This window comes from Gorillibacterium terrae, from assembly GCF_051594785.1.
Lineage (GTDB): Bacteria > Bacillota > Bacilli > Paenibacillales > NBRC-103111 > Gorillibacterium.
On sequence record NZ_JBPPGI010000001.1, the window covers coordinates 1,199,325 to 1,256,995 of the forward strand.

General features: G+C 53.7%; 17 protein-coding genes and 2 pseudogenes (2 of these 19 cut by a window edge). All 19 read left to right on the forward strand.

All coding sequences use genetic code 11. The annotated features are described in order from the left end of the window. Positions 1-2,216, forward strand: the 3' portion of a protein-coding gene (locus tag ACSEXS_RS05235) for an adenosylcobalamin-dependent ribonucleoside-diphosphate reductase (protein ID WP_438432111.1). The gene continues 394 nt to the left of window position 1, outside the view; the window shows 2,216 of its 2,610 coding nt (coding positions 395-2,610); its start codon lies beyond the left edge, outside the window; the stop codon is at positions 2,214-2,216. 432 nt (positions 2,217-2,648) lie between these two features. Beyond that, positions 2,649-3,179, forward strand: a complete 531-nt coding sequence (gene loaP, locus ACSEXS_RS05240; RefSeq protein ID WP_438432112.1) for an antiterminator LoaP — start codon at positions 2,649-2,651, stop codon at positions 3,177-3,179. A 225-nt stretch (positions 3,180-3,404) separates the two neighbouring features. Then, positions 3,405-4,391 carry an acyltransferase domain-containing protein gene (locus tag ACSEXS_RS05245; protein WP_438432113.1) on the forward strand — a complete coding sequence of 329 codons (987 nt, stop codon included), beginning with the start codon at positions 3,405-3,407 and terminating at the stop codon, positions 4,389-4,391. A gap of 15 nt (positions 4,392-4,406) precedes the next feature. Then, positions 4,407-4,655: a phosphopantetheine-binding protein gene (locus ACSEXS_RS05250; RefSeq protein ID WP_438432114.1), complete on the forward strand. Its 249-nt coding sequence runs from the start codon at positions 4,407-4,409 to the stop codon at positions 4,653-4,655. A gap of 16 nt (positions 4,656-4,671) precedes the next feature. Beyond that, on the forward strand, positions 4,672-5,955 hold the full coding sequence (locus ACSEXS_RS05255; protein WP_438432115.1) for a beta-ketoacyl synthase N-terminal-like domain-containing protein: 1,284 nt from the start codon (positions 4,672-4,674) through the stop codon (positions 5,953-5,955). Further along, entirely contained in the window at positions 5,952-8,264 is a 2,313-nt protein-coding gene (gene fabD / locus ACSEXS_RS05260; RefSeq protein WP_438432116.1) for an ACP S-malonyltransferase, read from the forward strand. The genes ACSEXS_RS05255 and fabD overlap by 4 nt, the downstream gene beginning before the upstream one ends. 35 nt (positions 8,265-8,299) lie before the next feature. Continuing rightward, positions 8,300-8,980, forward strand: coding sequence for an ABC transporter ATP-binding protein (locus tag ACSEXS_RS05265; RefSeq protein WP_438432117.1), 681 nt, complete (start codon positions 8,300-8,302; stop codon positions 8,978-8,980). After that, positions 8,977-10,236 (forward strand): ABC transporter permease, encoded by a 1,260-nt coding sequence (locus ACSEXS_RS05270; RefSeq protein WP_438432118.1) that lies wholly within the window; start codon positions 8,977-8,979, stop codon positions 10,234-10,236. The genes ACSEXS_RS05265 and ACSEXS_RS05270 overlap by 4 nt, the downstream gene beginning before the upstream one ends. 16 nt (positions 10,237-10,252) lie before the next feature. After that, on the forward strand, positions 10,253-11,620 hold the full coding sequence (locus ACSEXS_RS05275) for an ABC transporter permease (RefSeq protein WP_438432119.1): 1,368 nt from the start codon (positions 10,253-10,255) through the stop codon (positions 11,618-11,620). A 32-nt stretch (positions 11,621-11,652) separates the two neighbouring features. Further along, entirely contained in the window at positions 11,653-13,089 is a 1,437-nt protein-coding gene (locus ACSEXS_RS05280; RefSeq protein WP_438432120.1) for an AMP-binding protein, read from the forward strand. 16 nt (positions 13,090-13,105) lie between these two features. Then, entirely contained in the window at positions 13,106-13,582 is a 477-nt protein-coding gene (locus tag ACSEXS_RS05285; protein ID WP_438432121.1) for a hypothetical protein, read from the forward strand. Between the two features lie 570 nt (positions 13,583-14,152). Further along, positions 14,153-14,920, forward strand: coding sequence for a class I SAM-dependent methyltransferase (locus ACSEXS_RS05290; RefSeq protein WP_438432122.1), 768 nt, complete (start codon positions 14,153-14,155; stop codon positions 14,918-14,920). Positions 14,921-14,970: 50 nt separating this feature from the next. Next, positions 14,971-15,987 carry an alpha/beta fold hydrolase gene (locus tag ACSEXS_RS05295; protein ID WP_438432123.1) on the forward strand — a complete coding sequence of 339 codons (1,017 nt, stop codon included), beginning with the start codon at positions 14,971-14,973 and terminating at the stop codon, positions 15,985-15,987. A 24-nt stretch (positions 15,988-16,011) separates the two neighbouring features. Beyond that, positions 16,012-16,260, forward strand: a complete 249-nt coding sequence (locus ACSEXS_RS05300; protein ID WP_438432124.1) for an acyl carrier protein — start codon at positions 16,012-16,014, stop codon at positions 16,258-16,260. Beyond that, positions 16,239-34,829 (forward strand): SDR family NAD(P)-dependent oxidoreductase, encoded by an 18,591-nt coding sequence (locus tag ACSEXS_RS05305; protein WP_438432125.1) that lies wholly within the window; start codon positions 16,239-16,241, stop codon positions 34,827-34,829. Before ACSEXS_RS05300 ends, ACSEXS_RS05305 begins: the two co-directional genes overlap by 22 nt. Before the next feature lie 18 nt (positions 34,830-34,847). Then, positions 34,848-35,108 (forward strand): annotated as a pseudogene (locus ACSEXS_RS05310) (hypothetical protein); the annotation flags it as partial. Between the two features lie 159 nt (positions 35,109-35,267). Then, positions 35,268-45,092: pseudogene (locus tag ACSEXS_RS05315) on the forward strand (SDR family NAD(P)-dependent oxidoreductase); the annotation flags it as partial. Positions 45,093-45,268: 176 nt separating this feature from the next. Continuing rightward, positions 45,269-46,084, forward strand: coding sequence for a ParA family protein (locus ACSEXS_RS05320; protein ID WP_438432126.1), 816 nt, complete (start codon positions 45,269-45,271; stop codon positions 46,082-46,084). Next, on the forward strand, positions 46,077-57,671 hold the 5' portion of the coding sequence (locus ACSEXS_RS05325) for an SDR family NAD(P)-dependent oxidoreductase (protein WP_438432127.1). The gene runs 3,345 nt beyond the window's last position; the window shows 11,595 of its 14,940 coding nt (coding positions 1-11,595); its start codon is at positions 46,077-46,079; its stop codon lies beyond the right edge, outside the window. The genes ACSEXS_RS05320 and ACSEXS_RS05325 overlap by 8 nt, the downstream gene beginning before the upstream one ends.

A 57,671-nucleotide genomic window follows, 5' to 3' on the forward strand; every position in this document is an offset into this window, starting at 1 on the left:
CCGGAGCGGGCGCCAGCGACGAGCTGACGCTGTTCAACTGCTATGTCATCCCGTCCCCGGCGGACAGCCGCGGCGGCATCATGGCCACCTTGAGCGAGATGACGGAGATCATGTCGCGCGGCGGCGGCGTGGGGATCAACCTGTCCTCGCTGCGTCCGCGCCGGGCGATCGTCAAGGGCGTCAACGGCTCGTCTTCGGGCGCCGTATCCTGGGGCGGCCTGTTCAGCTATACCACCGGTCTGATCGAGCAGGGCGGCAGCCGCCGCGGCGCGCTCATGCTGATGCTGAACGACTGGCACCCCGATCTGCTCGATTTCATCACCGTCAAGCAGACCATGGGTCAAGTGACGAACGCGAACCTCTCCGTCTGCGTCAGCAACGGCTTCATGAAGGCCGTCAAGGAAGACCTGGATTGGGATCTCGTCTTCCCGGACACGACCGTCGAAGGCTACAACGAAATCTGGGACGGCGATCTCGACAAGTGGAAGAAGGCCGGCCATCCGGTCAAGGTGTTCCGCACCGTGAAAGCCCGCGAGGTTTGGCATACGATCATCGAATCGGCCTGGAAGTCGGCCGAGCCCGGCGTCGTCTTCATGGAGTATTACAACCAGATGTCCAACAGCTGGTATTTCAACCCGATCATCTGCACGAATCCGTGCGGCGAGCAGGGCCTGCCGGCCTGGGGGGTCTGCAACCTGTCGGCCATCAACCTGTCCAAGTTCTATGACGCAGATAAGAACGACGTCGCTTGGGACGAGCTCGGCAAGGTGGTCCGCTGGTCCACGCGCTTCCTGGACAACGTCATTGACAAGACGCCGTACCATTTCGAAGAAAACCGCATCAACCAGCAGGGCGAGCGCCGCGTCGGCCTCGGCACGATGGGGCTGGCCGAGCTGATGATCAAGCTCGAAGTCCGCTACGGCAGCCCGGAATCGCTGGCGTTCCTGGATAAGCTGTACGGCTTCATGGCGAAGGAAGCGTATCTGGCTTCCTCGGAGATCGCCGGAGAGAAAGGCTCGTTCAAGCACTTCGACACCGACCTCTACCTGCAGAGCGGCTTCATGAAGAACCTGATCGCCGAATACCCCGAAGTGGAAACCTCGATCCGCGAGCACGGCATGCGCAACGTGACCGTCATCACCCAGGCTCCGACCGGCAGCACGGGCACCATGGTCGGCACCTCGACGGGCATCGAGCCGTATTTCGCCTTCGAATACTTCCGGCAGAGCCGCCTCGGCTTCGACAAGCAGTATGTGCCGATCGCCCAGGAATGGCTGGAGCGCCATCCCGGCGCTGAGCTGCCGGAGCATTTCGTCACCGCCATGACCCTGTCGGCGGAGGACCACATCCGCGTGCAGGCCGCCATTCAGCGCTGGGTGGACAGCTCGATCTCGAAGACGGCCAATGCGCCGAACGACTTCACCGTCGAAGACACGAAGAAGCTGTACGAGCTGGCCTTCGACCTCGGCTGCAAGGGCGTGACGATCTACCGCGACGGCAGCCGCAACGAGCAGGTTCTTTCGACGGAGAAGAAGGAAGAGAAGAAGGAAGAAGCGAAACCGGAGACGGCCGCTGCGCCGGTCGCTTCCGAGACCGCGCCTGCTGTATCGCTTCCGGCCGCTACGCCCGCTGCGAAGGTCATCGACAAGGAATACAAGCGCCGCCCGCAGATCCTGAAGGGGGCGACGTACAAGATCAACACGCCGTTCGGCATGGCTTACATTACCATCAACGACCTGAACGGCGCGCCGAGCGAAATCTTCCTCAACGTCGGCAAGGCCGGCTCCGACGTCTTCGCCATGGCGGAAGCGCTCGGCCGCGTCTGCTCGCTGTTCCTCCGTTACGGAGACCACGGCAACAAGGTCAACCTGCTCGTCAAGCACCTGAAGGGCATCGGCGGCTCCGGCGCGATCGGCTTCGGTGCGAACCGCGTTGAATCCATCGCCGACGCGGTGGCCAAGGCGCTGGAGATACACATCAGCGACGCGGACGCGCAGCCGGTTCACGCTGCGGCTCCGGCGGCACACGGCCATGCTGCGGAAGCGGCTCCGGCGGCAGAGCCCGCCCCGGCGCTCGACGCACACGCCGGCCATTCGCACGAAGACGGCTACGACGATGCGAACAAGGACATCTGCCCGGCCTGCGGTTCGATCGCGCTGATCAACACCGAGGGCTGCAAGACCTGCGCCAACTGCGGCTACAGCAAGTGCGGGTGAGTCGGCTAAGCAGGATTGGCAATGATCCGCTTTTTGATTAACCCTGACTAAATCAATTAGATGCGACCGTTAACCGGAAATTCACCGGGAAACGGTCGCTTTTTTTTATTTTAAGGTTACTTGCCTGCAAGCGATTCCATGTCGGATCGTGCAATTCAGTCAGCGACTTTCGCTTCATTTAAATTCCATGGATATCCGATAAGGTTTGATTATGACTGCTAAAAATGAGCAAATAATACATAAAAATAGAGAATAATGTGTCGAATTGCCATGTTAAATGTTAGATAATGATGTAAAATAATGGTTGACGGTGACGTAAGGAAGTGATAATTTACTTTATAAGACAGCCGTGTTCCTATGATTATTTTTCTCTGTAAAATCGTTTTTCGTACTAACTAAGTTAGTATCTCGTACTAGATTTCAGGTGGAAAAATGGATTGGTATGCACTGTTTGTTGAAACAGGAAAAGAAGATTTGGTTCGATCCATGATCTATAAATTTTTCGATCGATCCACAATTGAAGCCATTGTACCGAAACGATTGCTTCAAGAACGAAAGCAAGGGCAGTTCTACGATGTGTGCAGAACGATGTTCCCCGGCTATGTGTTTGTTCATACGGTAATGAATAAGGAAACTTACTACGAACTCAAAAAAATACCCAGGTTCTACCGGTTCCTGAATAAATACTGCTTCCTGGATGAAGGCATGGACAATGATCATATTTTCTATAAAATCGACGACGAAGAAATGGGATTTATCACGGATTTAATCAGCAGCGACGATCAAATCGACTATTCCAATGTTTATGTCAGGAACGCAAACGTAATCGTTCGCGATGGACCTTTAAAGGGCCGGGAAGGGATTATCAAGAAGATTGATAAACGCCATCGAAGAGCCCGCATCTCCCTGAACTTAATGGGAAAAGAAGTTAGCTTTGATGTAGGAATAAATTTTCTGGAATAAGTTAAATACAAATTCAAGGAGAAATCTATCGCTGCTTCGGTACGTAGGTGGAACTTTGAGGACATACGATAAATTTGGTAGTGTATATGGGTACATATAGACGATAGGGCGAAGCTATCTCAGCATGAAGCCAATATGGAAAAGAATGTAATACTATGCGAGAAACATAATAAACCACCCGTTAATTCGGGTGGTTTTGATTTTGTGACTAGGATGTGTTGGGGGATGGATGAAAGAAAAAACGTATTTATGTTTTCGGGTCAAGGCTCCCAGTACTATCACATGGGGGAAGAGCTCTTCCATCATAACGAAGTCTTTCGAAAGATCATGAACCAATTGGATCATTTGGCATCGGAGATGACCGGATATTCGATTCTTGAACAACTTTTTGACAAGAAAAAAAGAAAATCGGACAGCCTAAATCGAACCATTCTCAGCCATCCGGCCATTTTTATGTTTGAGTATGCAATGGCGATGACTTTGTTGGAGATTGGATTGGAGCCGGATTATGTGTTGGGTTCAAGCTTAGGAGAATATACAGCTTTATCCATAGCTTCTGTCGTTGGCGTGGAGAAGATGCTCGAGATCGTTATCAAGCAAGCGCAGTTACTGGAGGAATGCTGCGTCAAGGGGACGATGCTGGCTATCGTCAACGATATTCATTCGTACGATGAGATTCTTCTTGTTCATACGAACAGCGAGCTGGCAGCGATCAATTTTAATTCTCACTACGTGGTCTCCGGAACGCATGAAAGGTTGACCATGATTGAGAACTATCTCCGCAGCAAGGAAATTGTATACCAAATGCTACCCGTCTCGCTTCCTTTCCATTCAAGCTTCATGGATTCCGCAGAGAATGAGTTCAAAAGGTATTTATCTTCCGTGAAATTTGAACAACCAAAGGTGAGAATCATATCTTCTGTGTATGGAGAGGAACTATCCGGTGATCTATCCAAGGAATACCTGTGGGATATAGCCAGGAAGCCCATATTATTTAAGGATGCGGTCGAACATCTTGAAAAAAAGGGGGAGTATGTGTACTTCGATTTAGGTCCCTCCGGAACGATGTCAACCTTTGTTAAATACAACCTTTCTCGTTGGTCGGCTTCGGAGAATCATGCGATTATCACGCCATTTTCGAATGAGCTTGAAAGGTTTGGAATGATCACGGACAAGTTTCAAGGGATTCGCGCAAAAACAAAATTCGAATGAATAAGGAAACGGACGGTGCTCGGATTGAACAAAGAGTCTATTTACCAAGCTGTACAGGAAGCAATCCAGGAGATTCTCCCTGACTTCGAAATCAGCGAACTTCAACCAGAGATGAGTTTAAGGGACATCGGAGCAAACTCGGTAGATCGGATGGATATCATCATCAGGTCGATGGAACTGACCAATCGAAAAGTTCCGCTTGTTGAGTTTGGAAATTTAAGCAACATTCAGGGTATCATTGATCTTCTCTACAATAAGCAATGAACTTTCGGGTGATAAAATGAGAAGCCATCGTACTGTTGTCATAACCGGCATGGGCGTAATCAGTTCCATCGGACAAGATCTGGCAGGCTTTGAAGCCGCACTTAAAGCGGGAAAGAGCGGCATTGGCCATTTGCATCGAAGTTTCGATGTCGACCTACCGGTTAAAATCGGAGCCGAAATTGGAGACTTTGCTCTCGCATCGAATAAAAGGACTACCGACCCCAAAATGACGGATATCATCAAGAAAGCTCAAACGAGTGCCAGGCGTTCTCCGGTATCCCTCCAGTACGGTGTCGGGGCAGCCCTTGAAGCGTGGGAAAACTCTGGTCTCTATCTTTCCGATTATGACATGCAAAGAGTCGGGCTTGTCGTAGCTGGGAATAATCTGACCAACCGTTTCCAATATGATTTACATGAGAAATTCAAAAGCAATCCCGAATTCTTATCGTCCCGTTATGCCTTGCATGTCATGGATACCGATCATGTGGGGACGTTAAGCGAGATTTTCGGCATAAGAGGGGAAGGTTTCACGGTAGGGGGAGCTTCTGCAAGCGGTAATGTGGGCATTATCAAGGGAGTCCAATTAATCGGGCTTGGAATTGTTGATGCTTGTGTGGTAGTAGGCGCCGCAGCAGATTTTTCTCCTATGGAGTTTCAGGCTTTCTACAACATCGGAGCTATGGGGGGAAAAACCTACCGCGATCGACCTGAACAATCTTGTCGCCCCTTTGATGCCGACCATGAAGGCTTCATCTATGGGCAGGCCAGCGGATGCCTCATTCTTGAATCAATGGAAAGCGCCAAAGCCAGACAAGCCAAACGGTGGGCTGAAATTCTTGGAACTTCTCTTATTCTGGATGGCAACAGGCTGTCTGACCCGAATGAAGACGGGGAAGTGCAAGCAATGGCCAACGCTCTTAAGCAAGCGAACAAGAGTATTAACGAGGTCGATTACATAAATACTCACGGCTCCTCTTCTCCTCTCGGGGACAGGACAGAGCTGAAAGCACTATCTAAGCTATGCGGCAAAGAGAAAGAGCGCATCTGGATTAACTCAACCAAAAGTCTAACCGGTCATTGTCTATATTCCGCTGGGGTGATAGAAGCCATAGCGACGGTTCTTCAATTAAACGGAGGATTTATCCACCCAAATCTCAATTTGGAACGGCCTATCGACCAGACGTTTCGATTTAGTCAAAGTCATTATAGCGAGGCATCGATCCAGCTTGCATTAAGCAACTCATTTGGCTTCGGGGGGATCAACACAAGTCTTATCATTGGCAGAGGAGGGTCACAATGATTACCTATATGTTTCCGGGACAAGGATCTCAACAGAAGGGAATGGGCAAGGGGCTATTTGAAGAATTTCCCGATTTGGTTCAATCGGCCGATCAACTGTTGGGCTATTCAATTCGGGAGTTGTGTTTGGAGGACCCCGAGGACAAACTCGGTTTTACCCAATTTACCCAACCGGCCTTGTATGTTGTTAATTCGTTGCTGTATCTCAAGAAAACGCAGGAAACCGGAATAGTGCCGGATTACGTTGCCGGCCATAGCTTGGGTGAATATAATGCATTATTCGCAGCGAATGCCTTTAGCTTCGAGACGGGGCTGAAGCTCGTGAAAAAAAGGGGAGAATTAATGGGGAAAGCCCATGGCGGCGGAATGGCTGCGGTAATCGGCTTGACGGGCGAGCAGGTGCGGGAGGTTCTGGATACCGAAGGGTTAGGTCAAATTGATATCGCCAATTACAACTCTCCCACCCAGATTGTCATATCCGGACCTAAGGTTGAAATCGATAAAGCCAAGCTCGTATTCGAATCCCAAAAAGATGTAAAAATGTATGCGCCCTTAAATGTCAGCGGCGCTTTTCACTCCAGGTATTTGGAACATGCACAGCGGGAATTTGAAGCATACATAAACGAGATGCCGGTTCAGCGCTTGGAGATCGCCGTTATTTCCAATGTTTCCGCGAGACCCTATCGGCAAACATCCATTAAAACGAATTTGGTCAAGCAAATCACCCATTCTGTTCAATGGACAGACAGCATTCGGTATCTGATCGGACGCGGAGAGATGACTTTTGAAGAAATAGGAACCGGCAAGACTCTTACCGGCATGCTTAAGCGTATACGAACGGAAGCAGAACCGATTACAGGGACCGAAGAAATGGAGGAGACGGATCAAGAGGTCGAAGAGGCCGAAGAGATAGTCGGTACCCAAGCGGCGGAGGTAATCGAAATCGTCGCGGTACACAAGCCTGCGGAGCTTTCCGCTGCTTCGTTTGGAAATAAGGATTTTAAGAAGGAATACGGTTTGACCTATGCCTATTTAACAGGTGCCATGTATCATGGAGTGGCCTCGAAGGAAATGGTTGTAAAAATGGGGAAAGCCGGTATGATGGGCTTTTTGGGTATCGGCGGCATGAAGCTGGCAGCGATTGAATCGGATATTCAGTTCATCCAAAGGGAGCTGTCGGCTGGACAGGCTTATGGCTTGAACTTTTTGCATAACCTTAACCATCCGGAGATGGAACATCAAATCGTTGATCTGTTATTGAAATATAAGGTAAGAACGATTGAGGCTTCCGCCTTTTTTGGTATTACCCCAGCTTTGGTTCGATATAAGGCGAAAGGCTTAAGGCGGGATAGACAGGGGAATGTCCTGACTGATAACAGGATTATCGCCAAACTATCCAGACCGGAAGTCGCTGAAGCGTTTTTAAGCCCGGCGCCGAAGCGGATGGTGGATAAACTGCTGGAGGAGAATAAGATTACAGCCGATGAGGCCGACCTGTTGTCGCATGTACCGATGGCGAATGACCTGACTGTGGAAGCAGACTCCGGGGGACACACGGACCGCGGCGTAGCTTATGCTCTGCTGCCTGCGATTACGGTGCTTCGCGACGATATGATGAAGAAGCATCGCTATCCGGCTCTCGTGCGTGTCGGGGCTGCCGGAGGGATCGGAACTCCACAGGCCGCCGCTGCCGCCTTTGTCATGGGGGCGGATTACATCGTAACCGGATCGATCAACCAATGTACAGTGGAGGCGAATACCCACGATTCGGTCAAGGATTTGCTGCAGCAAGTGAATGTCCAGGATACCGAGTTGGCACCTGCGGGAGATATGTTTGAATTTGGAGCCAAGGTACAGGTGTTGAAAAAGGGTGTGTTTTTCCCCGCCAGAGCGAATAAGCTGTACCATTTATATTCTCAATACAATTCGATTGATGAACTGGATGATAAGACCAAGGTTCAAATTCAGGAGAAATACTTTAAACGCAGCTTTGCTAGCATATTTGAGGAATTGAAAAGCTATTACCCTCCCGGGGAGATCGAGAAGGCCGAATCGAACCCGAAGCATAAAATGGCATTGATTTTCAAATGGTATTTCGCAAACAGCACGCAACTGGCATTAAACGGAAATGTAGAGAGTAAGGTGGATTATCAAGTGCATTGCGGTCCCGCTTTGGGGGCATTTAACCAATGGATGAAAGGAACGGAGCAAGAAAACTGGAGAAACCGACATGTCGACGAAATTGCACAAAAAATAATGCAAGGCGCGGCAGAATTCTTGAACAAACGCTTCACGGAAATGGTTGGATAGTCCGATGAGAGGTTCTAATTGTGGGAGGGATGGCAGTGATTTCGATAAAAAACGTCACCAAAAACTATTATTTGGGGAAAACCATTGTCCCGGCTATCAGGGGGATCAATTTACAAATTGAACAAGGCGAATTTGTTTCGATCGCAGGGTCTTCGGGGAGCGGCAAGTCAACCTTGCTTCAACTGATCGGTTGTCTGGATTATCCGACCAGCGGTGAAGTTTGGATTCTCGATAAGAAAGTAAGCGATTTGCGGGAAAAAGAGTTGAACCGAATCCGGTCGAATACGATCGGATTTATTTTTCAATCTTTCAACTTAATCCCGGTGTTGAATGTCTATGAAAATGTGGAACTGCCGCTTTTGATTATGAAGGATGTCTCCTCGTCCGAGCGCAAAGAACGGGTCAACCATTTTATCCAAGAGGTGGGACTCTCCGGCCAGATTAAGCATAAACCGTCCGAGCTTTCCGGCGGGCAGCGCCAACGGGTAGCCATTGCCAGAGCGCTGGTGACGAAACCCAAATTGGTTTTGGCCGATGAACCCACTGCCAATCTTGACTTTGGGACCGGGATGGAAATCGTTGAACTGATGCAAGAAATCAACCGGCGGGAGAAGACCACCTTTATCTTTTCAACCCATGATCCCAAAGTTATGCAAAAAGCGCACCGGATTTTCCACTTGCAGGACGGCTTGATCGAAAGTGAGGATGTATCATGAAGATATTTTTAATTTCCATCAAAAATATCTTTGTTAATCGCTGGCGATCCATCATCCTGGGCTTGTTTATTTTTTTTATCAGCTTTCTGATGGTCTTCTTTCAGTCGTTCGTCTCAACCATGAAGACGAATATGGAGGATCAGATTATCAATTCCCTGACCGGAGAGCTTCAAATCCGGTCTGCGCAATCCCAGGAAGGAGACATGGCAACCATCAACAAAAACTGGGGGGAAATAGATTATCTGAACGGGAAACAGACAGTGGCGCTGGATCACTATTTGGATTCCCAGACGAAACGATTGACCTATGTTAAACGGGTGCGGGAAAATGCCATGTTACTCTACGATAAGTGGAAACTCCCGGCGATGATCATCGGATTGGACACGACTGCGACCCACTATCAGCAATCGTACAAACTGATCGAAGGCAAGTTTCTTACACCGAATCAAGCTCATCAGATGATGCTTACCGAAACTCAAGCCGAACAGCTTAAAGTCAAAGTCGGCGATACGGTTGGCATCTCGGCACAGAACAAGGACGGAAAACCGGTGCAACTGGATTTAAAAGTGGTTGGGATTGGGAATCTGGACCTCAATTCTGCCACAGCTCAGTTTGATTATGCCTACGTCGATTTGAAGAGCGCCCAGGAACTAATGGGCTTTCAGGCCGGAGAAGTCACGGATTACATTCTGTATACCAAAGATCGGGCGACGATCGCCGAGACGCAGGAATCCATCCTGTCGGATTTGAATTCGGCAGGCCTTTCCCCGGATGAGGTAAAGCTGTCCACCTGGAAGACCATGGGCGGGACGATTCTGGGCGGAGTCGATCTGTATGTCATGACCTTCTACAGCTTCCTTGTCGTTCTCATGCTGATAAGCTGCCTGTTAATTATTAATCTGGTGAACATGATGAGCTTGGAGCGGTATCAGGATATTGGAACGTTGCGGGCCATCGGGTTCAGCCGATTCCGAATTGTTCAAATTTTTATGGGAGAAATCATGTTGATTGTAACCTTTTTCACTTTAATTGGAACGGGCGCCGGTTCCCTTCTGGTCTTGTTCTTCTCCAAGCAAGGCCTGAATACGGGGCCTGTCCTGGGAAAATTGCTGGGGGATCACTTTTACATGAAGGTAAATGCCGGCCAGATTATTCCTCAATTCCTGATCATCTTATTCTTTGCCTTGATTTCGTCACTCTATCCCACATTAAAGGCGGCCTCCTTAAAACCGGTCGAAACTTTAAAGGAAATTTAGTCAAAGGGGAAAGAATATGACCAATATTTTTAAGATTGCCTTTCGCAACATATTGATTAAAAAAAAGCGCTCCCTGTTCATCGGTCTGGCGATCTGGCTGTCGTTATTCCTCTTGCTGATTTCAAGCGCAGTGATGAACGGCGCGCAAAAGCAGGTTACCAAAAGCTACGTCAATCTTCAGTCCGGAAATGTAGCGGTCATCTGGGAGGATACCAAGAAGGTCAAAAGTTCCGATCCGTCAAGGCTGCTGGCCATTCAGGCCTTTGAAGCGGAGAAGCAAGACCAGAATCAACGGGCCATTCACCGATTGGAGACCTTTGTAAAGGATCATTCCTCGGAGATTCAAGGTTATTACCCCACCATCGTGCGGAATGCCCAAATGGCAAAAGGGGATATGGTGGATACCGGGAAAGTCTTCAGCCTGACTCCGCAATACAAGGAGAGGCTGCTTCAAAGCGAAACCGTGAAGATGGATCAAGGAGAGTTGCTGTCGGAACAAAACCATTCCGTTTGTATCAGTGCGGCCAAAGCCGAAGCGGACCATCTGAAAATGGGAGACACCGTAACGTTTGATGCGGTAACCCCCACTGGAGCGACTAATTCGGTAGATTTCGTGATTACGGGCATCTACAGCGATATGGCGATCTATGACAACAAATACGCGTTTATGTCTTACGACAATGCCAAGGAACTCTTTCATTTTGACGACGGCTTCTTTGATATGGGGAAAATTTTTCTGAAGCATCCGAGCCAACGAGAAGCCTTTGCCCACAAATTGGATCAATACTTTACCGGCGACAGTCCCATCTTGCGGGCGGAATCTTCGGAGACGGCTTCCTCGTTCTTCACGACGACTTCGACCTTGTTAAAGGCGTCCTTCGATTTCTTTGTCATTTTCTTATTGGGGGTCATTGCCCTCGGCATTTACTCCACGATTAAGATGAATCTGTTCGGACGCATGAAAGAATTTGGAACCCTTCGGGCGATTGGCTACAGCCGGTTTCAGTGCTTCTTGATTATTTTCTTCGAGTATTATTTCCTGTCCCTCCTCTCCATGCTGGCGGCTTTGATCGTGGCAATCCCCTTGGTCTTGATTCTTGGGCATACCGGAATTTATATGGGTTCGGGTGCGATCACCACGATCCTTGGAGGCGAAAGCGTTTATCCCAATTTGCAAATCGAAGACGGGATCATCGCCTTTTTGACCATCAGCCTGTTTACGATGATCTCTTCAATCGGCCCGGGACTCAAATTGTGCTATCAGAACATCACGGATCTAATGCTGAAACGGCAGCGGAAAATATCGCTTTTCACCATATTCTTCCGCCGTACATCCGCGGGAATGGCTCCCCGATCCAATCAGGGGAAATCTGTAGGTTCATAACCGGATCGGTATCGAAGGGAGTGGCGTCGGAAATGGATCCATTATTTAACTTGGCCGCATTTGCAGATCGTAAGGCTATCATCACTCCATCGGGCGAGCATTTCTCGTATAGCGACTTAATTCGGGAATGCCATCGCTTTCAGCCGTTTTTGGAAGCACGGAATAAGAAGCTGGTGATGATCCTTGCTCAAAACAATATGGAGACGGTGATTGGTTATTTGGCCGCCGTGCAAAGCAATCATACCGCCATGATGGTTGATGCCCATTTGGACAGCGACATGATGGATCGCTTAATTTCCACCTACAAGCCGGATTTTATTTGGCGGCCTGTAAGAAGCCAAGGCGTTGTCAAGTACAAGGACTACGAATTAATCGAGAACCGTTGGGAGGGGCAGCCGGAGATCCATCCGGAGCTAGCTGTCTTGCTCTCCACTTCGGGATCGACCGGTTCTCCCAAGTTGGTGCGGCTGGCGAAAAAGAATGTGACAGCCAATGCCAGATCCATCGCCGACTATCTTTGCTTAACGGATACCGAGCGGGCGATAACCAATTTGCCGATGCATTATTCCTATGGATTATCGGTGATGAACAGCCATTTAACCGTAGGGGCGACGATACTTTTAACGGATGCTCCCATCGTCAAACAGGAGTTTTGGGACTTCTTTAAGGCGGAAGGGGGAACCTCCCTAACCGGGGTTCCCTATACCTATGAAATATTAAAACGAATCGGGTTTTCTCAAATGGAATTGCCCTCTTTGCGCTATATGACCCAAGCCGGCGGAAAGCTCGGCAAGGAGCTGGCACTCGAATATGCGGAGCTTTCCCGGTTAAAGAAATTTGATTTTTGGATGATGTACGGTGCTACCGAAGCCACTGCCCGAATTGCGTACTTGGACCCGGCCTATAACCTCACCAAGGCGGGAAGTATCGGTAAAGCGATCCCCGGCGGAAAGCTCCGGCTTTGCGATGAGGAGGGAAACTCGGTTACGGAACCTTTGGCCCAGGGCGAGCTAATCTACGAGGGTCCGAATGTTATGATGGGGTATGGGTATGACCGGGAAGACCTTGCAAAAAGCGATCAATTAAACGATGTCTTACTCACCGGTGATATCGGCTATTTCGACGCAGATGGATTCTATTATATAACCGGCCGCAAAAACCGGTTCCTGAAAATTCTGGGAAAACGTATCGGGTTGTCGGAGATCGAGAACCATCTGCAGGGTTTGGGATACCATTGCTATCTTGGCGGACAGGACGAAATGCTGATGATCGCATACCATCAGGAAGAGTCGGTGGATGTACCGATGGCGACATTGAACAACGTTCGGAAAGAAGTGTTTACCCGGTTTAAAATCCCTCTTGATCTCATTCAGGTGATTCCGGTTCAACAAATCCCCCGGAATTCATACGGTAAGGTCGATTACGCCAGCATACGGTTTCAATTAGATCCGACATCATCCGTCAAGTGAGGCGAAGTAGAAAATCATGAAGGTAAATCACGATCAGCGGATTTCCTATGCTGCTTTCGAGAATGGAATTCAATTGCCGATTCTGGATATTACCCACCCTCTCTTCCATAAAAGCATTGATGAACAGGCGTATCATTTGAATTGCCTCAAATCCGCCCGCAGCATTGATTCCTTAAAAAAGATGCCGGGCTTTATCCAGAACATCTTTGTGAAAATGTCGAATGTCGATAATTCTCATCTGAGCGGGATGCGAACCATGCTATACAAGCTCGGTCCCGAGTTAAGCCGGGGAATCAAATTGGGATTTCGGGACAAGTGGGCATTAAAGCAAACCTCTTTCATGGGGCTTCGGATCAGGATGAGGGATCTTTGCCGCTATCAATCCCAAATTCTGCTGCCCCAGCTCATGCAATCCCCGGAACGTAACCTCTGCTTCTTCAATATCGCCGGGGGAGCAGCTGCAGACAGCATCAACACCCTGATTCTCATTTAGGAAACGCACCCGAAATTACTCCTGGGGCGGAAAATCGAGATCGACATTTTAGATATCGATACCTCTGGACCCAACTTTGCCAAACGGTGCATGGATGTATTGAAACGGCCGGGAGAGAGGTTCCATGGTCTGGACATTCATCTCCATATTGTTCCTTATGACTGGCGTCAGCCGGAGGCATTGCGCAGGATGAGTTTGGAGAGGTCCGATTGGATTCAGCTCTGTTCATCGGAGGGCGGTCTGTACGAGTATGGTTCGGATTCCGAGATTATCGAGAATCTGAACCATTTTTATTTCCATTCTCCGGCGGATGCTCGGGTCACCGGTTCGTTAATTTTTGACCGGGAGCATGTCAATCGGGGGTATCTGGGATTCACAGAATTTGTCGGAGTGAAGATCCGATACCTTGGGATTGAGGGGCTCCTGCGAATTTTATCCCAAACCTCATGGGTTTTGGAAGAATCCCATGACATTGAAACGATCTACACTCTGTTTTCATTGAAGAAAGCGTGATTCAAGCGAAGGAAATCGAACGGGGCCTAGAGGGCCGGGAATGGAAAGGTGAACACGATGGCCGAGAGTTGGAACGTCAGAGAGCAATTTAATAAACAGGCGATCAAATTTGACAACTGGACGATGACACAGAACGAAACAAACCACCAATTTTTGGCGGAGTTCTATGGACTGGGCTCCGATGACGAACTGTTGGACTTGGCTTGCGGTACAGGCGCATTTGCCATTTATGCGGCCCGGCGGACCAAGGCGGTTTGGGGAGTGGATATCTCCGAGAAAATGATTGAGGTGGCGACTGCAAACGCCAGAGAACGCCAAGTGGAGAACATAGCGTTCTTCTGCAGCAATGTGGAAAAAGTACCGTTCGAGAATGAGCGATTCTCCTGTGTCAGTTCGAAAGCGGCGTATCATCATATGAAAAACTATCAAGCGGTCTTTCAGGAAATGAAGCATTACTGCCAAGCTCAAGGGCGAATTTGTATCCAGGATATCATTGCGTACGATGATGCAAAACTTGATGATTTCTTTGAACGGCTGGAGCTGGTGATCGACCCATGCCATCATCGGACGCTATCCAAGCAAGAATTTGTCGACTTGTATAAGCATAACAACGTGGAAGTGCATCGGGCATTGGTATCCGTTTCTCCCATGCACTTCTATGATTATGTGAATCATGCGGTTCAAACCGAGGAAGCCAAAGCAGCCATTGAAGAAATGGTCCGGGCCGGATTGGATGATCCACTTATCTCCCAATGGCTTTACATGAAAGACGATACGCTGTTCTGGAAGCGAAAGGTATTGACGATAGCCGGTTACAAAAGATGAATGACCGTCGACGGACAAAAACCGAATCTAAACCGTAAAGAGGGCTACCAATGGAAGCTGAACAAGGCTTAGCAATGGAAGCGGAACCGCGTATCTCCGCGGAAGCTGTACAACCGAAGAAAAAATCCCGCCGTTGGTTGAAAATCGGCCTGCTGATTATGGGCGGACTGTTGGTGTTGATGTCGCTGGCCGGCATCCTTCTATACTTCGACATCACCCCGACAAAAGCGGCGGTGGCGTCTGCCGGGATCCCCAACGGAGAAGGAGAACTCCTCGAAGTAAATGGATTCAATCTCTGGTATAAACAGACGGGCAATCCGCAGGGAGCGCCCATTATCGCCATCCATGGAGGGCCGGGATTGTCCTCGTATTATTTCCACAATTACTTGGATTTTTTGAATGAAAAAAATCAGGTCATCTATTACGATCAACGCGGATGCGGGAACTCCGAGTCGAAAAGTGAATTGCAGAATTATGGGTTTGCCCAACTCACAGATGATCTGGATGTCATCGTCAATCATTTTGGAAAAACTCAGCCGGTTACTCTTCTGGGTCATAGTTTTGGCGCCATTGTCGCGCTGCAGTATGCCCTGGACCATCCGGATAAAGTGGATAAGCTGATTTTGGTTTCCACCCCCTTTATTAAGTCCACCATGCAACCGGGCATGCTGCTCCAACTGTATCGGACGCTTCCGCCAATGGGAAGCCCCAAAGCCGTCAATCAGTGGTACAGCAAGCGGATGGCCGAGTATTACAAATCGACGCTCTATAAACCCGCAGACGACGAAAAGCTGGATATCGGCCCCGCTTCCTATGCCCCGATGATGTCCGTTTTTAAGACGATGAAAAGCTTCAGTCTGAAGGACCGGCTCCCCGGATTTGATAAAACCACCTTAATTATATACGGTGCTGCAGAAAAAGAGGTTATCTCCACGAAGGATCAGTTGACCTTACATCAAGACTTGCCCAACTCTACCTTGGTCAAGTTCGATCACTCCGGCCATTGGTCTTTTCTGGAAGAACCGGAAAATTTCCAGAAAACCGTATTGGACTTTTTAGCAAAATAACTTGTCGAATGCGAGGTGTTTGCCATGGAGAAAGCGGAAATGAAAGATAAGCTATACCGTTACATGAACGAAACGTTTTTGCTGGAGTTCAATGACTCGGTCTCGGAAGATACGGATCTGTTTAAGGCAGGGATTCTTGACTCCTTTGGCTATTTGAGACTGCTGACTTACATAGAAAATGAATTTCAAATCAAATTTACCGAAGATGAAATTTTGGCCAATGTGTTTACTTCGTTTTCCGACCTTGTGCAATGTATTTCGGGGAAGCTGTAACAGGTTCGAAATTGGAATGGGTGGGGGCTGAAATAGTGAGAAAGACAGGGTCAAACCAAGCTATTGCCATCATCGGAATCGGCCTTCGGTTTCCGAAATCGGAGTCTCTGGATGAGTTCTGGACCCATTTGCTGTCTCAGGAATCGCTCATCACTGAGATTCCGGCGGAACGCTGGGACAAACATGAATTTTATGGAGATCCTCAAAAAGAAGAAAAGAAAACCAACAGCATCTGGGGCGGGTTTATCGATCAAGCAAATTGTTTTGATGCCTCCTTTTTTAATATTTCGCCCCGCGAAGCCACTTACATGGACCCGCAACAACGGATCACATTGGAGCTGGCCTGGAAGGCCATTGAGGACGCCGGTTACCGGGCAGGGACATTAAAGTCAACCAAAACCGGGGTGTTCATGGGGGTCTGCAATACGGATTATACGGAACTGATGGAGAAGCACCTCCGGGATTTCGACGCTTACGTGCCCACGGGAACGTCCAACGCCATCCTTTCCAACCGGATCTCCTATTGGTTTGACTTTAAAGGCCCCAGTCTGACCATTGACTCGGCTTGTGCAAGTTCACTCGTGGCAATTCACCAAGCCGTTCGTTCCTTGGAGAACGAGGATTGCGACTATGCTCTCGCTGGAGGCGTCAACCTATGCTGGTCGCCGCGGCGTTTCATTGCGCTCAGCAAGAGCGGCATGCTATCCAAAGACGGTACATGCAAAGCCTTTGATAAAAAAGCCGATGGTTATGTCCGGGCGGAAGGGGCTGCAGTCTTACTGTTGAAGCCGCTCGACAAGGCGATCGAGGATCGGGATTCCATTTATGCGGTGATCAAGGGAGTGGGCACCAATCATGGCGGCAGGACCAATTCGCTAACAATTACTAACCCCAAAGCCCAAGCGGAACTGATTATTGATGTGTATGAAAAGGCCGGAATCAGTCCGGACAGTGTCAGTTATATCGAAACCCACGGTCCGGGCACCCCTCTCGGTGACCCGATCGAAATTCATGGCCTGAAGAATGCGTTTAAGCATTTCTATCAGAAGGAAGGAAAGACACCCATAAAAACCACCTGCGGCTTGGGATCGGTGAAGACCAACATCGGTCACTTGGAAGCAGCTGCAGGGATTGCAGGGGTGATCAAGGTGGTGGCCGCAATGAAGCATCGAATACTGCCGGCCAGTATCCATTTTCAGGAGCAAAATCCGATTATAAAATTGGAGGACAGCCCCTTTTACATTGTGGATGAAACCGTCCCATGGACAACCCCCGAGGATGCTGCCTTTCCCCGGCGGGCGGGTGTAAGCTCCTTTGGGTTCGGTGGAAGCAATGCCCATATCCTTCTGGAGGAGTACGTTGCCGAGTCCCCTACAGGGTTGCCGGAGCAAGAGCCTGAAACCGACCATAACGCTGTACTGATTCCCATTAGCGCTCGAAATATCAGCCGGCTTCGGGAGTACGTGGCCGAATTTGTGGAATTCTTGCGGAAATCCACCGGTCTCGTCCTGCAGAACTTGGCATACACCCTTCAGGTAGGGCGGGAAGCCATGCCGGAACGGGTGGTCTTTGTCACGCACGATATCCCGGAACTCCTATCCCAATGCGAAGCCCTGTTGCAAAATGAGGATAATCAACCGAACTGCTGGCGCGGTGAACAAATCAAGCAAGAGAAGGAGCTTGGGCAATTGCCGGAGATTGCATCCTACCTTCCGGATTCCAAGGCTCAATGGTACGCTGAGTGCCCTGCGGAAAAGCTGGCCCAACTCTGGTCCGAAGGGTACACCCTGGAGTGGGAACTTCTGTACCTTCACCTTCCCGCAAAGCGGATCAATCTGCCCACCTATCCTTTTGCCAGGGAGCCCTATTGGATTCCGATGATGGAACCGGCAGATTCAACCGATAAGCTTAGCTTGCCATCGCTATCGGCCATAACCGTCCCCTCGGGCCAAATCCAATCCGGAGCTAAGCCGCGCATTTCCCTGGCGGCCCTCGATGCTTCCTCGGAATGGCCTGAAGAGAAACAAGCTCCGCTCTCACTCTCAACAAGGGGGGCGGCAGCGGCGGATATTGCAGCCGGTGCACTCATGAATGAGTTGACCATCAGTTTGGCGGATGCCTTGGCCATGGCTCCCGGCGAGATTGATGCTGATGCCAAGTTCATCGACCTCGGACTGGATTCGATTATCGGAGTGGAATGGGTCCGAAAAGTGAATGATCGGTATCATACCTCTCTCGCAGTGACCAAAGTCTACGATTATCCCACCATCCGCGAATTTTCCCATTATCTATCGGCGGAGATACCGAAACAACCGGAGCGGGCGATTGTCGAGCTTGCCCAACCGCCGGCCGTTCAGCCGGAGGTTTTTTCGGCAATGGATGATGAATCCAATCTCGCTTATTCCGTGGAGGAATTACGAGAGGAGTTAAGGTCCAGTCTGGCGGAAGCCCTGGCCATGAATGGCAGGGATATCGAGGATGATGTCAAGTTCGTGGACCTCGGCTTGGATTCCATTATCGGCGTGGAGTGGATCCGCAAGGTGAATGACCGGTATCAAACCGCGATTGCGGTAACCCGAGTCTATGATTACCCCACCCTATATGAGTTTGCCGAATATCTGGGACAGGAAATCCAAAAACAAGGAAGCGCAGCCCCGCTCCGGGATGGGAACGATCGGAGTCTCTCTTCGCCGACGAATCGGTCGATTGCCGTTCAAGCCTCTCATGAGATTTCCTATAATCGATTGCGGGAAGAGTTGAAGGCCGGACTGGCGGAAGCCTTAGCCATGAATCCGGGCGATGTGGATGACGATGCCAAGTTTGTCGATCTGGGCTTGGATTCGATCATCGGCGTAGAATGGATCCATAAGGTGAATGAACGTTACGGCACCTTCGTCGCGGTAACCAAAGTCTATGACTATCCCACCATTGCCGATTTTACCGCGTTCATTCAACAAGAATTGCAGAAAACGAATCAACGCATGCCTGCCATGCGGAATGCATCGACGATGCCGAATGAGACGCCGGCTCCGCATCAGGCAACCCGCAGCGATCAAGCGGATGAACCGACCCTTGAACGGAAGTTCGCGCTTCAACCGAATCGGTCCGATGAGCCCGCTGTCGCGAATCAGGAGGTTGTTGCGGTAAGGGAGATTAGCCCCGGAGTCGTCCAGGTCACGATGCAGGATCGCCTGAATAAGAATAAATTCTCCGAGAGATTGATTCAGGCGCTGATCCAAACGGTTGAAGCCATCCAGATGGATCCGAAGTACAAGATCATCATTCTGACCGGTTATGATACCTACTTTGCTGCAGGAGGCACCGAGGAGAATCTGCTGGATATTTATCAAGGAAAGGCAAGGTATACGGATTCCATTCTGTACCGGCTTGCCTTGGATTGCCGGATTCCCATCATCGCCGCCATGCAGGGACATGGAATCGGCGCCGGTTGGTGCTTCGGCATGTCCTGCGATTTTGTGGTGATGAGTCAGGAAAGCTATTATGCCACCAATTTTATGAAATTCGGATTCACGCCCGGTTTCGGTTCCACTTTGCTTTTCCCCGAGAAATTAGGGATTGGGCTTGCCCAGGAGATCTTGTTCACAGGCAGAAGATACCGAGGGTCGGAGCTGCAAGCTCGTGGGATACCTTTCCCGGTGCTGCCCCGTTCGGAGGTGTTACCCTATGCCGTTCAATTGGCCCAGGAGCTGGCCGAGTCTCCCCGGGAAACGTTGATTATCCTGAAGAACCATTTGGTGGAACCCTTAAGGGCGAAGATCGCTTCGACCATTGACAAAGAAATTCGGATGCATGATCAGACGTTTGTGAACCAAGCCGAAGTCAAGGAACGGATTCATTCCTTTTTCGGGCAGTTTGCCCAAGGCGCTCCATCAACCATAGAGATGGACAAGCCCCTCAATGAGTCAACTATTCCGAAGCAGACTTCGGAGATTTCCCCGGATAATTCCATTGCGATCATTGGGGTGTCCGGGCAGTTCCCCAAATCAAAGAATCTGGATGAATTCTGGGAAAACCTGGCTCATGGAAGGGATTGTATCTCCGAGGTTCCCGCCAACCGCTGGTCGGTGGAGCACGATTACGATCCCGATCCGGAGGCCCCCGGAAAGAGCCACAGCAAATGGATGGGGCTTCTCGAAGACGCAGACCTCTTCGACCCCTTGTTCTTCAATATCGCGCCTGCCGAAGCGGAATTGATGGATCCGCAGCAGCGGCTGTTTTTGGAGCATTGTTGGCGCAGTATCGAGGATGCCGGGTTGAGCCCCGCCTCATTATCCGGAAGCCGCTGCGGCGTTTTTGTGGGTTGCGCCACCAATGACTACGGGCAATTCATCGACGGGCAGGAGCTGAATGCACGGCGCCTGATGGGCGGCTCCAGCTCGATTCTGTCGTCACGGATTTCCTATTACCTGAACTTAAAAGGACCTTGCTTGGCCATTGATACCGCTTGCTCGTCCTCGCTGGTGGCCATTGCCGAAGCTTGCAACAGTCTGGTGCTGAAGACCAGTGACTTGGCCTTGGCCGGCGGTGTCTGTGTCCTGGTTGGACCGGATTTGCACATCATGACCAGCAAGGCCGGCATGTTGTCCAAAGACGGCCGCTGCTTCACATTTGATAACCGGGCCAATGGCTTTGTGCCCAGCGAAGGGGTAGGAGTTGTTTTACTTAAACGGCTCTCGGATGCCGTTCGCGATCAGGATCAAATCTACGGAGTCATTCGCGGCTGGGGAATCAACCAGGACGGACGAACGAACGGCATCACCGCCCCCAGCGTGAACTCCCAGATATTGCTGGAAAAAGAGGTCTATCAACGCTTTGGCATAAGTCCGGATACGATATCCATGGTCGAGGCCCACGGGACGGGGACAAAACTGGGCGATCCCATTGAAGTGGAGGCCCTCACCGAAGCTTTCCGCTCGTATACTCAGCGGAAGCATTATTGTGCCCTGGGGTCCGTGAAAAGCAATATCGGCCATACCTTAACGGCTGCCGGCGTCGCCGGGGTGATCAAGGTATTGCTGGCGCTGAAGCATCGGATGCTGCCTCCCACGATCCATTATGAAACCCTCAACGAACATATTGCTCTGGCCGATTCCCCGTTTTATATCAATGATCGCATGCAGCCATGGGAACCGGAACAAGCGATGCCTCGGCGGGCCTGCGTCAGTTCGTTCGGTTTCAGCGGGACCAATTCCCATGTGGTCATCGAAGAATACGTCCCTGCGGAAGGCAAACGGCTTACCGCCTCCATTCATCCCGGCAATCCGGCGCTGTTTGTTCTGTCCGCGAAAAGCAATGAGCAGTTAAAAGCCTATGCCGGTTCCATAAACGATTACCTGGCCTCGCATCCGGAAATTGACCTGGCCGATGCGGCTTATACGTTGCAGGTTGGCCGTGAAGCGATGGATTTTCGCCTGGCATTTATGGCAGATTCCAGAGAAGCGGTCTTAAAGGCGCTCACGGAGTTTGCGACAGCCGGCCTCGCACCTGGGGTCCTAACCGGACAGGTGAAAAAGGGAAAGGGCGGCGCGGGGGCCTTTGACGCGGAAGCCGATGCCAAATCCTTGATCCAAGTGTGGTTTCATAAGAAAAAATATGCTCAGCTCGCCGATTTGTGGGTGAAGGGTTTCCCTCTCGATTGGAATCCGCTTTATGAGAGTGATCGGCCGCGACGGATCAGTTTGCCTACCTATCCCTTTGACAAGGAGAGCTATTGGGTTGGGATAAACCGGGATCGGAACTCCGGGAACGGGACGGGGATGGCAGCATCCCTTCATCCGTTATTGCATCAAAATACCTCCGATCTTTGGGAGCAACGGTTCAGTTCCGCATTTACCGGACGAGAGCCTTTTCTCGCCGATTACGCCAGCCATGGGATGCGAGTATTTCCCTGGTCGGCCTACCTTGAGATGGCCAGAGCGGCAGTCGTTAGAGCCGGCGGAGCCGCAGCGGATGAGGGGAACGGGCTCCGGTTCAAGGCGATCGCTTGGTTTCGTCCGGTTGTATTGGGGGAACCGGCGGTTCATCTCCATATCGGAATTGCTTCCGGGACCGGAGAAGAACTGTCCTTCGAGATCTATGGGGATTCCAAACACGACGATGAAGCGCCGGAAGTGCATTGCCGGGGCAGCATCGTCCCAGGGATATCCGCAGCCATTCCTGATCTGGAATTGGCCGATATCCAGGCGCGGTGCAGCGGGGACCGTTTGGACTCCAAGGATTGCTACCGGGCGCTCCGATCGGCGGGCATGGAGTATGGCGCCGGTTATCAAGGGATTGAATCGCTGCAAGTTGGATCAGGGGAAATCTTGGCCAAGTTGAGAACACCCGCTTCGTTCGGAGACGGGTTTATGCTGCATCCCGGGGTCTTGGACGGGGTGTTACAGGCAGTTGTGGGAGTGATGGAGCAGCATTCGTCCATCCAAGCCCCCTGGCCAACCTCTCTGGAAGAGCTGGAAGTTATTCATCCCTGCCACTCCGCCATGTGGATTTACCTGCGAACGGGCGACGGAAGACCCATGAGACCCGGAATGAAATTCGACAGTTATCTTTGCGATGAGACCGGAAGAATCTGTCTTGCGATGAAGGGACTTGTTCTGGCTCCACCGGAACCCTACGAAGTCATGACATTTGAAGAAGTTTGGCAGGAAGCTGTCTTGAATCCGGGCACCTCAGCCGTCGGGAAAACCTTGGTTTGCTTTTTGTCGCGTCCTGAAAATCAGAACGCCTTTGCCCAAGCCTGGAGCGGCGTTGACGCGGAAGCGCGCCTCATATTCGTAACCAAAGGAAATGCCTTCGAAAAGCGCTCCCCACGGGAATACCGGATTGCGGCAGCGGATCCCGTGTCGTATCGCACCGCTTTGCAAAGCATTCAACACGATGTCGGCGGTATGGACGCTGTCCTATACCTCTGGGCATTGGAGGATCCGAGCTGCATTCAAGATCCTTCGGCAATCGTATTTCTGTTGCAAGCGATAGCGGGACTCACTCGAAAACCCGGCCGTTTCCTGCTGTCGGCCCAAATCGGCAACGCACTGGATCGTTGCTACCTGGAATCGTGGATCGGCTTTGAACGTTCGCTGGGGCTGGTACTGCCAGAGACGCAAGTGGCGGCTATTTATCATGACGCAAGCGGGGCCGATCCGGAATTCACCATGGACGATTGGGCGCAGACCCTCCGGTCGGAGCTCGGCGCGGCGAAAGCGCAAAGCAGTCTCTATCGTTCAGGCAAGCGCCATGTGTATCAAATTCAGCCTGTTCCGGTCGCAGCGGCCACTCCTCCGTTGCGTTCCGGCGGAACTTATCTGATCAGCGGGGGCCTTGGCGGATTGGGCTATTTATTCGCCGAACATTTGGCAAAGACCCTGTCGGCCAATCTGATTCTTACGGGTCGAACGGTATTGAATTCCGCGAAACAGTCCCAAATCAACCGGTTGGAGGCTTTCGGCAGCCGAGTTTTTTATCTGCAAGCGGACATTGGCGATCGAGACGCGATGACGAAGGGGCTGCATCAGGCCAAAAAATTGTTCGGCGAAATCCATGGCGTCCTTCACGCAGCCGGGGTTGCGATCCAGCAAACGGTTTTTGAAAAAGGCTTGGAAAGCATTCAAACGGTCTTAACGCCCAAAATCGAAGGGACTCTTGTGATTGATGCGTTGACGCAGCGGGAGCCTCTTGATTTTATCTGTTATTTTTCTTCAACCGCCGCTATCCTCGGCGATTTTGGCGCCTGCGACTATGCCGTAGCCAATCGGTTTCAAATGGCTTATGCCCATTACCGGAATCAACTGCAACGTCTGGGGAAGCGGCAAGGCCAGGCAATTGCCATCAACTGGCCGCTGTGGCGGGACGGAGGCATGAGCCTCGAAGACGAACAAACCGAAATGTATTTAAAATCCAGCGGCCAACGATATTTAGAAGCCCAGGAAGGCATCGAAATCTTTGAACGGATTCTGGGACAAGAACGGGGACAATGGTTGGTCTTGGCGGGCCGGCAGGACCGAGTGCTTCGTTTTTTAGGCCTGTCCTCGGAACCGGCTTCGGCAAAGCCGCTTCCGGCGGCAACGGCTCGTTCCGGCGGGAACCAACGGCCTGTTGCATGGAAAGGACTGAGTCTGGCCCAATGCCTGGAATGGGATTTGAAAGAACAGATCAGCAAGCTGCTGAAGATCCCCCGGGAGAAGATAACGCGTGAGGAGAACTTGGCGGAGTTTGGATTTGACTCCATTTACCTGGCCAAATTCGCTTCTGTATTAACGGAGCATCTTGGAATCCAGGTTTCTCCCGCTGTGTTTTTTGGTCATTCGAGCTTGGACAAATTAGTCCATTACTTTCTCGCGGAATATCCGGAAGCCATCCGAGCGTTTTACCCGGAAGAGGTGTCCGATCCTTCTCCGATTCCGGCTGTCACGCTGGCGACAACCTCTCCGCCCACCGCGTCCAAAACGCAGCGAATCAAGAAGCCTCGGTTTGCCGAGGTGGAACAAACAAAGAATTCGGCTGAACCGATTGCGATTATCGGCATGAGCGGACGGTTCCCGGAATCGTACACCATCGAGCAGATGTGGTCGCTGCTTGCCGAAGGCCGGGATGCCGTGAAGGAGATTCCGGCTGACCGGTTTGATTGGCGCCGGTATTATCAGGCGTCGCCTCCGGAACCGGGAAAGACGAACAGCAAGTGGTGCGGTTGCATTCCGGGCGCAGCTGAATTCGATCCCTTATTCTTTGAAATTTCGCCGCGTGAAGCGGAGTCCATGGACCCGAGACAACGGTTGTTAATGCAGGAAGCCTGGAGGGCTCTGGAGGATGCCGGTTATGGTCCGGCTCGTATTCAGTCCGGCAAGATCGGCATGTTTGTCGGAGTTGAGGATGGCGACTATCAGAAGCTGGTGAAAGAGAAGGGCAGTGTAACTTCCAATCACACGGCAATCTTGGCGGCAAGGCTTGCTTACTTCTTAAATCTCAGCGGCCCGGTGATGGCGATTAATACGGCCTGTTCTTCCGGACTTGTAGCCGCCCATGAAGCCTGTTTGAGTCTGCGGGCGGGAGAATGCGATACGGCCATCGCCGCCGGAGTTAATTTAATGCTGACGCCGGATCCTTTCATTAACATGAGCCAAGCGGGAATGCTGTCGGGAAGCGGCAAGTGCCATGCCTTTGACGCGAAGGCCGACGGACTGGTGCCGGGCGAGGCGGTCGCCGTGGTTGTATTCAAGCGGTTATCGCAGGCGAAAGCGGATGGCGATCCCATCTACGCGATCGTCCGCGGCAGCGGCATTAATTATGACGGGAAGACCAACGGAATCACCGCCCCGAGCGGCGTTTCCCAAGTCAGTCTTCTGAAATCCGTCTACGACCAATACCAGATCAATCCCGAAGAGATGGACTACATTATCACGCACGGCACCGGTACCAAGCTGGGGGACCCCATTGAGCTTAATGCCCTAAACGATGCGTTTAAGGAGTATACGCACAAGCAGAGCTTCTGTGCGGTGACGTCCACCAAATCCAATTTCGGACATACGTTTGCGGCTTCGGGCTTGGTCAGTCTCATCGCCCTGGTTCAGGCCATGCGCCATGAGACCATTCCGGCCAGCCTTCATTGCGAACAGGTTAACGATTATATCAACTGGAGCGAAAGTCCTTTCTATGTGAACAAAGTTAATCGTCCTTGGCCGGCGATACCCGGTCAGGCGCGGTTGGGTGCGGTCAGCGCATTCGGTATGAGCGGCACCAACGCGCATCTGGTCCTCCAGAGCTGGGACGGAACGAAGCCCCAACCGGGCGATTCGAATGATGGCGGAGCAGCAGCGCCCTATACCTTATTGGCGGTCTCTGCCCGTACCCCCGAAGCCATGCAGGAGAAAATCGATCAGCTCATTGGCGTGCTCCGGGATCAAACCGGGGGAATCGGCACCCTTCCATCCATAAGCTATACCTTGCTGGAAGGACGGCAGCATTTCGATTGCCGGTGCGCTGTCGTGATCCAGGATGCGGAAGATGCGGTCTATGTCTTGCAGAAAGCCGGAGGCAGGGAGAAGCTTCCGAATCTGTTCCAGGGTAAGGTTGCCCGGGACTTCACCGGGCAGAAGACGATTTACGGCTATGCCCGGGAGCTCTTGAAGCAAAGCGGGACATTCCGGCATGACCGAAGCAGGTATCAGGAATGCTTGTTCGCGTTGGCGGACTTGTATTGCCAGGGATATGACCTACCCTGGAATGTGCTGTTTGGAGACCACCGTCCGTCCATGGTTCACCTTCCCGCCTATCCGTTTGCCCGGGACAGCTATTGGGCATCGCCAACCGAGGCCGTCTTGAGTGCGGAAGCGGCATCTTCCGCCGCGGTTGTACATCCGTTATTGCATCACAATACTTCCGACTTTACGGAACAACGGTTCAGTTCCGTCTTTAACGGGCAGGAGTTCTTCCTGGCGGACCACCGGGTAAAGGGCTTCCGGGTTCTGCCGGGAGTCGCTTATTTGGAGATGGTCCGGGCAGCGGTCGTGCATGCGGCCGGGGTATCCGATCAGACCGGGGTTCGGTTGAACCATATGGTTTGGTCCCGACCGATTGCGGTTGGCGATCAACCGGTAACCGTTCATATCGGTCTCTTCCCGGAGGATAACGGGGAGATCGCATTTGAAATCTATACGGAAGCGGATCAGTCCCATTCGGCTCCTCTCCTCCATAGCCAGGGAACGGCCCGGTTGCTCTCTCCTTCTCAGGAGACTGCAATGGATCTGCAAGCGCTGCGAACGGCGGATTACCAACAAACGTATTCCGGGGAGCAATGCTATCAAGCGTTCCGTACGATGCAGCTCGAATACGGAACGACATTTCAAGGCATTCGGCAACTATATGTCGCACCGGACCGTATTTTAGCCAAGTTGTCCTTGCCGTCGACCCCTTCGGAACCGGGACGTCCCCTTGTTTTGCACCCGGGGATGATGGATTCGGCTCTTCAGTCGTCCATTGGCTGGATGATGGATTCCTCCGGCCATTGCGGTGAAGCCAATCCGGCAATTCCCTTTGCCTTGGACCAGCTGGAGATTCTCGGAAAGAGCACCGGCAGCACCATGTGGGCGTTGATCCGGAAGCATGACGGAACCAGACCCGCCGGGGGATTCGGGAGCGACCAAGGGGGAATGCGGAAGCTGGATGTGGAGCTGTACGATGAAGAAGGAGCGCTCTGTGTACGAATGAAAGGCTGCGCGTCCCGGATATTGGAAGATGAACCTGGGACGAGGAGCGCCGAGACAGGATCGGAACCGGGGCCCCTTCTGCTCGAACCGATTTGGCGAGAGGCTTCCGCTGCCGGCGTGGTACCGGACATGCCCTACAACCGGCATCTGGTTCTCTTGTGCGAGTTGAATCACATTGATCCCCAGACCATTGAGAACAAGCTGAGCCATGCGCGTTGCTTGGCGATCGGCGCCTCGCATCTGCCGGGGGACGTTGCCGAGCGGTTTGAGGCCTATGCCGTCCAGTTATTCGAAGAGATTCAAAGCTATGTTCAGTGTTCGGATTCAGGGAAAATGCTGATTCAGATTGTGGTTCCTTCCGAGGGAGCCTCGGTTCTGTATCGCGGATTCTCCGGATTGTTGCGAACGGCCCAATTGGAAAATCCCAAACTCGTCGGACAAGTCATGGAGGTGGAAGCCGACGACGACGCTGTTTCGCTTGTGGGGAAATTGCGCGAAAACCGGAACCGATCCGGGGACTTGGAAATCCGTTACCGGGATGGGGAACGGCAGCTTCAAGGCTGGAATGAATTGATGCTCCCGCCGGAAGCAGGGCGCATTCCCTGGAGAGACGGCGGAGTGTATTTGATCACCGGGGGTACCGGGGGTCTGGGACTGATTTTTGCCCAAGAGATCGTGCGTCAGACTCGGCAAGCGACCTTGATTCTTACCGGCCGTTCCGCGCTTGGCGAGGAGAAGCAAGCGCGGTTGAAATCGTTGGAGCAAGCCGGAGCGAGGATCGAGTATCATTCGGCGGATGTGACCCGGAAAGAAGCCGTATACTCGCTGATCCAAATGATCCGAACGAAATACGGCAAGCTCCATGGGATCATTCATAGCGCCGGGGTGGTTCGCGATAATTTTATTCTGAAGAAGAACCCTCAGGAGCTGAGAGAGGTACTGGGGCCCAAGGTTGCCGGATTGGTAAATCTGGATGAAGCCACCCGAGAGATGGATCTCGATTTCCTGATCCTGTTCTCCTCCAGCACAGGCACCTTGGGGAATGCCGGTCAAGCCGATTATGCCATGGCGAATACCTTCATGGACGCTTATGCCGAATACCGGAATTCACTGACAGCCGCAAAGCAGCGCCATGGCAAGACCCTATCCGTAAACTGGCCGCTGTGGAAGGAAGGCGGAATGAAGGTTCATCCGGGAACGGAGAAATACATCCGGGAGACAGCCGGCCTCATTCCCATGCGAACGGAGACAGGCATACAGGCTCTATATGATGCCATAGCCTCCGGCCGGAGCCAAGTCATGGTCTTGGAAGGCGACCGCTTCCGGTTGCGGCAGCAGCTGTTGGCGTCGACTCACCCCGAACGGGAAACCGGGACCGCTTCTGTTGCGGTTGAGTCAGCGTCCGGCCGTTTGCTCAACCGCGTTAAAGCTACCCTCGCCCAACTATTGGCCCAATTATTCAACGTCGCAACGGCGGACATCGATGCCGATGTGGAATTGCGTGAATATGGGCTCGACATGACGGTGCTGGCTGAACTGGTGGGCCAAGTGAACCACATCTATCAGCTTGAGTTGAATGCCGGAATGTTCATGGAATCGCTCACCCTCGATGAAATGGCGGATTATTTAATCAGCCAATACGGAGCATCGCTTAGTCGAACATATGGCATGAACGATGCCAAGCCTCCGAAGCCTCGGGAAGCGAGTATCGGAATGGCTCCGCCGGGCCCGGATTCATTAGCGGACAAAGCGCTGAACTATTTTAAGAAACTGATTTCTGCCTTTATTAAGCTGCCGGTGCATCAAATCGAAAATGATGCCCATATGGAAAAATACGGTCTGGACTCCGTCTTGGTTATGGAATTGACCACCCGCTTGGAGAAGACCTTCGGCTCCTTGTCCAAGACCTTGTTTTTCGAATATCAAAGCATGGAAGAGTTAACGAGGTATTTCCTGGAGCATTACCCGGATAAATTGGCGGAAGTATTGGGAACCGGGGAGAAATCGGCGATCGCTGGTCCCGAGATGGCACCGGAGAAAGCGGCGAACTTGCCGGAGGCTATACCGTCGGTGGCCCGCCGACGGTCGCGATTTGCCGCCATCGCCGAACCGAAGGAGGATAAAGCCGCCGAAAAAGCGTTGGATATTGCCATCATCGGTCTTTCGGGCCGGTACTCCGGTGCGAACAATCTTCAGGAATTTTGGCACAATCTCCGTGACGGCAAGGATACGATCACGGAAATCCCCGAGGATCGTTGGGATCACCGGTTATATTTCCATGAAGACAAGAACATCCCTGGGAAAACCTACAGCAAGTGGGGCGGCTTTATTGACGGAGTCGCGGAATTCGATCCGCTGTTCTTCCATATCTCCCCCCGGGAAGCGGAGATGATGGACCCGCAGGAGCGCTTGTTCCTGGAATGTGTCTATTCGACTTTGGAAGATGCGGGTTATACCCGGCAAGTTCTGGGCGAGTATCAAGGCAACGGGATGCCGGGCAATGTTGGCGTATTCGTCGGCGTCATGTATGAAGAGTATCAGCTTTATGCGGCTCAGGCCCAACTGTTGGGCCACCCCTTGGTCTTGTCCGGAAACCCGGCTTCCATCGCCAACCGGGTATCATTTTTCTGTAATTTTCACGGGCCCAGCATGGCGGTGGATACGATGTGCTCTTCTTCGCTGTCTACCATTCATTTAGCCTGTCACAGCCTGCAAAGAGGAGAATGTGAGGCTGCCATTGCCGGCGGTGTGAATGTTTCCATCCACCCGAACAAATACCTGGTTCTGGGTCAAGGGAAGTTCGCATCCAGCAAAGGCCGCTGCGAAAGCTTCGGCGAGGGCGGGGACGGTTATGTCCCCGGAGAAGGTGTGGGCGCTGTGCTGCTCAAGCCGCTCGCCAAAGCCATTGCCGATGGGGATCACATTTACGGGGTCATCAAAGGCACCGCCGTCAATCATGGAGGCAAGACCAACAGCTACACCGTACCCAACCCCAACGCCCAGTCGGATGTCATCAAGCGCGCTTTGCGGGAGAGCGGTGTTCATCCCCGGACCATCAGCTATATGGAAGCCCATGGCACCGGTACGTCGTTGGGAGATCCGATCGAAATCGCCGGCTTGACTAAGATTTTCCGGGAATATACGCAGGACCATCAATTCTGCGCCATCGGATCGGTCAAATCCAATATCGGTCATTGCGAGAGCGCAGCGGGCATTGCAGGGATAACCAAGATATTATTGCAATTTAAATACCGTCAATTGGTGCCCTCGCTGCATTCAAAGTCCTTAAACCCGAATATTGATTTTGACCATACTCCCTTTGTCGTCCAGCAAGAGCTTGCCGATTTGAAACGGCCCGTGGTTACCATCGACGGTGAAACGAGGGAATATCCCATCATTGCCGGTGTTTCTTCTTTTGGCGCCGGAGGTTCCAATGCCCATATTATCATCAGCGAATACGTTCCCGAGGAATGGGGACAAGCCTCAAGAGGACCGACCGGCGCCATGGACCCTGGCAGGGTGATGGTGGTCTTGTCGGCGAAGAATGCAGACCGGTTGAAAGCCCAGGCGCAACAGTTGGCTGCGGCGATCCGGGAAGGGCAAATTCCGGAGGAGTGTCTGCCGGATTTGGCCTATACGCTCCAGATTGGGCGGGAAGCCATGGAGGAGCGTCTGGCCATGGTCGTGTCCAGCTTGCCGGAATTGTCCGAGAAGCTGGAAGGCTTCCTCGCCGGAACGGAAGACATGGACGATTTGTATCATGGGCAGGTCAAGCGCAACAAAGACATGCTTGACGTATTCACGGCGGATGATGATATGCAACTGGCGATTGAATCCTGGATCGCCAAGAAGAAATACTCCAAGCTGCTGGAGTTGTGGGTGAAGGGGCTGGACTTCAATTGGCATAAGCTGTACAGCGACCGGCCCAGTCGGATCAGTTTGCCAACCTATCCCTTTGCCAAAGAGCGCTATTGGTTCCCTCAACCCGCAGGGCAGACCACCGACAGCGTCCAGGCCATGGCAGCGGTCGCGAGGGATCCGGGGAGCCGACGGCTTGAACGGTTCCTCTCCAAACAATGGGAGCTCTGTCCAGACCGGCAGAACCGTCTATCGGACCAAGCCGTGCTCATCTGCACCAACGAGCAAAATCGGCCGCTCGCCCAATTGCTCGCCACCTACTTCCCCCATCATCGGATCATGGGTCCGGAGGATGTCCAAGCCCATATCGAACAGCCGGAATCGCACTGGAGAAGCTATGGCGGCTGGATCGACTTGATTGGCGGAGACCAGGATTCCGAAGAGGCGCAAGCCTGGATTGTCGGGCTTCAGCGGCTGATTGAATATGGTCCGCGGGAAGGATTAAGGCTGCTTGGGGTAACCTGCGGGCTGGAAGCGTTCCGCAATGCGAACGTTCGCCTTCCCGGTGCCGAGCGGGCTAGCCTTTACCGGATGCTGCAAAACGAATACGGCCATCTCCGCTCACGACACCTGGATACGGATCCAGGGGCGAGCGACTTGGAGAGGGCCGAGCAAATTGCCAGGGAATTCTCCGCAGACAGCCGGGACCCGGAAGTATGCTACCGGAACGGCGAACGTTACCGGGCTTTCTTGGGTGAAGTTCCAGAGCCCCAGGATTCCCGGTTGTTTCGCTTCCCGGAAGACCATGTCTTGTGGATAACCGGCGGAACCCGAGGCCTTGGCTACTTGTGCGCCCAACATTTCGTGTCGCGCTACGGCGTCAAGCGACTGGTGCTTACCGGACGGGAGACCTTGCCGCCACGGAAGGAATGGGATGATTTATCACGGCAGTCTACCCCCGTGGCAATCAAAATCCAGGCCATTCGCAGCTTGGAAGCGGCTGGAGCAAACGTGTCGGTCAGTTCGGTCCCGCTGACCGATACGGAGAGCCTGCAGCGCTATTTGGCGGAAATTCGAAGCACCGTGGGGCCCATAGGCGGAGTTATCCATTGCGCCGGTATCGGTGACGCGGACAACCCGGCGTTCATCCGGAAAACCGCGGCCAGCGTTCAAGCCATCCTCGAGCCCAAGGTGGCGGGGCTTGAAGCCCTGTATCAAGCCTTGAAGAATGAGCCGCTTAAGTTCTTTATGCTGTTTTCATCCGTATCGTCCATTATTCCCTCGTTGGCGGTAGGACAAAGCGATTATGCCATGGCCAATGCCTATATGGATTATTTTGCCCAAGCGCACGCCTCCGAGCTCCCGGTGTTGTCCGTACAGTGGCCCAGCTGGAAGGAAACCGGCATGGGCGAAATGAAAAGCAAAGTGTATCAACAAACCGGTTTGTTGAGTATAACCGATGCGGAAGGATTGGAATTGCTCGACCGGCTGCTAGCCGGGACTGTCGGACCCGTCGTTCTCCCGGCTGTCGTGAACCCGGACAAGTGGAGGCCGAGCCAACTCCTGCTCCTTCCCGGGGCCGAACGGAGTACCGGGGCTTCCGGCTCCAACGCCGCGAACCCCAAGCCCTCCGGCGTCCAAGGGGAGAGAGGGCCGGAGGGCACCGTTGGAACCGCTGCGCATCAATGGCTGAAACAATTGTTTGGCAAGGAGTTGAAGCTGGACCCCGAGAAGCTGGAAGCGGATACGGAGTTCCAATATTACGGGATGGACTCGGTATTGCTGGCGCAAGTCGTTCGCCAAATGGATCAAAAGCTGGGAGGCGTGGCGCTGGAGCCATCGGCGCTCCTTGAATACCCGACGATCCAGAGCCTCGCCGATTATTTGGCAAGCACGTATCCGGAAGCTCTTGCTTCCCTGGACGCCGCGGCCGCCCAAACCAATCCGGTGGAGCCCCGGCGCATTCCCGAAACCCGGGTGGAACCCGCCGCGCCGCTTCCTATGAATCCGCTGAATACGCCCGAAATCATGCGGGCGTCAAACCGGAGTTCGATGGAGAAGGTAGCTGTCGTGGGCATGGCCTGCCATTTCCCCGATGCGGCAGACATCCGTCAATACTGGCAGAACTTACGAGCCGGCCGCGACAGTATCCGGGAAGTGCCGAAATCCCGTTGGAATTGGGAACGGCATTATGATCCCCAAGGCTTCCGGGAAGGAAAGTCGATCAGCAAATGGGGAGCTTTTCTAGCGGAGATCGAAGCCTTCGATCCCGAGTATTTCAACATGGCAGAGGGCATCGCTCACCAAATCGATCCGCTGCAAAGGCAATGGCTGGAGGTGAGCGCGGAAGCCTTAGCGGATGCGGGCTTTACCAAAAAGGAGCTGTGGGGGAAAGCGGTCGGCATTTTTGCCGGGGCCCGAACCGGCAATTTCGGCAATAAATTTCATCGGACCGACAAGGATCGGATTATCGGCACCGGACAGAACTTCATTGCCGCCCATCTCGCGCACATTTATAACTTCAAGGGACCCAATATGGTGATCGATACCGCTTGTTCCAGCTCCTTAACGGCCATACACTCCGCTGTCCGGAGCATCCAAAGCGGTGAAGCCGAACTGGCGCTGGCGGGCGGGGTAGATATTTTGCTGGATGAAGCGGTCTATCTTACGCTCAGTTCCGCAAAGGTCCTGTCTCCGGATGGACGCTGCAAAACGTTCAATGCCGAGGCCAACGGAATCGGACTTGGCGAGGGCTGTGGCGTGTTGGTGTTAAAGCCCTTGCATCAAGCCATTCAGGATGGCAACAAGATCTATGGAGTGATTGACGGATCGGCGATCAACAGCGATGGAAACACAATGGGCGTGACGACCCCCAATCCCGAAGCGCAGCGGCAGTTGATCGAGAAAGCTATCGCGGCTTCCGATATCAACCCGGAGACCATCACTTATCTAGAAACCCATGGGACGGGAACCTTAATCGGCGATCCGATTGAGTTGAAAGCCCTAACCCAGGTTTTCGGCAAATACTCCTCGCAAAAGCAGTTCTGCGGAGTGGGAAGTGTTAAGAGCAATATCGGGCATTTACTAAGCGCTGCAGGCGCCGCGAGCGTGATTAAAGTGCTGCTGGCGATGATTCATCGGGAATTGCCGCCCACTCTGCATTGCGCCAACCCGAATCCCCGATTCAAGTTCGAGGATTCCCCGTTCTATATTGTCCAAGCTGCACAGCCCTGGACAACGCCAAGCGGGGTCCTTCGCGCGGGGATCAGCGCTTTCGGATTGGGAGGCAACAATGCCCATATCCTGCTCAGCAATGAGGGAATACCCGCTGATCTAAGAGCTTCGGTGGTTCCTCGCGGAGAAAAGATCGTGTATAACCGGAAACGATACTGGCCGGAAGAGAACGCCGGGAGCGACAGGAAGGATAGCGCTCCCTCCCAGAGCGATGGGGAAGCGGAATTTTTGGAGTTTTTTCAGTTCAACCAAGAATGAGGATTGGGAGTTGAAGCTATGCTGGGCCAAACCAAGAAAACATTTCACCAGATAATCAATGACAGTAATTTTATCGTACGGGATCACCGGGTTCACGGCATCCGGACCCTTCCGGGAGTCGCTTTACTGGACATGATTTATCGGTTATCCGCTGTTTATCTTGGAACGCAAGCCGTTGAATTGCGCCAGATAGTGTTCAAGCAACCCATTGTTACGTCCAAGGACTTCAACATTGACGTTTCCGTCACGTTCATCCCGGAGCCCACCGGTTGGAGGGTTGCCGTCGCCAGCCAAAAGATGAAAGGCCATGCTCCCGCAGGTCAGAGTTCGGATGAAAACATGGAAGCTCTGCTTTTCCTCCAGGATCATGCAGCCGCCGGCCCTTCCCTGGGTGTGAAGGCATTCGTGGATCACCATACCCGAAAATGGGAAATGGATGAGATCTACGGGCTGGCGCGCCGGGTGCAGATTCAGCATGACGAATTCATGAAGACCTTGGGAACGGTTTACCAAAGGGACCGGCAAGAGATCATGGAACTTCATTTAAGCGGGTTGGCGGAAAAATACCGGGATAAATTTTATGCTCATCCGGCTTTTTTGGACGGCTCTACCTTCGCGGGCGCAACGTTCCGTCTGGATGGAACTCAACCGGATCTGCGGGATCACACTCCCTATATTCCGTTTATGATGGAACGGTTTTGCATCTATCGGCCGTTCCCGGCCACCATTTATACCTATACGAAAAGCCCCGAAAGCGACGCAGACCCTTCTCTGGCAGCCCCAGACATCATCTCCACGGATATCACGATATACGACGAAACGGGCGCGGTATTGGCGGACATCGATAAATTGACGGTGAAGCGGATCCGCGAACCCCAGTTGATTCAGAAACTGGCGGCTTGGGATGATTCCAAAGCCGGCCAAGCGACAAAGCCGGAATCCCCTGTCGTGGCCCTCGGCCGCCAAGCGGTTCAAAGCACAGGGGAAACCGGTCAGCCGGGGAAGGCCCGTCCTGTTGCCGGCGATATCAAGCAACGGGTCCTATCCTACTTGCAGCAGGAAATTGGGAGCATTCTTGATCGGTCTCCGGATCAGATTGAGCTGACCCGGGGGTTTTACGAGCTGGGTCTGGACTCCACCAACCTGCTGGGACTGGTCAAGCAGTTGGAACAAACGGTAGGTCGACCGTATTACCCAACCTTGCTGTTTGAATACTCCACGATTCAGCGCTTGGCGGACTATCTGTTGGAGGAGGGCGGAGACCTCTCCGCATTGGCCGGCACACGGACGGAGGCATCGCAACCCGAAAGAGATGTCGATGGGAATCTGGACGACGCCCAACATCAGTTGCTCTATTTGCGACCCGTCTGGTGTCCTCAGAAGCTGACTCGCCGGACGGATGGCATAGGCTTTCATCAGCATGTGGTTATTGTGGATGAACCGGCGGAAGCTCTTCAGGCGGACCTCACATCATTGGTCATGCAAGCCAACGGCAAGGCTCGCGTCATGGTGCTGCGTCGAGAGGCCGGAGAGACTCCCGCTCAAGTAGAGGTGAAATTTAATCAAGTACTGACCCTCCTCCAGGAACAATGGTCGAAGACCAACGGAGACTGGTTGGTCCAGGTTATCGGGGATGCGGGTCCCGGCGGCATGTCTTTTCAGGCCATGAGCGGGCTTCTCAAATCGGCCTTCCGCGAGAATCCCAGGATACACAGCCAGATGATCACGATCGAGCAGTTTCGGGCCCAACCGGCGGGTGAAATGGCCCGCCTGCTTTTGGATGAAGCGGCGGCAGCCGAAAAAGGCGCAGCGGAAATAGGCTATCAAGGCATTGAGCGGCAGCGGACGGTCAAAAAATGGCAAAAAGCCGATCTTGAACCGGCGCCGTATACCACTTCCTTTCGGGACGGCGGCGTGTATGCGATAACGGGCGGCCTGGGTGGGCTGGGGCTTCTCCTTGCGGAGCATATCACAAGTCAGGCCAAGGTCAAATTGGCTCTGATCGGTCGTTCCAAGCCATCCGCAGCCAAGGAAGAACGGCTGGAAGGATTCCGGCAAAAGGGCAGCGAGGTATTGTATCTGCAAGCCGATGTGGGCGACGAGAAGGAGCTGGCAAAAGCCCTCGACCAGATCCGGAAGAGGTTTGGATCTGTTAACGGGATCCTCCATAGCTCCGGCGCAGTGCACGATCAATGGATGATCCGCAAACAACCGACCGAGACTCATCGCGTCTTTCGGCCGAAAATCCAAGGGCTCTGGAATTTGGATCATTTGACCCGGGAGGAGCCTTTGGATTTTCTCGTTTTGTTTTCTTCCACGGCAGCGGCATTGGGAAATATGGGACAGGCCGATTATGCCAGCGCCAACGCTTTTATGGATCTATTCGCTGCATCCCGGGCAGAAATGGTGCAAAATGGTTTGCGGTCCGGCAGAACCTTCACGATCAATTGGCCCTTGTGGGCGGATGGCGGGATGCGGGTCGATGCCGATCTGGAACAGATGATGTATGCCTCCTCCGGCCTAAAAAGCTTGCCCTCCCAGGAAGGGATGGCGGCACTGGAAACGATTATGGGACAACCGTGGACCCAGACCATGGTGCTCTACGGTGCGGAGAGCAAAATCACCGATTTCCTCGGCTCTCAACTGGTATCCGATTCCGTGCCCAGTGGTTCCGTCGCCGGGAATCCGGATTCTGCGATTCCGGACGATATCGCGATAATTGGGGTGGCGGGCCGTTATCCCATGGCCGAGAACATCGATCAATTTTATCAGAACCTGCGCGAAGGCAAGGATTGCATTTCGGGGATGCCCACAGAGCGTTGGAGAAACTACGAATTTGCGCTGGATGTGGAGCAGTTCTATAACCATGGCGGGTTTGTTGACGGGATTGACGAATTTGATCCCCTCTTTTTCAATCTTTCCCCTCGCCAGGCGGAGCTGATGGACCCGCAAGCCCGCTTGTTTTTGGAGATGGCTTGGGCGGCTTGCGAAGACGCGGGCTTTTACCAAAACCGGACCGAGCATCATTACCCATCCTCCAGCGATCAAAGCGTGGGTGTGTTTGCCGGGGTTTTCTGGAGCCACTATGAGTTGTTTGCAGCGGAAATGGCCCAGAAATACGGGGTTCCGTTGGCGTTCGGAATCAGTCCGGCCTCGATCTCCAACATGGTATCCTATTGCTTGAATTTACATGGCCCATCCGTCGCCGTGGACACGATGTGCTCCTCCGCGCTGACCGCCATTCATCTGGCATGCGAAAGCATCCGTAAACAGGAATGCGGCTTTGCCATTGCCGGGGGCGTCAACCTGGTGACCCATCCCCACAAATATATGTTTTTGAAGCAGGCTCAGTTCTTGGCTTCGGACGGCCGCTGCCGCAGCTTTGGAGCGGATGGAGACGGCTATGTGCCGGGCGAGGGAGTAGGCGCTGTGCTGCTCACCACCCTGAAGCGAGCCGAGCAGGAAGGCTACCCGATCTATGCGGTGATCAAAGGATCGGAGATGAATCATGGAGGCAAGACCTCGGGTTTCTCCGTTCCGGACCCCGTGGCTCAGGCGGAGGTTATTGCCCAAGCTCTGAAAAATTCCGGGATTCATCCCCGAACCATCAGTTATGTGGAGGCCCATGGCACCGGCACCTCTCTGGGTGATCCCATCGAGATCCAAGGGCTCAACAAAGCCTACAGTCCATGGACGACCGAGCGGCAATTCTGCGCCATCGGTTCATCCAAATCGAATATCGGCCATCTGGAAGCGGCGGCAGGAATCGCGGGGTTGACCAAAGTGCTGTTGCAATTGAAGCACGGGGAGATATTCCCGTCCTTGCATGCGGACAAGCTTAATCCTTATATTCCATTCGATCATACGCCGTTCTATGTGGCAGGCGATCTCGCTCCCTGGCACTCTCCGGTGCTGGAGATCGAAGGGGAACGGGTCGCGGTTCCCCGCCGTGCCGGGCTAAGCTCGTTCGGTGCCGGCGGGTCCAATGTTCATCTTATCCTTGAGGAATATCAAGCACCGGCGCCTATGCCCGAACCGCATCAGGAACCCGAGATTTTTGTGCTGTCGGCGAGGAATGAAGACCGGCTTCGGGAAAGAGCCCGGCAACTCATCAGCTATCTCGTGTCAGCCGGTTTCGATGTGCCATTCGGCAATGTCGCTTATACCCTTCAGGTTGGCCGTGAGCCCATGGAAGCGCGCTTGGCCGTAGTGGCCCGGACGCCGCAAGAGCTCCGGGAGAAATTAAGCGGATTCTTGGCCGGCAAGGCAGTTCCCGTCGGTGTACATTGGCATGACCTTGCGCAAATGGCCCACGCCCCTGTGCTCTTGAAGCAGGAGCAAGAGGACTTGGAGTCCATAACCGCTCTGATGCACAAAGGAGATTTGGATCAGATTGCGGCCTTATGGGCTTACGGTTCCCGCTTTTCCTGGGAATGGCTGTTCGGAGACAGACCGCGGAGCCGGGTGGCACTGCCGACGTACCCCTTTACCCGGGAACGGTATTGGCTGCCGGAGGCGCCCATCCAGGCAAGGACAGGAGGGCACAGGCTGCATCCTCTCCTGGATTTCAATGATTCCACCTTCGAAGAACAGCGCTTCGTCAAAGGATTAGCCGGGAACGAATATTTCCTGAAGGATCACGGAATCGACGGAAATCCGGTATTGCCGGGAGTGATCTATCTGGAAATGGCAAGAGCCGCAGGGGAATTCGCCAACTGCGGCAACCCGGCCAAGGTGTTGAGAGAGATTATCTGGGCAGCGCCGGTGGTAATGGCGGGCACCCCTAAGGAAGTTAACATCTGTCTATATCCGGACGGCGACACAGCCGAATTTGAGATCGTTACGAGCGAGCCGGATCGTTCAAGAACCATCCATGCGCAGGGCAAAATCGGATACGGACCAGGAAACACACTCCCGGCAGCGCCGGATTCAGACCTTGAAGCTGTCAAGAAACGTTGTCGGCGGTATGTAAGCCGCCAGGATTTTTACCGGGAATTTGAAAGCCGCGGTTTCCATTATGGCCCCAGCTTTCGGACGGTCCGGGAGATTTGGCACAGCGAAACCGAAGCGCTCTCTTGTCTCGAATTTCCGGAAGAGTTGATCGCTTCGCTCTCGGAGCATAACTGGCATCCGTCCTTGATGGATGGCGCGTTCCAGACCGTCAGTCGGTTAACTTCCGGCCCTGCCGGAGGGGATGGGATATACCTGCCTTTTGCTTTGGCAGAATTGGAATTCCTTCAACCTCTACCCCGCAAGTGTTATGCCCATGCCGAAATCGCCCAGGATCAAGCGAGAGCGTCCGGGATGATCAAGTACAACCTTGCCCTAACCGATCCAGAGGGGCGAGTGCTGGTAAGGATGCGAGGATTTACCGTCAAAGCGATAACGCGCCAGCTAACTGCAGAAGAAAACAGGGTTCAGATGTATTGTAAGCCCGTATGGGTGGCGCGGGAAGCTCCGCCGAGTCCGACGCCACGGCCTGAAACCATCATCCTGTTCGATCTCGATGAGCGGCTGCGGATCATTCTCGAGCAAGCGGCCGACGTCATCCTCATTCAACCGGGAGCTGGATATCGGGCTGCCGGTGAAAGAGATTACGCAATCGACCCGCTCAACCGGGAAGACTATCGGCGGTTGGTACAAAGCCTGGCCCGCTCGTCCTGGGAATCGTGCCGGATCGTCTACCGCTGGTCCCAGGGAAGTTTCCGTGGGATGGAATCGGAACTGCGCCGAGAACTCGATCTCGGCATTTATGGGCTTTTCCAGCTCACTCAGGCACTAATGGAGCAAAAGCTGTCGGGAAATGTCCGCTTATGGTATGTATACGAGTCGGCCGGCGCGGGAGAGCCTCACCATGGGGCGGTCAGCGGTTTCGCGAAAGCCCTGCGGCTGGAAAACCACCGGTTTCTGTATAAGCTGCTGGAGTTGCGCGGGGAACAACCGAGCTTGCCGGAAGAATTGGCCAAGGTCATTCTGGCGGAATCGGAAGCGGGAGACAGCGGAGTGGAAATTCGGTACCAACAAGGTGTCCGCTATGTCAAGCAACTGGTCGAGACGCCGTTGGAACCGGAGAATCTCGGGAACCTGCCCCTGAAACAGCGAGGCGTGTATGTCATTACCGGCGGCGCAGGGGGGTTGGGGATGATCTTCGCCACTCATTTGGCCCGCAAGTATCAAGCCCATTTGGTATTGACCGGGCGCAGCCCCATGACCAGGCAGATCGCCGGAAAGTTGCAAGGACTGGAAGCCTTGGGGGCCGAGGCACTCTACCTTTCGGCCGATGTTGCCAACCCGGACGAGGTGAAGGAAGTCATCCGCAGCACGAAGTCCCGTTTCGGAGCCATCCATGGGGTAATCCACAGTGCGGGAGTTCTTCGGGATTCGTTCCTGTTGAAGAAAAATCGGCCGGACATGGAGTTGGTGCTTGGCCCCAAGGTTCTGGGAACGAAATATCTCGATGAAGCGACTGCCGATGAAAACCTCGACTTTTTTGCGCTGTTCTCGTCAACGGCGGCGGAGCTGGGAAATTTGGGCCAATCCGATTATGCATTCGGCAATAGCTTTATGGATTACTTCGCCCGTTGGCGCGAAGCCCAAGGGCGGTCCGGGAAAAGCCTTTCGATCAACTGGCCGTTATGGCGGGATGGCGGCATGCAAGTCGGTGAGAATCTGATTGCGCAAATGAACGAAACCATGGGATTGCATCCGCTTCCGCTCGAAACCGGAATCGCCGCCTTTGAGGCGGGACTAAGGCAGTCCAGTCCCCAATTCATGATTCTCGAAGGAAACGCCGCCAAGCTCAAGGCGCTTATCCGGGGAGAAAGGGAAGAGGCAAAGCCTGGCCAAGCATGGCAAGTTGAGCTGCCATCAGGCGGACCGGAAGCGGAAGACGCCGGCATACGGGCCAAAACCGAATGGTTTCTCAAAGGAATTCTGGGTCGGGAGATCAAATTGGCGGCAGAGAAGATCCATTCCCGGGAGCCGCTGGAAAAGTACGGAATCGATTCGGTCATGGTGATGAATTTAACCCGTGAACTGGAACAAGATTTCGGTGAACTTTCCAAGACCTTGTTCTTTGAGTACCAAACGATTTCCGAACTGGCCGGGTATTTTGTGCAGCATTACCCCCGCCTGTTGCGGGAGAAATTGGACAACCGGTCCAAAGCTGCGACGATAGGCGCAGCAACTGAAGACAAGACCCATGACGCCGATGCGCCTCAAGAAAACTCCCCGAGAAAAACTCGGAGGCCGAGATTTGCCGGCCCCGTCAGGGAGGAAGCGCCCGCGGAAGAGGATATCGCCATTATCGGCGTTAGCGGCCGTTATCCGATGGCACGAAATTTGGACGAATTTTGGGAAAATCTAAGGACCGGTCAAGATTGCATCACCGAAATTCCGCCACAGCGTTGGGACTGGCGGAAGTATCCCGACAACTGCAAATGGGGGGGATTTATTGAGGATGTCGATAAGTTTGACCCTTTGTTTTTCAACATTCCTCCACGGGTCGCCCAATTGATTGACCCCCAGGAACGGTTGTTCCTGGAGACGGTATGGCATACGCTGGAGGATGCAGGATATACCCGGACGGCTCTACGGGATCAGAAGGTCGGCGTCTACGTCGGCGTGATGTACGGACACTATCAATTGTTCGGTGCCGAGGAGTCGCTCAAAGGACGGATCATGGCTTCGAATTCCATCTATGCATCCATCGCCAACCGGGTCTCCTACTTCTTCAATTTTCATGGGCCCAGCATTGCATTAGATACCATGTGCTCCTCCTCTTTGACCGCCATCCATCTGGCCTGTGAAAGTATCCGGCGGGGGGAGAGCGAAGTGGCGGTGGCCGGTGGGGTAAACGTGACGATCCATCCGGATAAATATATCTCATTGAGCCAAGGGAGCTTCACATCCAGTGACGGACGCTGCCGCAGCTTTGGGGAAGGCGGAGACGGGTATGTGCCCGGGGAAGGAGTCGGCGCCATTCTATTGAAACCGCTGCAGCGTGCGATAGCGGATCATGATCGAATTTATGCCGTCATTAAAGGGAGCTCGGTGAACCACGGCGGAAAAACCAACGGCTATACGGTTCCGAATCCCATAGCCCAAGCGGACATCATTGCGGAAACGCTGAAGAAAGCCAATGTTGATCCCCGAACAATCAGTTATATCGAAGCCCATGGCACGGGAACCTCGCTGGGAGATCCCATTGAGATCACCGGACTCACGAAAGCTTTTGGCGAAGCTGCCCAAGCCGGCCAATACTGCTCCGTCGGCTCCGTGAAATCCAATATCGGACATTTGGAATCCGCTGCCGGGATCGCCGGAATTACGAAACTCTTGCTGCAGTTTAAGAACAAACAACTGGCGCCTTCGCTTCATTCCCACACCTTGAATCCGCACATTGATTTCCGCAATTCTCCGTTTTCGATTCAAAAGGAACTGACAGAATGGACCCGGCCGGTGGTTGAGACGGCAGGCGTTAAGCAGCAATATCCGAGACGGGCGGGAATCAGCGCTTTTGGGGCCGGAGGTTCGAACGCCCATCTTATTCTGGAGGAGTATGACTCCCCCCGTCGGGTTTATGCAGCGGATACGGGGGAACAGCTCTTTGTTTTCTCTGCCCGGAATCCGGAGCGTCTAAGCGAAATTGCCCGGCGGATGATCGCGTTTCTCCAGCATACGGCCGATGCCCAAGATCCGGAAAGGCTCATCCCCGACGCATTGACGGACCGGGTGCGTAGAGAGACGGTCCGGATGGCCGCCGAGCTGCTGCAGATCAACGAAGACCTGGTGGCGGCGACGAATGAGGTGGCCGATTTGGGGCTGGACCAAGTGGATTTGGCTACCTTGGCCGGGCGGATCAACGAATACTTCCATACGGAGATCTCCCTGTCCCTTCTGTCGGAAAGCCGGTCCCTGGATAAGGTTGTCCAATCCATCATCCAAACGTCCCCGAAGCTGCCTGAGGGCCGTTGTCAAGAGGAGGCTTCGTCTGCGGCTATCCGGGACCACAGAGCGGCTCCATCCTTGGCCGAAATAGCCTTTACCTTGCAAACAGCCCGGGAGCCCATGGAAGAAAGGATGGCGATTCTTGCATCCACTTCCGAGGAACTGATCCGTCGATTGACGGAGTACGCCCGAGGAACGGAGAAAGTTCCTAATCTCTATCGCGGCAATGTTCAATCCGCCGGGTTTAATCCGGATTTGTTGGGCGGACGGGAAGGCCTGGAGTTTCTCCGCAGCCTTATCGATGAGCGGAATTTGGATAAACTGGCGCAGCTCTGGATTTCCGGAGTAGAGATTGACTGGAACCGGTTCTATCTTCATGAGGCGCCGCAACGAGTCTCGCTGCCCCTGTACCCGTTTGCGGCAGAGCGCTGTTGGGTTATGTCAGGCGCAACCGAGCGGGACGAAGAGCCGGCCCCGGGAAGCGTTGCCCGGCTCCACCCGCTGATCGATCGGAACATATCGAACATGGACGGGCTTTGTTTCATGAAAACGATCCATTTGGCAGAGTTTTTCTTGAAGGATTACCAGCTGGGCAGCAGTCATTTCCTCCCGGGAATCCTGTATCCCGAGATGGCCAGAGTCGCGGGAAGTTTGGCCAAGCCAGGCGTCAAGATCAAGAAGCTCTCCCATATTTCACTAGGCTTGCCGGTGAGCCTGGCGGAGGATCAAGCGCTCGAAATTCGATTGTATCCGGAGGGCTCCGCCGTTCAATGGGAGATTTCCAGTGTTAGGAACGACCGCTTGAAGTTGATATCCGCCCAGGGACAGCTCCATTATGAGAGCGAGCTGGAATCGAGCGTCAAGCCGCACAGGGCCTTGCCTGTCAAAGCCATTCAGATGCGCTGCCCCAACCGAACCGCCGGTTCGGATTTGTATCACTCTCTCGCTGACGGCGGATTGGAATACGGTCCGGGCTTCCGGGGGGTGGATGAAGTCTTCAGCCAAACGGGGGAGGCATTGGTCCATTACCGACAGCCGGCGGGTCAGAATAGCGGTACGGATCCTTATCTGCTTCATCCGTGCTGGATGGAAGCCGTGCTTCAAACCATGACGTGGCTCATGGCCCGAAGCGGCGGGAATTCCACCATCTACCTGTTGTATTCCATCTCCGAGATGGACTTGTACGATACACTGCCGGATCAAGGCTACATCCATGTAACCCGCTCCGGGGCAGGAAGTCAAGAGTTCGATGCGGTGCTGGCGGCGGAGGATGGGCGTCGAATCATTGAAATTCGGGGACTGACGGTCCATGAATTCGAAGACTCAGCCGCTTGCCAATCTCACGAACCGGACCAAGTTGAAAAATGGCTGCAGCAGCTTGAAGCCGGCGAGTTGGACGTGGACCTGGCGAATGAAATGATTATCGATAAGGTCATGCATGAAATCGCCACGGCCGATGTTCGAAGTCTTCAGTCAAAGGAGCTGGAAACATGGCGACAACCATAAGCTTCATCAATGTCAAAGGCGGGGTTGGAAAAACCACCATCATCCTAAATCTAGCCCACGCTTTACAACAGCTTGGGAAGCGAATCCTGTTAATCGATATGGATTTGCAGCAGAACCTGTCGGACAAGATGGTTGCCCATCCCAACTCCGTGAAGCTAACCGTCTATGACTTGCTTCGCCAGGACGAGTTGGCCGTTGACACCTGCATCTACGATACCCATGTGGAAGGCGTGCAGATTATCCCCTCCGAACTGGAAATCGTCCGGATAAAAAATGAGTTCGATTCGGCCTCCAAACCGGAAACTCTGTTTCGTTTGCGGGATAAAATCGAAACCGTTAAATCCCGTTACGATTATATTTTTATCGACCTGCACCCGGATGTGGATCTGCTGACGACCATGGCGTTGATTGCCTCCGATAAGTATGTGATTCCCATCAAGTCGGATGCGGACAGCATCAAAGGCGTCAAAATTGTAGACGAATACGTCGGTCAGCTGTTTAGGATCAACAAGTACCTGAAGGAACTGGGGATTCTGATTACGGATTATGACAAACGGACAGCACTGGCCAAACACCTCCTGGAGGGAATGGAGAAGCTGGTCGGCGAGCGGCTCATGAAGAGCATTATCGGACGAAATGTGGCGATTACGGCGGCCGCGGTGGAGCGAAAAACCATTTTTCAATATGATTCCCGGCAATCCGGGTGCCAGGCATTTCGGACCCTGGCTCAGGAAATTATCCAAAAATGCGAAGGCGTTGAAGGGGTCACTCCTAACAAGAAGGTGAATCTGCATGGCTAAGAAAAAGACATCCGAAGGTCTGATGTCCATTTTGGGCGATATCTTATCCAGTGAATTTCTGGACAAGCCGAACGATAAAGCCACATCCCCAATCAACGAGGGGGCGGCGGAAGCCCAATCGGAACCTTTTGATCTTCCGCAGCGGCCGGATGAGAGAGAGATGGGAATCCTGCCTGCTCCTGAAGAGCTCCAGTTCGAATCCGTTGAAGGCTCCGTCGCAGAGGCGCCCCAGGAAGTTGATTTCCAGCCTGCCAAGACCCTATGGCAGGTTGAACAGAGAACGATTCTGGAGCAGGTGAAGAGCCGCGAAATCACCGCCGAGGAGGGGTATCGGCGGATCGCCGAATTATGGAGCAGCTCTCAAGGGCCTAAGCGCCATCTTGCCCATTCTGGAGATGAGATGGCTACCGGGTATTTTCAGGGGGAATGGATAGAATCCGAGCCGGAGGCACGGAAGCTTTCCGTTCCGTTTCGCCGAATCTTGTGCTTTGCCGCCGATAGCTTGAGCGGGAACGCTCTGGCGGCTGAATTGGCAAAGAAAGATTCGGCTGCCCGCATCATGATCGTGCGGCTCGGTTCCTCATTTCGTGAATGGGGCGAGGACCGGTTCGAAATCAATCCGGCGGCGAAGGCCGATTATCGGCAGCTCTTCGAGCGTCTGGCTTCGCAGAATCGGTTACCGGATAAAATCATCCACGGGTGGTCGAGGACTCCATACGATGGGAAAGCTTCCACAGTGCAAGAGCAGCTGGACCACGGCCTTTTTTCGCTCTTCTATCTCACTCAGTTGGTAATGGAGCTAAAGCTGGGGCACAAGGTAGCCCTGGATTATGTATATAGCGGTATCGGGACCCAACCGCAATATGCCGCAGTCAGCGGTTTTGTGAAAACGCTCCGTCTGGAAAACCCGGATTTCGCCTTTAAAACAGTGGAAATTCAACTGCAGGAGGACTCGGCCGGACCTGAGCCTGGTACCGATGCCGCCGGAATCATAGCCGCTGAAACGGCGCTGGGCGGGGAGGAACTCGAGGTTCGGTACAGCGGGAATCGCCGCATGGTGAAGCGCTACCGGAGGTTGGAAATGTCGGGCCGCCGAGCGAACAGCTCTGTTCCATTCAAGAAACATGGGGTGTATCTGATCACCGGCGGCGCCGGGGGGTTGGGGATGATCTTCGCCGAATATCTGGCTCAACAAGTGGCGGCTACCTTGATCCTGGTCGGCCGATCCGAGTTAACCAAGGAAAAGAAGCAAAAGATCAAAGAGTTGGAAACCTACGGTTCCGAAATCGTCTACGTGTCGGCGGATCTGGCTCGCAAGGCTGACGTAGATCGATTGATTTCGCAGGTGAAGTCGAGATTTCGGCGGATTGACGGGGTTATTCACAGTGCGGGGATCTACCAGAACGGTTTAATTCTAAAAAAAACCTACGAAGAAATGGAGAAAGTCCTGGCCTCCAAAGTCTGGGGGACCATGCATTTAGACGAGGCATTGCAGGACGAACAGCTGGACTTTTTTGTTGTATGTTCATCCCTGGCCGGTGAGTTTGGGAAGGTGGGTCAAAGCGATTATGCTTTTGGGAACGATTTTTTGGACAACTTTGCCCAAATGCGGGAGCAATTTCGTAAACAAGGCAAACGTCAAGGGAAAACCGTAGCCATCAACTGGCCGCTGTGGGAGAACGGCGGAATGGCCCTGGATGAAGAGGAGCGCCGGGTATTGAGGGAACAGATGGGGCTGGAGCCGTTGCCCACCCGGGAAGGACTGGCCGGTCTGAACCTCGCCGTGCAGCACGACCACGCCCAAATCATTGTCACGTACGGCGACCAGTCGCGGATTGTTCCGTTCATCACCCGGAGTACGCAGCAATCGGAGGCTCCCCGCGAATTACCGCAGCCTGCCATGGCGGATCAGGACCTGTATCCGCTGACCGAAACCTTATTGAAAGACCTGTTAGTCAACGAAATCGGTTTGCCGTTGGAGAAGCTCGATTCCAAGACCACCTTTGAAGCTTTCGGAATCGACTCCATCGTGGTCAATCATTTCAATGCGGAAATTGAAAAAAAACTGGGCGCCTTGCCGAAAACTTTGCTTTTTGAGTATCGCAACGTCCAGGAATTGACGGAATACATGGTGAACCATCAAGCTGCGAAATTGATCAAGTTTTTTGCCCCTACGGAAAGAGCGCCTGAACAAGACCCTACCGTCTCCGTTCCGGCAGCCAAGGGATGGAAACCCCTCAGCCCCCTGAGCTCCCCGCGGAAGAACTGGGATTATCAACCCGAACTGCTCCAACCCAGGGCGGAGAAGGCGGTTGCCACCATGGCGACGGATATCGCCATCATCGGTCTGAGCGGCCGCTACCCGGGGGCTAAGGATCTGCAGGCGTTCTGGGACAACCTGGCGTCCGGGAAGGATTGCATCACGGAGATTCCTCCCGAGAGGTGGGATTGGCAGAGCTATTATGATTCCAACTATGAAAATAGGAAAGAAGGAAAGATGTATTGCAAATGGGGAGGGTTTCTCGAAGACTTCGATAAATTCGAACCTCTGTTCTTTAATATATCACCCCGGGAAGCGGAAGCCATGGACCCCCAAGAACGACTGTTTCTTGAGACGGTTTGGGCAACCCTGGAGGATGCAGGCTACAATTTCAACAAACTGCGCAAGGCGGCGCCCAAGGAGAATGGCTTGGATGTAGGGGTGTTCGTGGGGGCTACCTCCAATACCTATCCCCAGGCGGCCATGGAAGAGTGGGCCAAGGGCAATCCGGTTACCTTCACTTCATCGCCTTGGTCCATTGCCAATCGGGTTTCTTATGTGTTTAATTTTCACGGACCGAGCATGCCTATCGATACGGCATGCTCTTCGTCGTTGATTGCCATCCACCTGGCCTGCGAAAGCTTGAGAAGCGGGGAATGCTCCATGGCGGTTGCGGGCGGGGTCAATCTGTACCTTCATCCCTCCAAATACGTGAGCATGTGTCAGGCCAAGATGCTCTCGCCGACCGGAATATGCAGCGGCTTTGGCGAACAGGCCGATGGAATGGTTCCCGGGGAAGGGGTGGGAGCGGTTTTACTGAAACCGTTGGACCGCGCCGTGGCCGATCAAGATCTCATCTATGCGGTAATTAAAGGGAGCGCGGTGAATCACGGCGGGAAAACCAACGGCTACTCGGTTCCCAATCCCAATGCCCAAGCCGGGCTGATCCTGGATGCGATCCAAAAGTCCGGTATAGACCCGCTGACCATCGGCTATATCGAAGCCCACGGCACCGGAACGGCATTGGGGGATCCTGTGGAAATCGCCGGACTGACCAAAGCGATGCGCCAGTATACCGATAAGAATCATTTCTGCGCCATCGGTTCGGTTAAATCCAATATCGGCCACTTGGAATCCGCTGCGGGGATTGCCGGACTGACCAAAATATTGTTGCAAATGCGGCATCGGCAATTGCTCCCATCCATCCATGCGGACCGCCTCAACCCGAACATTGATTTTGAGAACTCTCCGTTCTGGGTGCAGCGCAAGCTGGAACGGTGGACGGAAGCTGAGGTTGCCGTCGGCAATGAAATGAAACGATTTCCGCGGCGGGCTGGAATTAGCTCGTTTGGCGCGGGCGGGTCCAATGCTCACCTCTTGCTTGAAGACTATCCGATTGCCCCCAGCGTTCTGCCGAGTTCAACGGAACCGCAATTATTCCTGCTCTCCGCCAAGAACGAAGTCCGGCTCAAGCAATATGCCAAGCGGTTACGGGATTTTATAGAAGTGAAGCTATCGGAAAAGGAAGATGCGGCCGTGGATCCGGCAGCCCTGGCCTATACCCTGCAAGTGGGTCGGGAACCCTTGGAGGAACGAATGGCAATTGTCGCTCCGGATGTGGAAGGTCTGATTCTTGGCCTAACGCAGTTTCTGGACGTTCAACCCGGGCCGGCGGGGATGTTCCGGGGGAACCGGAAGCGAATCCGGGAAACCCGACTGCAGCCTTCCGGAGATCAAGTTAGTCAACTGCTGCACAATCGGGAGCTCCATGAATTGGGACGGATTTGGGCGCTGGGGGCGGATGTGGATTGGTTTGAATTATACCCGGGAGAACGTCCGCGCACGGTCTCTTTACCCACTTATCCCTTTTCCGGGCAGCGGTACTGGTTTCCGCAAACGGGGAGTCGTGACGGCCAAAGCCGTCCGTCGCCGGGGCGGCTGCATCCCCTGCTTCACTGGAACAGCTCGACCCTGGAGGAACATAAGTACAGCACCCTGTTAACCGGAACGGAATTCTTCGTCGACGACCATCGGCTGAACGGGCGAAAAGTCCTTCCCGGAGTTGCGTTCTTGGAGATGGCGCTGACTGCGGGGAATTTGTCCGGCAACCGGATTGTGGCCGGAATGAAGAACGTGGTTTGGACTCGACCGGTCCTGTTGGAGGAAACCGCTGCGGGAACCCGACCGTTCCAGTTAACTATCCGTCTGCACGCGGAACGGGATGAAGTGAACTACCAGGTGTGGAGCGAATCCGAGCCTGCAGAGCGGGTTGTTCATGCTCAGGGCAGGTTCCTCTTTGCCGATCCATCCCAATCATTGGAAACAGCCGAAACGATCGATTTGGTTGCACTGAAGCATCGTCTGTCCCAGTCCATGGATGAGCAAACCTGCTACCGGCTTTATGAACAAAGCGGATTGCATTATGGACCGCGATTCCGCGCTGTCCGGAAGCTGTATTACCGAAGCACGGAAGTGTTGTCTATCCTGGAATTGCCGCAACAACTAACGCCGGAATTTGATCAATACCGGTTGAACCCGGCATTGTTGGATGGCGCGCTGCAGTCGATTATTGCGCTGAAAGATCCCGATACGGACGATACCGCAGGAACGTACGTCCCCTTTGAATTGGGGGAGCTTCGGATTTATGGCCCCCTCCCCCGGACATGCTACGCCCATATTATCATGCAGGATTTTACCGAAGGCAGTCCGGTTAGACGCTACCATGTCCGGATCGCGGATGAAGCCGGCCATGTCTTGGTGTTCCTGAAGAATTTCTCCTTCCGGCGTTTGGAGCAAGAGCCCCGAACCGTCGTGACGTCCTCCGCGATCGCCGAACGGCTTTATTTCGGGAGCGGGTGGGATAGGCATCAGCTTGAATCCCCGCCCAAGCCCGATCGAACACTGGTGGTGTTCGATACGGAGGACCGCCTTCCCGCAGCACTGCAACAGGTCTCCGGTTTTGGAACCCGAATAGTCCTGGTCCGACCGGGGCGGGAGTTCCATAGCCAGGCTGATCACCGCTATGAGATCAATCCGGATCGTCCCGATGATTTCGGTCGGCTTCTCGAGGAGCTCCAGCGAAGCCAGCTTACTCCGGACACGTTTATTCACCGCTGGGCGCAGGACTCCTTCGACCAAGACCCCGAAGTGCTGGAGAACAGCCTTCGGGTCGGTCTCTATTCGTTCTTTCATCTGGTCCAAGCGGTGCTGGAGCATCGGCCCGGTCTTAAGAGCCAATTCCTCTTCCTTTATCCATCAAGCCCCGGCGGGAAATTCCCAAGCGGCCTTCAACCCCAGTATGCGGCTGTCAGCGGGTTTGCTCGGACGGTTCATGCGGAATGTCCGGAATTGCTGTGCAGGGTCATTGAATATAGCCTGCCCGGGAATTCAACCGAGATGGCCTCGCTGGCCGTAATGCTAGGTCGGGAAGTGGAAGCCGAACAGGCGGATGAGATGGAGATCCGATACGAGGGCACGGAGCGATGGGTAAAAAGGATCCGGGAAATCACCCCGCGCCTATCCTCGGGACCGGCGGCTTCCCGGATATCTCCAATTCGGCCTGAGGGGGTCTATGTAATTACCGGCGGCGTCGGCGGCTTGGGGCTTGCCATCGCCTCTCAGCTTGCACGACAAGGCAAGGTAAGGCTGGTTTTATCGGGCCGTTCCGAGTTGGATGCCGCCCGGGAAGCGAAGATTCGGGACTTGGAGGATAGGGGAGCGGAAGTCCTGTATGTGAAAGCGGACATTGCCAAGCCCGATGAGGCTTCCCGCTTAGTGGCAGCGGCCAGGTCGCGCTTTGGACCTATCCGCGGGGTCATCCATTGCGCCGGTGTTCTTCGCGATAACTCCATCAGGCGGAAGACGTTGACGGAGATGAAAGAGGTGTTGGCCCCCAAGGTGTTCGGAACCCTGGCCTTGGATGCCGCACTGGCCGAAGAAACGCTGGATTTCTTTGTCCTGTTCTCGTCGATGGCTGCCGTCACCGGAAATCCCGGTCAGAGCGACTACGCTTTCGGCAATGGCTTCATGGGCCATTATGCGGTCCTAAGGGCGCAAGAATCCCGGTTGGGCAAGGTGCTGGCGATCCATTGGCCGTTATGGGAAGACGGCGGTATGGGCGTCAATGCAGCGACAGCCGCCATGCTTCGGGGCGCCGTGGGGATGATTCCCATCAGCGCGGCCTCCGGGTTCGGGATCATGATGGATGGACTCGGCCGTCCGGAACCCGAATTCGCCGTTATGGAGGGGGATGGCGGCAAAATCAGGCGATTCTTCAGCAAACAATCGCCGCCGTCTGCACCGGATCAGGCGGTTGCGATCCCGGCCGCAGCGCCAAGCGACAAGGAGCTGTTACAAGCCATTCAACAGGATTTCGCATCCGGAGTCGCAGAAATTCTGAAGATCACTCTCGAAGAGATTGATATCGAGACGGAATTAAGCGAATTCGGCTTCGATTCCGTCACCTTTACCCAATACAGCAACCTGCTGAACGAGAAATTCAATTTGGGCATCATGCCCTCGGATTTATTTGAATACCGGTCACTGGCCTCCTTCTCCAGGGAGATGCTGGCCCGATATCCGTCGCGGTTCCTTCAAGTGTACGGGCGGCCTGGCGAAACGGCTTTACCGGAAAACCAAACGGTACCGGAAGCCGCGGAGCCGGCGGTCCGAGTCGGCCCTTCAACCGGGAATTCGGCTGTCATGGACAAGGAGCGGCTATTGCTCAACCTTCAGCGAGACTTGCTGGCCGGGGTTGGGAAAATATTGAAAATCCATGAGGAGGATGTGGATATTTACGGGGAAATGAGCGAGCTGGGCTTTGACTCGGTCACTTTTACCCAATTCGGCAATTTGCTTAATGACCAATTCGATTTGGGAATCACCCCTTCGCAATTCTTCGAACACCGATCTCTGGACGCGTTCTCCCGGGTGATGCTGACGGACTATGGACCGCAGTTAACCATGTACTATCAAGATTTGCTCGCCGCAGAGGCTCCTGCGGCAGAGTCGGCAGGCAAGGCAGCCGCGGTTGAAGATCGGCACACACCTCCGACGCTGCCGGATTCGGTCTCCTGCGCCGGTCCGTCGCCGATCCCGGTTCGTACTTGGGGCGAAGACGATATCGCCATTACCGGGATAAGCGGCGTCATGCCCCAATCGGAGGATGTGGAAGAATTTTGGCGCCATCTGGAAGCGGGACAAGACTTGATCACCGAAATTCCGCAGGATCGTTGGGATTGGAGAGCCTGGTACGGCGACCCCAAGGAGCATAACAAGACCAATATCAAATGGGGGGGATTTCTGAAAGAGGCCGACAAATTCGATGCTGCCTTTTTCGGCATCTCCCCCCGCGAAGCGGAAATGATGGACCCGCAGCAGAGGATATTTTTGGAGGTCGTCTGGAAGACCATCGAGGATGCGGGCTACAAGGCCTCCGATCTGGCCGGAACCAAAGTGGGCTTGTTCGTCGGCGTCGCCAGCGCGGATTACGCGGATATCTTGAAGGAATCGGGCATCGGCATACAAGCGCAAACCGCAACCGGCAACTTTCATTCGGTATTGCCGAACCGGATTTCTTATCTCCTTGATTTCCATGGGCCAAGCGAGCCGATCGACACGGCTTGCTCCAGTTCCTTGGTTGCGATTCACCGGGCGGTAGAAGCGATTCGGAATGGGGATTGCTCCGAAGCGATCGCAGGAGGCATCAATGTCATCGCCAGCCCTTCCGCCTACATTACCTTCGGTAAGGCCGGGATGCTATGCGAGGACGGTCGCTGCAAGACCTTTGATCAACGCGCGAACGGGTATGTCCGGGGAGAAGGGGCCGCCGCCATCTTTCTCAAACCGCTGCAAAGGGCGATTGCCGAGGGGGATCATGTATACGGAGTGATCCGGGGTACGGCGGTAAACCATGGCGGACATACCAATTCCTTAACCGCACCCAATCCGATAGCCCAAGCGGATTTGCTAATCGAAGCCTGGCGCAAGTCCGGCGTCGATCCGCGCCGGGCCGCTTACATCGAAGCTCACGGCACCGGAACCAGTCTGGGAGATCCCATTGAAATCAATGGCTTGAAAAAAGCATTTGATCAGCTCTACCGGGACTGGAATTGCGCTAAGCCCGAAACGCCTCACTGCGGGTTGGGCTCCATCAAGACCAACATCGGCCATTTGGAAGCGGCAGCGGGAATTGCCGGTGTCGTCAAGGTATTATTGGCCATGAAGCATGGGAAATTGCCGGCCACCATCCATTTTCAACAGCTGAACCCCTATATTCAATTGCAGGATTCCCCGTTTTTTATCGTGAAAGAAACCCAGTCCTGGAACCGGCTTCGGAATGAGAACGGTGTTGAAATTCCCCGGGTTGCGGGTGTCAGTTCCTTCGGTTTCGGCGGTGTGAACGCTCATATCGTCATCGAGGAAGGCTTGGTTTCCCTACCGGCGGCGCAGCCGGAAAAGGGACGCGGACTCTTGATGGTGCTGTCTGCCAAAAACGCAGACAGGCTTCGGGTCTATGCGGCCCGGATGCTGGCGTTCTTTGAAGCCAACCCGCAGCTTACGGAGGAGTGTTTGGAAAATATATCCTATACCTTGCAGACCGGCCGAGAGTCCATGAATGAACGGTTGGCGTGGGTTGCTTCCAACCCGCGTGAGCTGATCGGGGCCTTGACGGCTTATTGTTCCGGGCAAGCGGTTACGGAGATGATGCAAGGGAACATCCGAGACCATAAAGGGAAACCCGATCTCCGGCAAAGCGGCGACGGGGAGGACTCCATAGCCGGCTTGATTGAGCGTCGGGAGTGGACAGCCCTTGCCCGGTTATGGGTCCAGGGAACGGATATCGATTGGAGAAGGATGTACGGGCCTAAGCCGCCTACCAAATTGACCTTGCCGGTCTATCCATTTGACAAAGAGCGTTACTGGCTCCCCGATGCCGCCAAGGTCGGGAAACGACGGTCCGTTCATGAACAACGGCATGCGCTGATTGATTCCAACGAATCTACGCTGGACGAACAATGCTACATGAAGACATTCCATGGCGACGAATTCTATCTCCAAGACCATTCCAACATCCTCCCCGGCGTGGTCTATATGGAAATGCTGCGGGTAGCCGGCAACTTGGCCCATCGTTCCAAACAGGTGATGAAATTGAACAACATCATCTGGATCAGTCCCATTGCCGTCCGTCCGGATGAACCGATGCCGGTCTTCATCGGACTACATCCTGACGGGGAGCAGGTTCGCTTTGAGGTATCCACCCGAGGCTATGGCTCGGCAGGGGATGAAGAGTCCAAGACCGTTCATTGCCAGGGAAGGCTCATCTATGGGGATGAAGCTCTGCCCCCGGCCCAAGCGGAATTCGTCGATGTGGAGGAGGTCAAAGAACGGTGCCGGGGCGGCCAAGCTGAAGCGGATGCCTACTATACGAAGCTGGAAGAAATGGGCGTTCATTTCGGTTCCCGTTTCAAGGGGGTTCAAGCCTTTTATTGCAATCGGCATGAAGCCTTGTCGGAAGTGGGCATTCCGCCGGAACTGGAAGCGGGGGTCGAGGATTATTTGCTTCACCCTACCCTGACCGATGGCGGGCTGCAGACCGTGGTGGTTTGGGCCTATCACAACGGGGCGGATCCGAATACGGTCTATATGCCGTTCGTGATGGGGGAGATCGAATGGATCCGGCCGGGAGCTCGCATTGCTTATGCGTATGCCACCAAAGCCCCAGGGCAGGAGCAGCTCGATCCCATCGCTGCGCGCTATCAAGTATGGCTGTTGGACCGGCAAGGTCAAGTGGTCGTCAAGCTGACGGACTATTCCGTCAGCGCTTTGAATAAAGCGGGGACAAGAGGGGGCACGGAGAGAATCGCTGCTGCAGATCGAATCTATGCTCGCAGCGGCTGGGAAATCCGACCTCAGGACAACCGTCATCCCGTCCGGAGCGAAGCCTTCGGCACGTTGCTGGTGTTCGACCACGGGAGTCATACGGCGGTCCGATTGCGGGACAGGCTTCCCGGTTCCCATTCGGTCATCCTGGTGAAGCCGGGCGGGAGTTTTGCGGAATTGCCGGATTACACCTTTGAAATCCAGCCCGACAATCCGGAGGATTACCGGAAGCTCTTGGCGGTATTGGAGGAGAGGGAACAGCTTCCCCAAAAAGTCTTGCATCTCTGGTCGCAGGAACCGTTCCTTGCCGCAGGAGATGCGCTGGCGGACCAGTTGGCCCAAGGGATCGGCTCCGTGTTCCACTTAAGCCGCGCGTATATGGCAACCCATCCGGGCATGGCCGTGGAGCTGCTCTATGTTTATTTCGAAGCCCCCGGCCCGGATCAAGCTGCGGTCGCGCCTTATAGCAGTCAACCCCACTACTCGGCGGTCGGCGGATACGCGAAGACCAACCGACTGGAGAATCCCGATCTCCACATCAAAACCGTCGGTTGGCGGACCTGCCGCACTTCGGAATCCTCAAACTCGGGTGACGTGGAGTGGATGCTGAGAGAATTTAACCGGAAGCATCCGGATGAGATCGAACTGCGTTATCAAGAAGGCGAACGCTGGGTCAGAACCTGGCGGGAGTATACTCCCAAAGCGGTGTCCTCCCGCTCGCTGCCTCTGCGGGAGAAGGGCGTTTATTTGATTACCGGCGGTGCCGGCGGATTGGGGCTGATCTTTGCCGAGTATCTGGCCCGGAAGTGCCGGGCCAAGCTCATCTTAACCGGCCGGACTCGGGTATTGCCTTCCGCGACATGGACGAGAATCAAGGAACTGGAAGGATTGGGGGCAGAGGTGGAATACATAAGCGCGGATTTGACCAACAAGTCCGACGTAAAGGAATTGATCGGCCGGGTGAAGCACCGGTATGCCGGACTTCACGGCATGATCCATTGCGCCGGTGTGATCCGGGACTCCCTGATTCGGGAGAAGAGTCTTGCGGATTTCCAAGCGGTCTTGGCACCGAAGGTTTACGGCGCGGTATATCTGGATGAGGCTACCCGGACAGAACCGTTGGACTTCTTCGCCTTGTTCTCCTCCCTGACCGCCGTCACCGGAAATGCCGGTCAAAGCGATTATGCATACGCCAACAGCTTTCTGGACGATTTCGCCGACTGGCGGAGGGAGCAAAACCGCTCGGGGAAAACCTTCTCCATCAATTGGCCCTTATGGAGCAACGGCGGTATGCAGGTGAATCAAAACGTCGAAAAGATGCTCGCCGATTTGGGGATGTCCCCCATCAGCAACGAGACCGGTTTGAACGCTTTTGAGACCGCGCTGGGTGAAACGGAGTCCCCGTTTGTATTCCTGGAAGGAGATTCGTCCAAACTGAGGCGTTTA

Excerpts from the sequence above, each read along its gene's own strand:
- loaP (WP_438432112.1), top strand. The coding sequence starts at position 2,649 with ATGGATTGGTATGCACTGTTTGTTGAAACAGGAAAAGAAGATTTGGTT.
- ACSEXS_RS05245 (WP_438432113.1), top strand. The coding sequence starts at position 3,405 with ATGGATGAAAGAAAAAACGTATTTATGTTTTCGGGTCAAGGCTCCCAG.
- ACSEXS_RS05255 (WP_438432115.1), top strand. The coding sequence starts at position 4,672 with ATGAGAAGCCATCGTACTGTTGTCATAACCGGCATGGGCGTAATCAGT.
- fabD (WP_438432116.1), top strand. The coding sequence starts at position 5,952 with ATGATTACCTATATGTTTCCGGGACAAGGATCTCAACAGAAGGGAATG.
- ACSEXS_RS05270 (WP_438432118.1), top strand. The coding sequence starts at position 8,977 with ATGAAGATATTTTTAATTTCCATCAAAAATATCTTTGTTAATCGCTGG.
- ACSEXS_RS05275 (WP_438432119.1), top strand. The coding sequence starts at position 10,253 with ATGACCAATATTTTTAAGATTGCCTTTCGCAACATATTGATTAAAAAA.
- ACSEXS_RS05280 (WP_438432120.1), top strand. The coding sequence starts at position 11,653 with ATGGATCCATTATTTAACTTGGCCGCATTTGCAGATCGTAAGGCTATC.
- ACSEXS_RS05285 (WP_438432121.1), top strand. The coding sequence starts at position 13,106 with ATGAAGGTAAATCACGATCAGCGGATTTCCTATGCTGCTTTCGAGAAT.
- ACSEXS_RS05290 (WP_438432122.1), top strand. The coding sequence starts at position 14,153 with ATGGCCGAGAGTTGGAACGTCAGAGAGCAATTTAATAAACAGGCGATC.
- ACSEXS_RS05295 (WP_438432123.1), top strand. The coding sequence starts at position 14,971 with ATGGAAGCTGAACAAGGCTTAGCAATGGAAGCGGAACCGCGTATCTCC.
- ACSEXS_RS05300 (WP_438432124.1), top strand. The coding sequence starts at position 16,012 with ATGGAGAAAGCGGAAATGAAAGATAAGCTATACCGTTACATGAACGAA.
- ACSEXS_RS05305 (WP_438432125.1), top strand. The coding sequence starts at position 16,239 with ATGTATTTCGGGGAAGCTGTAACAGGTTCGAAATTGGAATGGGTGGGG.
- ACSEXS_RS05320 (WP_438432126.1), top strand. The coding sequence starts at position 45,269 with ATGGCGACAACCATAAGCTTCATCAATGTCAAAGGCGGGGTTGGAAAA.